We start from the raw sequence: 57,671 nt of genomic DNA on the forward strand, positions 1-57,671 counted from the left end.
ATTATATCCTTGTTCACGCAATTCATTACATATGTCCTGTGTCTGCCTCGATTGCCATACAATCGCTTTATGAATTGGTTTGCCTGTGTGTCGATCCCAAATGACCGTCGTTTCCCGCTGATTTGTAATACCGATTCCGGCAATTTGTTCCGCCTCGACATCGGCTTTCGTCAGAACATCTGCCATACAGGCTAGCACAGAGGTCCATATTTCATTAGCATCATGCTCGACCCAGCCCGGCTTCGGAAAATATTGTTCAAATTCCTTTTGTGCGGTTTCAACCACTTCCCCGTCGTGGTTAAATAGCATAGCACGTGAACTGGTGGTTCCTTGGTCAATCGACAAAATGTACTTTTCCATCATGATTCTCTCCTTTTCTTACAACCCAACCCTCAAAGCTCCCAAAGATCTTTGCGGGAAGTGGTGACTGCTGATACACCCGAACGGATGGCCTCTTCGACTTCATCTCCAGTACGAATTAATCCTCCGGCGATGATCGGCACACCTAACCGATCTTTTATTTCCTGTATCATCCCCGGCAGTATTCCAGGCAAAACTTCTACAAAATCCGGCTGAGCTTTCTTAATGATTTTAACATTATGATCAATGGCTTGACTGTCGATCAGAAACAGTCTTTGAACGGTTATTAGTTCATATTTTTTCGCCCGCTGAATGACAGAGGTACGTGTGGAAATCACGCCATCCGGACGTACTTCCCTGCCAAGAAACTCCATCCCATATTCATCCGCTTTTAAACCTTGAATGAGATCAACATGAATCAAGATCCTTTTGCCCGCCTTCTGCCCTGCCTTGACTAGTTTCTTTAGCAACCCGAGACGTGTGTCGAGCAGGATAATGTACTCTGTGTCAGACTTCAGCAGGTATTCAAAATCTTTCATGTGCTTAATTGCAGGTAAAACACGCTGGTTAATCATCAATGATTATCCACCTCAGTCTCAATGGGGTGGTTACGCTCATCCATTTCTTGCTTCGTATAAATTACCTTCATTGGATTTCCTCCTACAAATGAACCAGCAGGCACATCTTTATGAACAAGGGTGCCTGCTGATACAATCGCTCCATTACCAATCTGAACACCAGGAAGAATGGTTGAATTCGCTCCAATCATTACTTCGTCCCCAATAGCTATATTACCTAAGCGATACTCCTTTATTAAATACTCATGAGCCAGGATTGTCGTGTTATAGCCAATTACGGTATTTCGGCCAACTGATATTTTTTCCGGGAACATTACGTCCAGCATTACCATGAGGGCGAACGCCGTTTCATCTCCAACTTTCATACGCAAAAAGGTACGGTACATCCAATTCTTCACTTGTAAAAACGGCATATATCTGGCCAATTGAATGACGATAAAATTTTTAACCACCTTAAAGAAAGGCACCGTCTTGTAAATGTGCCACAAAGAATTGCCCTCATTTACCGGGTAACGCTGTGTTTTACGCATGACTTATCCTCCCGTTATCTTCAGTAAGTCCCTCATATTGGTGAACATATAATCGGGTTCTAACGCATCAAGCACCTCTCTGCCTTTTACTGTCCAGGCTACACCGGCTGTTGCTGTTCCTGCATGCTGACCTGCTTCAATATCATGAGTGTTATCCCCCACCATAAGTGCCTCTGATGCTTGTGAGCCGAGTGCTTTTAAAGCCTTTTCAATTGGCTCTGGATGCGGCTTGGCATGTGTCACGTCATCAAGTGTTATGACCACATCAAACATGTGATCAAGACCTGTTAGTGCGAGGCCCATCTCAACGGTCTGGCGCATCTTAGTCGTTACGATTCCAAGACGAAATCCCTGTTCTTTTAAAGTCTGAATTGTCTCCACCACGCCATCATACGCCGTTACATAATCGTCATGATGGCTCAAATTATGGGCACGATATGCATCAATCAATTCATCAACGCGTTCAGCATCAATCTGCTGCATACTATCTTTTAAAGGCGGTCCGATAAATTCGATGATTTCCTCCCTGCTGAATGGACGTTTGCCATATCGTTCAATAGTATGAATAAACGACGCAATAATCAGTTCATTTGTATCAATTAGTGTTCCATCTAAATCAAAAAGTATTGTACGTATGCTCATTAGTCGTTTCCTTTCTTTCTCGTTGTAACTTATTCCAGACAAATCCGACAGCAGCAGTAAGCACAATCGCTGTCAACAACCGAATAAGTAATAATGGCCAGATCGGAATCCCAAGCGGAATGAAGACGAGAGTATCCTCGACAACGGCATGGCAGGACACTAAAAATAATACTGCCAAATACATGTCTTTTTTAGAAACGCCATCTTCTTCTACAGCCTGAATCATCAGCCCCGCACCATATGCGAGGCCAATCGTAAGACCAGCCACAAGCGTCATCGATGTATTACGTTCCATTCCAAGAAAGCGGGTCGCCGGAGCCACCCAGCCAGAAAATCTGGTCAGCCAGCCGCTCTCCCGTAAATACTGCATCACAATCATTAACGGAATAACAATAAAGGCCAACTGAACAATTCCGATCAGTGCTGTTTGCACACCATGTATTATAATCTCTGTCCACCCTTCAGGAACAGCCTGCTGCTCAGGAGCGAACCCATAAACAGCCTGTTCTTGTCCACCTTTCCAAAACAAATTAATCAGAAAAGCAGATACGAAGGCAAGACTAAGCCTGACACCTACTACAAACCACCAACTGACTCCAACCTTTTTCGCAACCGTAGATTCAATCAAAAGGTTATGTGAAAAAGACAGCATGACGGCTAGTATAAATACCTCTTTCACAGTAAAATCAAAGGTTATAATCGCAGCAATTCCAGCATACAAGTTCAGGAAATTTCCGAGCACAAGTGGAACTGCCGCCTCCCCGGAGAGACCAATCCACCCCATAATTGGCTCAAGCTTATTCATTGCCCATGGAAGGACTGGAGTGAATTGAAGAATCGTCACTATCAGAGTGACGGGGAAAATAACTTTTCCTAATGTCCATGTCAGTTGAAGACCTTTAGTTAGACCACGCTTTAAGATGCCGTACATGCCTATGTCTCTCCTCTATTTTACTTTCTTTCCATTATAATATTTATCCGCTAAACCGGTCTTTCGACGATAAACCATAACCACGATGGCTAAAGCGATAAGGACAACAGAAATAAGCTGGGCTGTACGAATCTCCCCAAACAAGTACAAGCTATCCGTACGCATGCCTTCAATAAAGAAGCGTCCGAAAGAATACCAGATTACATAACTTAGGAACACTTCACCACGACGAGGATTAAATTTGTATCTTAAGATTAACAGGACTATAAATCCTCCAATGTTCCACAATGACTCATATAAAAAGGTAGGATGATATAATGTTCCACCGATACACATCTGCTGATTTATAAACTCTGGTAAGTATTGCATAAAGTTGTTATAAAAGCTTTCCGTAACAGGACCACCATGAGCCTCCTGGTTCATAAAGTTGCCCCACCTGCCGATAGCCTGTCCTAAAATAATGCTGGGGGCGGCAATGTCCGTCATCATCCAAAAAGACACGCCCTTTAGCTTAGTATAAATATAAGCGGTCAATACAGCACCTATTAAAGCCCCGTGAATTGCAATTCCGCCTTCCCATATCGCAAACACGTCCCACCACGGACCGCCTGCGTAACGGTCCCATTCAAACACAACATAATAAATACGTGCACATACGATCGCAGCGGGTATCGCATAGACCACAATATCTACCATATAATCTTTATTTACACCTAATCGTTCTGATTCTTTAGTTGCCAGCCATAGGCCAAGAAATGCGCCAGCTGCAATAATGACACCATACCAATAGATTGACAGGGGTCCTAACTGTAAAAAGACACGATCTAATGCTTCGGGTGTACAAGCCACAAGGTCACTCTCCCTTACTCATTATTCGATTGATCATCATCAATTACTTTTGTTAAACGCTCTGAAAATTCTTCCGCAGCGTTCACACCCATTCGTTTCAAACGGAAGTTCATCGCGGCCACTTCAATAATGACAGCTAAGTTTCGTCCTGGACGAACCGGAATGGTCGCTTTAGGAATTTCAACATCCATAATTTTCATTGTCTCTTCTTCAAGACCAAGGCGATCATACTGTTTGTTTTTATCCCATATTTCAAGGTTGATTACAAGGGTAATACGCTTGAAACTCCTAACTGCACCTGCCCCGAACAAGGTCATAACATTAATAATACCCAGCCCGCGAATCTCAAGCAAGTGTTCAATTAGCGGGGGGCTGTTTCCAATTAAACGGTCATAATCCTCTTGTCTAATCTCTACACTATCATCAGCTACGAGGCGATGCCCGCGCTTCACGAGTTCCAAAGCCGTTTCACTTTTACCGACTCCGCTTTGTCCAGTAATCAGTACTCCGATCCCATAGATATCAACCAACACCCCGTGAATCGCTGTGAAAGGTGCAAATTTTGTTTCCAAAAAATTAGTCAGCCGACTGATTACTCTTGTCGTTTTGTAAGGGGAGCGCATCAGTGGAACAGCGCCTTCCTTAGCCGCCACTGACAACTCTTCAGGAATATCCATGCCTCTCGTAATGACAATTCCCGGCGTAACATCCGTACACAATTGCTCGGCTCGATCGCGACGCTGCTCATGTGTAAGGTCATTAAAATAAGAAAGCTCCGTTTTTCCTAATAGTTGTAACCTTCTTTTCGGGTAATATTTAAAGTATCCCGTCATTTCGATCCCAGGGCGGGAAATATCACTCATATGTATTTCACGGTGAACACCGTCTTCTCCTGCCACAATCTCCAAGTTAAACTGCTCAAGTAAATGCTCCGTTCTAACCTTGTTCATACCTTTACCTCCTGTGGATTAAATCATGCAGTCACTTCTCCTATTGTAGCACGTTTTTCAAGCTTAGAGAAAAAAGAGACCGGTCCGCTATTGAAAGCGAACCGGCCTCTCTTTTTGCCGTTATTCTTTAATAAAGCTGTTCAACACAAGGTTAATCAGGGAAATCAAGATCGCGGCCACGATCGTCATTCCGAAACTGGCGATTTCGAATGTACTTCCCAAAAAAGCATCGGTCATAGCTAACGTGATCGCATTAACTATAAATAGAAATAACCCAAGGGTTACGACTGTAATCGGTAAGGTTAACACCACTAGAATAGGGCGCACAATGGCGTTCAAAATCGATAGTATGAAGGCGGCAAGCAATGCCCCGCCAAATCCATCGATCGTTACCGAAGCAAACAAGGCGCCGACGATAATGATGGCAGCCGCATTCACCAAAATGTGTAATATCCAGCTTTTCATCCTCTATCCCTCACTTCTAGCAGCAGGATTTACAAACGAGGATTCTTAATCGTTACAGATCCCGTTTTTGTTTCTGCTTCTAAATGATACGCATCCTCATACTCTTCATGTGCTTCAAATTGAAGCTCTTTATTCATGACTTCCTTTTTATTATTCAAAATCTTGTAATTGTCGAGTTCACAATTCAAACTTCCTACAGAAGATTTCAATTTGCCGTCAATGCGTTTATGAGGCGGCAGTGTCAGTGTAATGCTTCCTCTTACAGTTTTGAAAAAACCGGTATGGGCATGACCGCCGCTGTTCGTCACATGAATCGCCCCTGAAATCGTAGTCGCGTCATTTTTTCCGAACTGGCCATTAAGTGTCATACTCCCATGGATGGTTTCTGTTTCGCACGTTTCAAACTTACTGTCAGTCACGGTAATAGAACCATTACCTGTTGAAAGTTTACTCGCTTCCCCTTGAGCACCTTTTAATTGGATAGATCCATTTGAGGTTTTTAAATGAAAATGAGTCGCATTAATCGAGGTAGACGTCACCGATCCGTTTGATATTTTAACTTTAATAAACTCATATTCATTTTCTGGTACATAAAGTTTTATAGAAGCTTTCACTTTTTTAGATGGGCTCGATATCCGCAGAAGGTCCTGGCCAACTTCAAACTGATTGTCTGTCTGAAATCTGGATCTAGCTTCCTCTTCACTTTCAACTTGATACACCTTCACTTGATATTCAGCACGAACACGGTCTTCTTGCCACGGTAGAATGTCAATCGATCCGTTCGCAATAGATGCATCAATATCGTGAAAAGAAGTCGCATCCGTTTCAAATTCATGCTTAAATTCAACAGACTCTCCAAACGATAAGTCAAAGTCGGTGTTTTTTATTTTATCAACAGCTTCACCGATAAAATCCTTGAAGCCATATTTCTTTTTTGAGGACTTCGTATTTGAATCCTTTTCTTCAATAGCAGTCAGCAGCTTTGCTCCTTCTTCTGCAGAAATGGTTCCTTTTTCAATCATCGTAAGAATTCTCATGCGTTCTTCATTCATGATCTAATCGCTCCTTTTCTTTAAGCCTTCCCTATTTAGGAAAGTTGAAAACTAAAAAAGCACCTTAAAGACAATACTGTCATCTAAGGTGCTTAAGAACATTAAGTGAACTTCCAATTATAAAAACGTTCTGACTTCAATCGCGCTGTCTGTTCTGACTTCTTATCATGGTCATCAATTAAGCTCATCATGCCATCAGCCTGGGATAAATGAGCCTGAATCGCCGCCAGTTTCTGCTCCCAATAAGGTTCAATATCAAATATATAATCGGGTTCTCCAAGATCTTCCTCATGATGATTGGATATGGCATGCATCCATACTTCAGGCCGTACCGACTCATCTATTTGACCGACAGCGTCAACTACTGCTGCAGCCAGTGCATCATGATCAGGGTGAACAGCATAACCTGGATAGTGTGTAATGACAAGGCTGGGCTTCAAGGCTTTCAACCTGTTCAACAAGTAGTCAGCTACCTCTCCCCGCGGTTCAAATTCTAATGTCTTGTCCCGATATCCCAGCAGTTCAACATCAATATCCAACCGCCTTGCAGCTTCAGTTAATTCCTGCTTTCGATAAGAAGATAATGTTTCCCGATTCGCGAATACCGGACTTCCCATATTTCTGCCCATTTCACCAAGCGTTCCACATAGATAGGTGACGGGAATCTCTTCAGTTCTAAATTTTGAAATGGTGCCAGATGCACCGAATGATTCATCATCTGGATGAGGGAAAATAACGACAACATGCTGATTACTCATGAACATCCGCCTCATGAGAAAAAGGTGTTTCACTAATTTCCAGAGCCACCATCAAGCGCCCTTCCCGGTCATGGCCCGCCATCAGCAGCCGCCCTTTATCATCGATTTCAAAGTCGGTCACTCCCTCAGCATAAACCCAGCCAAGGTCCAGTTTTAGCCCAACTCGGTATGAACCTCCTGTGCTGACAATCTTACCGTGCTGGTACGAAACGTGCGCATTTCTAATAAACGCCCCGACATTGTATGCTTTCTCATCAAAATGGCTGGCATATGCCCCATTCGTTGTTTCTAAATGTACATATACATCGTGATTCGCTAGGTCATTGATCTTTTCCTGAACAACTGTTTGTTCGATCGCTTTCATCCCAAAATTCCTCCCGTTAAAACGTCTCTTGTTTAACGATACTTAATTACGATCAAACCGTCAAAACATCTACTTATTATTTTAATACTTTTTCTTTCGACTTCAGTTTGTCTTCCATCCGTTTTCTATCCCGCTGAAGAACAGGTTTTAAGTATTTACCTGTATAGGAATCCGTTTGATCGGCGATATTTTCCGGCGTTCCCGTCGCAATAATCTGTCCACCTTTTTCTCCGCCTTCAGGACCGAGATCGATAATGTGATCAGCTTCTTTAATTACATCCAAGTTGTGCTCAATAATTAATACAGAGTCTCCGTTGTCGACCAGTCGTTGAAGCACCTTTAGCAACCGTGAAATGTCATCTACATGCAGTCCTGTGGTTGGTTCATCCAGAATATAAAAGGACTTTCCATTGGAGCGGCGATGCAGCTCACTGGCTAGTTTTACACGTTGTGCTTCTCCCCCAGACAGAGTTGTTGCTGGTTGTCCAAGTTTAACGTATTCTAATCCAACATCAGCTACAGTCTGAAGTTTCCGGCTGATCTTAGGAATGTTTGCAAAGAAATCAAGAGATTCTTCGATCGTCATCTCTAACACATCAGCAATACTTTTCCCTTTATACTTCACTTCCAGCGTTTCACGATTGTAGCGTTTCCCGTCACACACTTCACATGGCACATAAACATCTGGTAAAAAGTGCATTTCAATTTTTATTATTCCATCTCCGCGACATGCTTCACAACGGCCGCCTTTTACGTTAAAACTAAAGCGTCCCTTTTTATAGCCGCGGATTTTTGCTTCATTCGTCTGAGCAAACACATCACGGATATTATCGAACACACCCGTATACGTAGCCGGGTTAGAGCGAGGAGTACGCCCAATCGGTGACTGATCAATATCAATCACTTTCTCCAGCATATTGATTCCTTCGATTTCCTTATGCTTTCCAGGCTTTTGTTTACTTCTATGAAGCTTCTTCGATAGTGACTTGTACAGGATTTCATTGATTAGTGTACTTTTACCGGAACCCGACACGCCTGTAACAGCAGTCAATAAGCCGAGCGGAATTTTAGCGTTTACCCTTTTCAAGTTGTTCTCTTCAGCCTGCTTGATCTTAAGGTAGCGTCCGTCAGGTTTGCGCCTTTTTGCGGGTAACGGGATGAATCTTTCCCCAGCTAAGTACTGTCCTGTTAACGATTTTTTATTACTCATTACTTGCTTTGGTGTCCCTTCGGCTACAATCTCTCCTCCGTGGGTTCCAGCTCCTGGCCCGATATCAATTAAATAATCAGCAGCGAGCATCGTGTCTTCGTCGTGCTCCACAACGATCAGTGTATTATCTAAATCTCTCATTCGTTTTAGTGTAGTAATCAGTCGATCATTGTCACGTTGATGTAACCCGATTGAAGGTTCATCCAGTACATATAGGACTCCGGTTAATGCCGATCCAATTTGCGTTGCCAGCCGGATTCGTTGTGCTTCCCCTCCAGACAGGGTGCCGGCAGATCTGGATAGCGTTAAATAATCAAGGCCCACATTAGCTAGAAAACTTAAACGCTCACAAATTTCCTTAAGAATCATCTTGGCAATCGTTCTCTCTTTTTCCGTCAGCTCCAATGTTTCAAAGAATTGCTTTGCTTCCACTACAGAAAAATCTGTTGTACGACCAATGTGCTCCCCATTAATTTGGACAGCCAGTGCTTCTTCATTCAGGCGATTTCCCTTACATTTTGGGCATGGCTTCTGGATCATATATTTTTCCATTTGTTCCCTGATAAAATCCGAACCCGTTTCACGGTACCTTCTGGAAACATTCGGCACAACCCCTTCAAAGTAAATCTCATTTTCCCGTACTTTTCCAAAGTCATTTTCATAACGGAAAAAGATCTTTTCTTTGCCGCTGCCATATAACACTCGATCCATTTGTTCCTTAGGCAAGTCTTTAACAGGTTTATTTAAGTCAATCTGGTAATGTTGAGCGACACTTTTCAGCAGTTGAGGATAGTATTGAGAACTTGTCGGCTCCCAGGCTGCTATCGCGTGTTCATTTAATGTCTTGTTCCAATCAGGTATGACTAAGTCAATGTCCACTTCAAGTTTCGTTCCAAGACCATCGCAGCGATTACATGCACCAAATGGGCTGTTGAATGAAAACATACGCGGCTCCAGTTCGCTCACTGAAAATCCGCAAATCGGACAAGCATGATGCTCGCTGAACGTCATTTCCTCGCCGTCGATCACATCGATCAGCACATGGCCGCCGCCAAGGTTAAGAGCCGTTTCAAGTGAATCAGAAAGCCGCCCCTCTACGCCTTCTTTAACGACAACACGATCCACAACGACTTCAATAGAGTGCTTTTTATTTTTCTCAAGATTAAACTCTTCTGTGATTTCACGCATTTCTCCATCAACCCGCAAACGCACATAGCCTTCTTTTTGCAGTTGATCAAAGACTTTGACATGTTGTCCTTTACGACCTGATATTACAGGAGCTAGAACTTGCAGCTTCGTGCGTTCAGGATGTTCCATAATCTGATCAACCATTTGCTGCACGGTCTGTGAGTCAATTTCTATCCCGTGATTCGGACAAGTGGGCCGCCCGATTCTCGCAAACAGCAATCGAAGATAATCAAAGATTTCTGTTACCGTTCCTACTGTAGAACGGGGGTTTCGACTTGTAGTTTTTTGATCAATTGAAATAGCCGGAGACAATCCTTCAATAGAATCTACATCAGGCTTGTCCATCTGCCCAAGAAACTGACGGGCATAAGCACTCAGTGATTCCACATACCGTCGCTGTCCTTCCGCATAAATCGTGTCAAAAGCAAGGGATGACTTCCCTGAGCCGGAAAGACCCGTCATGACCACAAGTTTATTCTTTGGAACATCAATGTCAATGTTTTTTAAATTGTGAGCTCTTGCTCCCTTGATACTGATATTTTTACTGGCCATAAGCCATCATCCTTCCGCTTTAAGTTCCAAAATGATATCACGAAGCTCAGCCGCTCTTTCAAAGTCAAGGTCCTTAGCTGCCTGTTTCATTTCTGTCTCTAAATTATCAACCAGCTCGGCGCGTTCTTTCTTTGTCATTTCTGAAGGTTTTTTCTCAGTCCCATAGGTGGTTGTGTCTTCAGCAACTTTGCTGACTTGAATCACATCACGGATTTGCTTATTGATCGTTTTCGGAGTTATACCGTGTTGTTTATTGTAAGCAATTTGCTTTTCACGCCGACGATACGTTTCCTCAATCGCATATTGCATGGATTTGGTCGTTTTATCGGCATACATAATAACAAGGCCATTTTCGTTACGAGCAGCACGACCAATGGTCTGGATTAGAGAACGATCCGAACGTAAGAATCCTTCTTTATCCGCATCCAAAATCGTAACCAGTGATACCTCAGGAATATCGAGACCCTCCCGCAGCAGGTTAATCCCTACAAGAACATCATATTTACCAAGCCTCAGGTCCCTTATAATTTCAATTCGTTCAAACGTTTTAATTTCCGAATGAAGATAAGCAACTTTTATCCCTAGATCTTTCAAATAGTCAGTAAGGTCTTCAGACATTTTTTTCGTTAACGTTGTAACAAGCACCCGTTCATTACGTTCACTGCGCATGTTAATTTCGCCAACTAAATCATCAATCTGACCATGAATCGGACGAACTTCAATTTCTGGATCGAGCAGCCCTGTCGGTCGAATGATCTGCTCGGTTAACTTTTCAGTATGCTCCATCTCATAATTTCCGGGTGTAGCGGATACATACGTAATCAAATTAATGTGCTTCTCAAATTCACCGAACGTCAACGGACGGTTATCAAGAGCTGAAGGAAGTCGAAAACCATGGTCCACGAGCACCTGTTTTCGTGCCCGATCTCCGTTATACATGCCGCGAATTTGCGGAAGCATCACATGAGACTCATCCGCCATAATGAGAAAGTCATCAGGGAAGTAATCAAGCAGTGTATAAGGCATGGCTCCTTCTTCCCTGAACGTTAGATGGCGGGAGTAGTTCTCGATTCCAGAACAGAATCCCATTTCATTCATCATCTCTAAATCGTAATTTGTCCGTTGTTCAAGCCGCTGTGCTTCCAACAGTTTATTTTGGTCTTTAAGCTCTTTTATTCTTGCATGCATTTCTTTTTCTATATTTTCGATCGCCTTTTTTAACTTTTGCTCCCTTGTAACGAAGTGAGAGGCTGGGAAAATGGCAACATGTTCACGTTCGCCGACAATTTCCCCTGTCAGCACATCAATTTCACGAATACGATCTATTTCATCACCAAAGAATTCAACCCTGATGGCATGCTCTTCTTTTGAGGCTGGAATAATCTCAACAGAATCCCCTCTGACCCGAAAAGTTCCACGCTGGAAGTCAATATCATTGCGGGCATATTGAATATCGACGAGAAATCTGAGCAGTTCATCCCGATCCCGTTCCATACCTTGACGAATAGAAAGAACCTGACTGCTGTATTCTTCCGGAGAACCTAAACCGTATATACACGAAACACTTGCTACAATAATGACATCGTTTCTCTCAAACAAAGAAGTCGTTGCCGAATGACGCAGCTTGTCAATTTCATCATTGATGTTAGAATCCTTCTCAATAAATGTATCGGTCTGGGGCACATAAGCTTCCGGCTGATAGTAATCATAGAAACTTACAAAGTACTCCACCGCATTGTTCGGGAAAAATTCCTTAAACTCACTATATAATTGACCTGCCAATGTCTTATTGTGAGCAATGATTAACGTTGGTTTATTCACCTGCTGAATTACATTGGACATTGTAAATGTTTTACCTGTACCTGTTGCACCGAGCAAGGTTTGGTGTTTTTCTCCACGCTCAATTCCATCCACGAGTTCCTGGATGGCTTTCGGCTGATCGCCTTGCGGCTTATAATCAGATACTAATTCGAATCGATTCTCCGTTTCCATGTGGACAACCTCCGTTCATACGCTATTCATCAATAGTCTACCACAATAGTTTACCATTCTAACATAAAACGAACAAACATTCGGTTTATTTTTTTGCAATAAGGGGTCATGGGCATTAACAGCTAGTGAATTGCACAAACACATCACCTAATTGCACATAAAATTACAGAATTGTATTTTTGCCAGATTCATTGCACATTTAGGAAAAAATTCAAAAAAGAGACTGGGACATAAGTAAAACAATGAAGTCAAAAAACGAACGAAATAAAATTGAATAGTATAAACGCAAATCATTAGCGTAGTCAAAATACGAAGACTCCTGTGGGAACAGCACGAGTCGAAGATCCCGCAGGAAAGCGTTCTTTGCTTTCTGAGGAAACTGAGGCCGTGCCCACGGAAAGCGAAGTATTTTGACGGAGCGATGGGGAAAATTTCTTTCTTGTCATACAAATAATCCGAACTAATTCAATCGTTCGGATTATTTTATACTTAATTCAGTTTTGTCTCAGCCTCTTCACGGTTCTATTATTGATAGGACTGATCGTATTGATTCACTTCAAACAAATCAATCAATTCTATATCCTCATGTTTATCTTCAAACCAACGCAGTGAGAAATCATTTTTAAACAACACAAGTGGATTTCCTTCGCGGTCAACGGCAAGCATATTCCGTTCATCGAACATGGATTCATCTACTTGATCTTCCGAAAGCCAACGAGGGATCCTCTCACCAATTGAGGTTAACTCTACTTCGACATTGTACTCATTTTTCATTCGATATTCAAATACCTCATACTGAAGCTCTCCAACGGCTCCAATAATATAGTCTTCGAATCGATAACGCTTGAATAACTGAATGGCTCCTTCTTGCACAAGCTGCTCCAATCCTTTTTTAAACTGCTTCGACTTCATTACGTTCTTTGCTGTCACTTTTTTGAATAGCTCAGGCGGGAACTGCGGAAGCTCATCGTATTCGAAGTTTTGTTTTCCGGTCACAATCGTATCGCCAATCCGGTAGATGTTCGGATCATAAATTCCGATAATATCCCCGGCGTAACCTTCTTCAACCGTGCCTCGTGAGGAAGCGACAAACTGCTGCGACTGGGCAAGCTTGAATGTCTTCCCTGTTCTTGACAGCGTCACATTCATTCCTCGTTCAAACTTTCCTGAACATATTCGAACAAATGCTATTCGGTCCCGATGCTGAGGGTTCATATTGGCTTGAATTTTGAAAACAAAGCCGGAGAATTCTTCATGATCAGGTGAGACGATTCCTTCAGTGGAACGCCGCGGAGCCGGTTCCGGTGCGAAGTCGATAAAGGTATTGAAAAAGGTTTCCACACCAAATGGCGCAAGCGCACTCCCGAAAAAGACAGGCGTCTGGTCGCCCTTCATCACTTTTTCCAGATCAAAACCATCTCCTGCTTCATCGACGAGCATCATCTCATCTTCTGCCTCTTGAAAAGTCGGATCTTCAGTTAACTCTTTATGACGATCCAGTTGATCGTACGGGATATACGTCTCTTCTTCGTTCCCTGTGAATTGCACAAACTGCTCGTTGTGACGATCAAACACACCTAAGAAACGTTTGCCCATACCTGCAGGCCATGTCATCGGATACGTTTCGATATTCAGGGTGGATTCAATCTCCTCCATTAATTCGAGAGGTTCACGTCCTTCACGGTCCATTTTATTGATAAACGTAAAAATCGGAATTCCGCGCATTTTACATACCTTGAAGAGTTTAAGAGTTTGAGCCTCTATCCCTTTCGTACCGTCAATAACCATCACAACACTATCAACCGCCGTTAACGTTCTGTACGTATCTTCACTGAAATCTTCGTGACCAGGTGTATCCAGAATATTAACCTGGTAGTCTTTATAAGGAAAGTTCATAACACTTGAGGTAACAGAGATTCCACGCTGCTTTTCAATTTCCATCCAATCAGATGTCGCAAATTTGCCCGATTTCTTCCCTTTAACCGTCCCTGCTGAACGAATCAAATTACCAAATAACAGCATCTTTTCAGTTATCGTTGTTTTCCCTGCATCAGGGTGAGAAATAATCGCAAATGTGCGACGTTTCTTCATTTCATTTTTTATCGTCATCGTGATATCCTCCAAATCGTAGTCTCTTTCATTCTATATGCTTCAGGCAGGATATACGTATCACATTGGCCTCTTCACTCCATACAAAAACCGCTCACCCGAAGCAAGCGGTCTTCTGAATTTATCTTACTCCATACACTAGAAAGTAGCACAACCCACCCATAAAATCAATCCTGGAATTCCCTTCCACCTCAGGTCATCCAAAAATTGGATGACCTGAGGTGGAAGAAAATGTATTAACTTAGGTTGAAGAAAGAAATAGTGAGTCGGGGAAGAAATGTTACCCCTTATCCTGTTATAATATAAAAAAAGATAGTTAGGATGCCATTTTATGCAGTCATACCTTTTACAACCTAATGATATTAAGAAAATAACTGGTGCCACGTTTTATGAACGGGGCAAAGACTACTACAATAAAGGGAAAGTGTACGGCCTTTCTCACAATAGCGCCATCAGATCGTGGCGTGCAGTAGTAACGGGTACTCATGACTATGAAGTACGCGTTTTCTTTTTTGAGGACGATGATCTGGAAGCTACTTGCGAATGTCCTGCTTATGATTCCTATTATAGCTGTAAGCACATCGCAGCCGTACTGTTAGCAATTCGTGAGCAAGCCATTGTGCAAGCAGCACCCAAAATGAAAACAGCTTCACCTTCAAAAGAACATTTTTCTTCCATGAATCACGATCGATTATTCGCGAAACGACTCTCAGAAGCATTTCGTAACAGACAGGAAAACAGGCATGCACGATCCGTGAAACGACCATTGCAAATCCAATATTTCCTGCATGTTCAGTCCCTATTAGGAAGTAAGAGTCTCGGAATTGAACTTAAGCTGGGGGAAAGCTATTCTTACGTAATCAAAGATATACGTCAACTTCTCCATCATGTGCAGCGAGAAGAATCTTATAAAATTTCTAAAAAGTTCAGCTATGATCCTGCCGAACATTATTTTACGGACAACGATGAGCAAATTCTTAACTCACTCTTAAAAGCTTATGAACAAGAGCTTTTTTATGATCGGCACTGGAATAGCGGGGAACAGAAAATATTAGCCATCCCCCCTTCACTCGCGCCAAAATTACTTCAAATGCTTGAATCAGCAGATTGTGAAGTCATCGAACGAGGAGAAAAAGTTGGGTCTTTACAAGTTGAAAAGGAATTCCCCGAGCTTTCCTTTTATATTTCTGAAGAGCGAGGAAGCTATCACATGCACATGAACCAGCTTAAAACTTTTGAGTATGTGAAAGATTATCACATGCTCTATAAAAAGGCTTGCTTTTATCTTCTTGATCAAACAAAAGAAGAGATTGTTCAAACCTTGCACGCTCTTCTGCCTTACAATTCAAACGGAAACCATACAGTCGGCCAGGCAGATATGGAAGGGATCGTATCGTATGTCCTGCCAGAGCTAGAATCAATTGCTCACGTTCAATTAAACAAGACCGCCCAAGAAAAAATAATCCAGGAAGAACTCAAGCCTAAAGCTTATCTCGACTTTGCAGACTGGGCCCTTACCGTTGATGTCCAATTTCATTACGGTGAACATATGATCCAGCCTTTTAAGCAATCGCATGATTCAAATCAAGTGATCGTTCAACGCGATAGCGATACAGAACAGGCCATCATCCAAATCATTGAGCAAGCCGAATTTAAGTTTGACGGCGAAACCGTTTATATTGAAGAGGAAGAAGAGCTTGAAGAGTTTATGAGTGTCTATCTTCCAAGACTGCAGGATCTGGCAGAAGTGTACACCTCTTCTTCAGTACGCTCCTTGCTCGACGACCAGCATCGTGAGTTGATTCCATCCGTACAAATCGAAGAGGATGGCAGCTGGCTTGATATTCGTTTTGGAATAGAAGGGATATCAGATGATGATGTCACTGCTGCACTAAAAGCGGCCATCGAACGAAAGAAATATTACCGATTGTCGGACGGGGCCTTTTTGTCTCTTTCATCCGATTCCTTTGAGCGCTTTCAAAGACTGGCAGATGAACTTGATTTAACGACCACCGATATTGACGATCACTCGTTACAAGTAGCTAAAGTACGCAGCCTTCAAGTTGACGAAGCTCTTCAGCTTGAAGCCAAGGAACGGAATGAGCGTTTCGATCAACTCGTTCAGCGACTGCGCTCCCCTCAGTCACTCATGATTGATCCGCCTGACCAATTAGAAGCGGACCTTCGCACTTACCAGCTGACTGGCTTTCGCTGGCTTAAGACACTGGCTTCCTATGGATTAGGCGGTGTATTAGCTGACGATATGGGGTTAGGGAAAACAATCCAGAGTATCGCCTTTCTTCTCTATGAAAAAGAAGCACAGCTCATGGACAATCCCGCTTTAATTGTTGCACCCGCTTCCCTTGTTTACAATTGGAAAAAGGAATTTGAGAAGTTCTCTCCATCGTTATCTATTCAAGTCATTACGGGAGATCCTCTCACGAGAAAGGATCAAATTGAACAAAGTATGGCTGATGTGCTCATCACCTCGTATCCATTACTAAGACAGGATGCACCCGCTTATAAACAAAGAACTTTCCACGCCATGATCTTAGACGAAGCTCAGGCGATAAAGAATGAGGCAACGAAAACAGCCCAGGCTGTGCGCGGTCTCCAGGCAAAGCACCGTTTTGCCTTAAGCGGCACACCAATCGAGAATTCTTTGCATGAACTATGGTCCTTATTTCGTACGATTATGCCAGGCTTTTATTCAAGCAAGAAGAAGTTTCTTCAAATGAAGCCAGAGAAAATCGCCCGCATGACACGTCCATTTATTTTAAGAAGGATGAAAAATGAGGTGTTGGAAGAGCTTCCAGATAAGATTGAGACCGTGCAGTATTCCGAACTGACACGGCCGCAAAAAGAAGTTTATTTAGCTTATTTAGAAAAAATTCAAGCCGATATGCAAAAAACTATTGCCCAAAAAGGATTCCAGCGGGGTAAATTAGAAATCCTGGCCGGACTGACACGCCTGCGCCAAATTTGCTGCCATCCCTCTTTATTCCTGGAAAACTATGAAGGAGAATCAGGCAAGCTCGAGCAGCTTAAAGAACTTGTTGCCGAACTAAAGGGCGGGGGCCATCGTATCCTTATTTTCTCCCAATTCTCAAGCATGCTTAAAATACTTCATCAGGAGCTGACCGAAACAGGACTGGACGCTTTTTACCTGGACGGACAAACGAAAAGTGAGCAGCGGGTAGAAATGGTTGAGCGATTCAACGAAGGAGAAAATGATGCTTTTCTTATTTCCCTAAAAGCTGGAGGCACAGGCCTAAACCTTACGGGCGCAGATACAGTCATCCTCTATGATTTATGGTGGAACCCGGCGATCGAGGAGCAAGCGGCTGGCCGGGCACATCGAATTGGCCAAGAAAAAGTCGTCCAGGTGATCCGGATGATTTCTGAAGGAACGATTGAAGAACGTATCCACCAACTTCAGCAAAAGAAACGTGATTTAGTTGACCAAATTATCCAGCCAGGTGAATCCATGCTCACATCATTAAGCGAAAAGGAAATCCGCGAACTGTTTCAATAATGGAACACTCTGCCTTATAAGTTAGCATAAAAGCTGGCTCCAGTAAGTCCCAAACTTATTCGGAACCAGCTTTTTATCATCATAAAAACGCTGTGAAAGATTACCTCTCACAGCGCCGGTTTATGATATTCCTTTTTTATCTAACTTGAACCAATACCCACCGAGAATACTACCGCCGATTACTGTAGTAATTGTAGAAATGATCATATGAAGCGAGGAAGCAATGACTACATTTCCTGTCACTACAATGATAAACCCTACGACAGCATTGGACAAAATCGAAATCAAATACAACCATGATAAGGTTACATGGTATTTAAATTTAGATGCATAGATAACAAACCAGATGGCCGCAACGAATATGACCACTGTAGCTACCCAGTGAAGGGAATAAATCATATTTGCAATAGCTTCACTTCTGATTAGATACTCCATGGCGGGAATATCCAATAGTACATTACTAGCCGCACTATGTTTAAAGAATGCTCCTAATATGATTTGTATCATATATATGGAAAACCCAATTAAAAAAGCGCGGTAACTCATGCTCACCGTCGACCAGCTCGCCTTATCCAGTTCAACTTTATCGTTATGAAGACTGTAGCTGAGCAGAACTAAGATCAGTAAGAGCACCTGACTGAATGTCACATCAAGAGTTGTGAACCCAGGAGGTGTACCCAGTAAAACATTAAAGCCGCCGATCAATGATTGAAAGACCAGCATACCAAGACTCATGACTGCCAAAACAAAGACAGAACGCCTTTCCCGATGCTTTGCAATGGCTCCCACGGCATTAACAAACGTCAACATTGCTAATAACGGCACCATTAAGCGATGGGAATATTCGATGATCACGTGATAATTTGTAATATCCGGAAAGACTGAACCATTACATAACGGCCATGTCGTTCCGCAAGCATCACCTGAATCCGTTGCTACAACCAGATTTCCAAGGATGAGCGCAAGAAAAGTGATGAATGTAGTTAAAATGGAGAATTTCTTCATCGTCTTACCCTTTCTCTATTGAAAATAATAATGAGTAATAAATGTCCTATCTATCAAATCATATCATGAAACAGCCTGAAACAAGAGTACAATGTGTACACATCCCCATGAAATTTTTGTGAACGAGCTCCTTCACTACTAGATAGCTGAAAAAACTTATATCTGCCCATCCCTTTTTAACCATTTATAATCGGTATAAGCTTGTTTAGTCTCAAATAAAAAAGGGAATGAGTCAATTTCATAATGACCCTTTTACTAAAGATAAATACTGAAGATAACTTCCGGGGTCTCGCCAGTCTTTCCTTTCCCGTAGGAGTCTCGCAGTTTCCCACCCCCATTTCGATAATGAGATGAACGGAACCAACTTAATAAAAATAGGAACTGTGCCTTTGCGAAAGTCTATTGAATAATTGTATTAATAAACCGCAATAGAAGGGTCACTTAGAGATGATTCCGAAAAAACGTATGGCAAGGTGAGATGGGGAAGGGGGAGACTCCTGTGGGATTAAAGTACAGGGTGAGATCCCGGAAGGCGGCAGCCTGAGGAAGCTCACCGTACTCCCACGGAAAGCGACTCCTCCCCCATCTCCCCTTCGCCACTCAGACATTCGGAATCGAATTTCTCGAGATACTGGCACTAACCTAATAAAATTATTTCAAATTATCTACTTTCCTAGTCTTGGGAGGTGCTTCCATTTTTACTTGCCAAACACCTTGCCTTGCAAAGGCAAATGCAAAGCTTGAAAGGAGCGGATTGAAATGAATTACCAGGCTTATGTTTTTGATGCCTATGGAACTTTGTTTGATGTGCACTCGGTGAAAGATGCGATACACCGCAGTTATCCAGAGAAAGGTCCCGATATTAGTAAAGACTGGCGAGACCGCCAAATTCATTATTGTATGATTCGCCAGCTTATTCAGGGATATCGCCCCTTTGATCTGGTTACAAAATGGGCCCTAATAGATGCCCTGGCTGCGAATGATGCAGACTATAATGAAGAAACGATTGAGCAGCTTATGAACCAATATCAACGTCTGGAGCCTTACAATGAGGTTTCCCAGCTGGCTGTGAATAACCCGCATAAAGAATTGACGATATTCTCTAATGGAACACGTTCAATGCTGCACCCTTTACTGGAGAATAACCAACTTACGAATAGCTTCTCTCTTATTAGTGCAGATGATCCAAAGGTTTATAAACCGCATCCTGATGCTTATCGTTTTGCGCAAGAGAAACTGAACCAGGAAAAGGAAGACATTCTTTTCTTCTCCAGTAACCCTTGGGATATTGCCGGTGCTGCACAATACGGTTTTCATACAGCCTGGGTAAATCGTAATCAGGCTAAGTGGCCTGAACTTGGGCTGCAGCCGACCCATACGCTTAAAAACCTTTCCCATATACCAGACAAAAGTTCATAAAAAGAATGGCTTCGGACCAAGCTCAAAACAGGTCCGAAGCCACCCTTTAATTTTCCTTAATATCCTGAAAAAAACAGATTGTATCCTTCCCACGTTGTTTGCCATAATACAACGCCTGATCAGCGCGGCGAAACAATTCACTTTTCGAACCAGCATCATCCGGGTAGCAAGAGACACCAATCGAGAAAGATGAATAAACACGCTGATTTCCAACTTGATAAGGTTTTCTTAACTCATTCAAAAACCAGGCAGCTTTCTTCCTAGCTTCCTCTACGTTAGCCATTCCCGTAAATAAGATAGCAAACTCATCCCCGCCGATTCTGGCAATCATATCATTCTCTGACCGTAAGTAATCTAGTCGTTTGCCTATCATTTTTAGAAAATCGTCCCCTATATCATGACCATAACTATCATTAATGTGTTTAAAGCCATCTCCGTCCAAATATAGCAGTGCAAAAGGTTCGTTCCTCGATAACACGTTGTCTATACGATCTTCGAACATACGGCGATTCGGCAAATCTGTTAAGAAGTCATAAAAAGCATAACTCTTTAGCATTTCTTCATAGCTGATCTGTCCTGAAATATCACGACACACAACTACGACATGACTCACTCTGTTTTGGTCGTCAAGAACGGGGGTGCCCCGCACTTCAAACCACACCCATTCCTGATCTTTTCTTAGAAATCGCAACTTCAGAGTAAACGACTGGGCAAACTGATTACACTTTCTAAATCGATATTCCAATAGTTCCATTTCATTAGGATGAACGAATTGTGATATTTTCTCACTGTTTGTATCAATAGGGTCAAAACCGAAAAAGTCAAGATTTGATGGAGAACCATAGAGAATATTTCCATAAGGATTGAAAACAAATATGAGATCCTGCGAATGGTCGGCGATTAATTTAAATTTGGCTTCGCTTTGTTTCAAGGCACTAACAGCCTGTTCCTTGTCGGTAATATCTTCAAGAATAGCATACATTCCTGCCTTTCCTTGACCAGTCAAGATGGGGGCTAGGAATACGTTTACAATTTTCTCTTTATGATTAGAAATCAACCGAGTTTGAAACCATGTTTTTTCCTTAGAAAAGCTGTCTATAATATTTTCATTCACGGCAGATACTTCTTCCTCATGTACCCATTTGGTCAGTGGGGAATGAAGAAGCTCACCTTCATCTGTATTAAGCAAATGTAACACTGCAGGATTTACCTTCGTAATAATACCTCTTAACGTTAACGTTACAACCGGGTATGGGTTGAATTTAAATAACGACTGGTACTTAGTACGGCTCGCCTTCAGATTCTGGTTCATAACCTTTTGCTCACTAATATTTCTAATAATTGAGCTAACCCCAATCACATGCCCGCTTGCCCCATAAATAGGGGAAACCGTCACTGACACGTCTACCCAGTTGCCATTTTTATGACGCCGCTTCGTTTCATATCCCGAAATATGTTCCCTGCGCACTGCTTTTTCGATTAACTCGTCCGCTTCCTTTTTTAAAGAAGAAGGGACAAAGGGAAACCTGGTTTGCTGCAACTCCTCCTTTGAAAATCCGTACATTTTTTCAAAGGCAGGGTTAGCTTCAAGGATTACTCCGTTAACATCAACGATTAAGATAGCATCCGCCGTATTTTCTAATAAGGAATGGTAAACAGCAGATACGGTATCCAGTTCATGTTCCTTTTTAGCAAGTTCTGTGATATCACGAGTAATGGCTAGAACCTGCACAACATCTCCTTTTGCATTTTTAAAGGGAGTCAGGAGGGTTTCTCCGTAAAACTCTTTCCCATGAATGTCTATCTTATCTCTGTATGATAGGGGTTCAGCCGTTTCTACGACCTTTTGATAGTACTTTTTTATGTATGCAGCACTTTCTTGATCTAACATCTCTTCGATCCGCTTTCCTTTCCAGATGGATCGGTTTAATTGATAACATTGCTCAGAAGTATGATTGATATATAAGTATCGAAAACTATCATAATTTTCAACTTCCATGAGGAATACAAAATCAGACATGCCCTCCATAAGTAAACTTAAAACTTCCCTCTCCGTGCTTTGAAAAGCCACTTGTAAGCTGGTCTCCTCAGGTGAACCTTTCGTGTTTTCCATTGTTATCTCCCCATCTCTCCAATTCATCGCATACCTCTATAAGGATCCTCCTTGACTCTTTATTCAAAATATTACACGAAATCGCGCATAAAAAAAAGACACAAATGGGAAATTATGCCCATTTGTGTCTTTTTTATTCTAAACCGTTTGTCTCTGTTGTAAGTGTGCTTGTGGATGACTTTGTGCCTCTGCCTGGGCTTGTTTAATTAAGCAACGCCCTTTTCCATGGGGAATACACATCGGCGTACCAAAAATCGGATCCTCACGCACGTCACAAGTCATTTCGAATACGTGCTGCATTAACTCACAGTTGATAACTTCCTCGGGTTTTCCTTGTGCATACACCGTCTTATCCTTGACCGCCACGATATGATCGGCATAACGACAAGCCAGATTAATATCATGCAATACCATAACTACTGTACGGCCGTTATCCTGATTAAGATCAAATAATAAGTCAAGAATATCAATCTGGTGTGTCATATCTAAGTACGTGGTAGGCTCATCCAATAATAATAAATCGGTATCCTGGGCTAATGTCATAGCAATCCAGGCACGCTGTCGCTGGCCGCCTGACAAGGAGTCCACTGACCGCTCTTTTAACTCAGTCAAGTTTGTATCTGTGAGAGCTTTATTTACGGCATCCTCATCTTCCTGAGACCATCGCTTGGACCAGCTTTGATAAGGATAACGTCCCTGTTTTACCAGCTGATATACACTTAATCCTTCTGGTGTTGTCGGACTTTGCGGTAAAATTGCCATTTTCTTAGCAACTTCTTTCGTCCTCATTTTGGATATATCCGCACTGTCAAGTACAACTTGACCTGATTTAGGCTTGAGCAGTCTCGCTAACGAACGAAGCAAAGTTGATTTACCACAGCCATTGCCACCGATTAGAACAGTTACTTTTCCCTTAGGTATCTGAATATCTAATGAATCTATGATAGTTTGGTCGCCATATCCTAGTGTCAGATTGTTTGCCAACAGTGAATCCATCTGCTATATCTCCCCTTTACAAACGCTCCGAGGCTCATTTGTATGTTGGTTGTGTAATCAATTACTATTCTGAAAAATCACGATCAATATTTGTCTGCACTTTCTAGTTTATGAGCAAAGTGGACCGTTGTCAATGAATTTGAGAATCATTTTCATTAAGAAAGTCTATGTGAACAAGTTTTGCGCTAGAACAAAAAAGTCCAAAAGCCTTGAAGTCAAAGCTTTTGGACTTTACGTTATTCTGCTAATTGTTTACGAAAAGATTCTTGAACAAATAAGATTCCTAACTCATGATGCTCACCTTCATACGTGGCCCGCTGGGTAAACCGATTCTCTCCTCTAAAGTCCCTTACTTCAATTTTACTCAATGCCCGATTGGTCTGCAGTGCCTCATAAAATTCTTCCACAGAGGTGACAGGAATCGAATTCACCCGCACAATCAACTCTCCCGGCAACAGATCCATTTCGTCCGCCGGACTGCCGGGGATGGTTCCAAGGATACGCACCCCCCGATGGTCTGCTGTGAAGAAAGGCTGACGTTTCTCACGAATACGATGGTAGCCATAAATCATTTCCCTTCCCAGCAAACATACAACAACCGCTGCCAGTGATAAAATAGACAAGTATAAACTGGCAGCCGATAAAAGTAAGGCTGCGCTGGCAATGACCAGTGTTTGACGCCCTGTTTTCATGGCGACAAGTTTTGGTGTTTGAGCCCGTGCCACCCATTCCCATCCTAATAATAATGGTACAAAAATGAATCCATAGCTGTTTGCACCGATTGAAAATAATGGCCACCAGGGAGCAAATGGTTCAATCGCTCCGGCTGGAAGTAATCCAACCATCGGGATGAGCACTAACTTTTTCACACGATGCTGACCGACCATCTTTCCTCGATTGCCCTTTACCCGTTCCGGGAACGTTCTCCTTGAAGAGGTCTTAGCTAATATTACACCTTCAATCAATAGCAAAACACTCATGATTAAGGCAACTCCTTCCAGGGAGGCATTTTCAAGACCAGCTTGCCAGCCTTCTGGAAGAAAACCTGTCGGTATGTAAGGAACGGCCATAAGCAATAAATAAGTGATTCCAAATGTATAAGCAGCTGACAGCCATCTCAGCTTCAAGGTTAAACTTAATAGAATCGTTACAAGGCTTAATACCAGCAGGAAAGGGTATGTGATCACAATCCCCCCGCCAATCGCCAGTACAGATAAGATACTACCCCCGACGAGCGAGACGCGCCAAGTACTTCTGCCCTCAGCAAAAATATCATACACTCTCGTTCCAAAGCTCTTTCGTTCTTGTTTTATTCTACGAATGGACAACATAAATAACAGAATCACAGACCAATAAAATAATGGCTGTACAAAAAGCCTTGCCAGTCCATCCCCTATCTCGCTCCACCAAACATCCACAAGTCATTCTCCTCTCGATGATTCATGAAAAAGTCCGCAGTCAATGACTACGGACTTATTTCGCTATAAAACGATTCAATTCCTGCCTATTGAAATAGAACTTCAAGAGCTTTTTTCATTTGGCGGTCATTCTTCTCATCTCGCACTTTATTAACAATCAGTTCTTCCAATTTTCCAGCTGTTTCGGAACTGACTTTACCCGTTACGTCCAGCTGGTGGTCCGATTGAAACTTCTCGACAGCTTCTTTCGTTTCTTCACTGAAATAGCCATCCGTTCTTCCAGGTTTGTAGCCTAATCCCTTCAGCATTTCCTGAATACTTTTGATTTTATCCCCATTTTGATTATAGGTAAGAGGCTCTTCTATTTCGACAGGATTGGTATAGAAATAATCCGGCTGCTTCACTTTAACTGTGGGATTGATCCCTTTCTCATGAATCCAGTTCCCTTCAGGGGTCAGCCATTTGAAAAGGGTCAGCTTGATCGTGCTTCCATCTCCCATTGGGACCGTCTGCTGAACAGTTCCTTTACCAAATGTTTTTGTACCGACAAGTTCATACCCGCCTGCTTCGTGCATCGCAGCGGCTAGAATCTCAGAAGCTGAAGCACTGCCTTCATCCATTACAACTGTAATCGGATAATCTTTCTTAGACTCAATATCTGAGTAATATTTGGACACCTCTCCTTTACTATTTTTCACTTGTACAATCGGGTGATCTTTCGGAATAAATTGTTTTAATATTTCCTGAACGTCTGTAAATAATCCACCAGGGTTTCCACGAACATCAATCACTAAGCCTTCTATTCCATCGTTTTCCAATTTCGTCAGAGCTTTTTTAAAATCCTCTGCCGTTTTCTCTGAAAATGAAGTAATTTCAATGATGCCTGCTTTTTTACCCTCCACGGTTTTCGTATCTGTATAAACAGTTTCCAACGGGATTTTATCACGAACGATATCAACCGTTAAAGGTTCACTAACTCCTGGACGATCAACTTTCAAGGTGACCTCAGAGCCTTTTTCACCGCGAATTTTTAACACGGCTTCATATAAATCCAACCCCTTTAAGCTTTCGCCATCAACTTTCAGAATTTGGTCATTCGGTTTTAACCCTGCTTCTTCAGCAGGAGAGCCCTTGATCGGAGCCACAACCGTTACTGTATCATTTACCATACTTACTTCCGCACCTATTCCCTGGAAGGAAGATTCAATCGTTTGGTTAAATTGCTCCATCGTTTTCTTATCCATATATACACTGTATGGATCTTCTAATGTATCAAGCATCCCCTGAATAGCACCTTCAACCAGCTGTTGCTGATCGACATCTTTCAATGCATTATTCTTAATAATATCGAAGGCTTGATCAACTTTCTTCAGATTAGGATCGCCTTCTGCGGAGGTGCCTCCTAAATTTTCCGCCTTTTGACTCGCATTTGCCAGTCGTTCAGCAGGTGTTTCGGTATCCGCTCCCAAATACTGCATCCCAATATATGTGCCGCCAGCTCCGAGCAGAACTGCAAGGACCACAATGATTGCAGCATAACGCGTTTTTATATTCATCGCCTTCACCCTTCTGTGAATAGTTTTCTATGGATGACTCTATCCTAGCAAACAAGGCACCACACCGTAAATGTGCGATGCCTGTACTACTTATGATATGCCGTTTCTCTTAAAGGCATGTGCAAGCGTTTTTCTTTTATTATATCTAATTCCAACAAAATGCCTGCAATTGCAATTAACTAAATAATACCACATATACAGCCGCAACTATAACTAAAACATTAAAAAGCATACTTCTGACATAGCTGGAATGGCTTCAGCTGATCAGTTAGGAAAGATAGAAACCTTGTCATACGCTGACCATAATTTTTCTAAAGAATATGAATGAGTCCTTCTACATTACGCACCATAAAGGTAAAATTGTAAATAAGGAGCTCACCCTATTATGATATTTTTCATTAAAATACTTACCTTATACTTAGTCACCATCGCCATCATGAGAATCATGGGAAAATCGACGATTGTACAAATGACTCCCTATGACCTAGTGGCGATCATTATTATTGGTACACTCGCTTCAGAACCTCTTATCAGCACAAAGTTCATTCCAACCATTATCGCGCTTGGAATTCTCGTGTTATTACACGTCCTTTTTTCACTACTAACGCTCAATCAAATTGGGAATACCTTATTCTTAGGACAGCCCACCCTCTTAATTAAAAAAGGCGAAATTCTGGAAGATAACTTAGAAAAAGCCCACCTTTCCGTAGGTCAGCTGCTGTCTATTCTTAGAAGTAAGGGATATCCGAAAGTAAATGATGTCGAATACGCTTTACTAGAGCCAATTGGTGAGCTGAGTGTTATTCCTACCGCAGCTAATACTCCAGTAACCGTGGAGCATATGAATATTACCATTCAGGATGAAGGACTGCCCATTGCCGTGATCGTGGACGGCAAAATTCAAAAACATAATTTAACTTTATTAGATCTAGATAAAGACTGGCTGAATAAAGAATTAGAACATCAGGATGCAGTACCAAAAGATATTATCTATGCCTATGTTAATGAAAAAACAAAGCGTCTCATGATCAATAAGCGAAAGTCTAAGTAACGTTCAGTTTTTTCACTTGCACTCACAATAACCCTCCCTTAAGGTTAAAGAAACGACTAAACGGGAGGGATTTGCATGTGGAAACAAACCAGATTAACGGAGTTGTTAAGTCTAGAACTTCCTATTATACAAGCAGGAATGGCAGGAGGAATTACCACGCCAGAGCTGATTGCTGAGGTCTCAAATACCGGGGGCTTAGGATCTTTAGGGGCAGGATATATGGACCCTTCTGATATGCAAAACGTCATTATAAGCATCAAGCAGAAGACTTCTAAACCTTTTGCTGTCAATGTTTTCGTCCCTGGAGAAACAAATTCTAATTCTTCTCACATCGACACTTCAAACGAGTTGTTATCGCCCTACTTAAAGGAACTGGGGCTTGAAGAAGGTACAGGCGAAATCAAGCATGTGTTTGAACAGCAGCTAGAAAAAATTATAGAAGAAGGCATCCAAATTTGCAGTTTCACTTTTGGACTTCCTCCAAAAGAATGGATCAACAAATTAAAAGCAAACAATGTTTTATTAATTGGAACGGCCACTACAGTCGAGGAAGCTGTACTTAACGAGCAAGCCGGTATGGATGCAGTAGTTGCTCAAGGTTATGAAGCAGGCGGTCATCGTGGAACATTCAATGGCTCCTTTCAAAAATCTATGATAGGAACCATGTCACTTGTCCCCCAAGTGGTCGATAAGGTTTCAATTCCTGTTATCGCAGCTGGTAGCATCATGGATGCGCGCGGGCTTATGGCTTCATTGATGTTAGGTGCGCAAGGGGTACAGATGGGGACAGCATTTGTAACAACTAAGGAAAGTAGTGCAAAACACCAGCATAAGCAAGCCATCCTTAACAGTTCAGAAGATGCTACAGTTATGACTTCAGCTTTCAGCGGCAAACCGGCCAGAGGAATTAATAATCAATTTATTCAGGATATGGAACCGTACGAAGATACTCTACCTGACTACCCGATACAAAACAGTTTAACAAAAAAAATAAGAGCAACAGCTGCTCTCCAGAACAAACCGCAGTATATGTCGCTCTGGTCCGGTCAAAGTCCAAGGCTAAGCAGGGATAGCCGGGCACAAGAAATTATTAAAACGATCGTATCTGAGGCAGACTCCATTTTTAGCGCCTACTCACCTCCTACATAAAGAAAAACATCGGATCTCAAGGATTTATACTTCAGAGGTCCGATGTTTACTATGGCCGAGCAACTAAGCTGGTGAATACATACGATACTTTCATGGCCCAAACTCTTTTAGATGAACTTATTGAAAAGGTCGACTATGCTTAAACCAATACTAACAAATAAATTTGGCAAATGGCTTTGAATAGGTAATCCCAACGCTGTATGAGGGGCAGATTGGGCCTTGGCATCTTTTTCATTAGATGAAGCAGGGTCTTCTAGCTGAAAGGCAGCTAATACGTCTCCAGAATGATTGGTGATCTCCAATACTCCTCCAGATTTTATCTCTTCAACTGGCTGTTCATCTTTAGAGTGAGTATAGTAAAGGTTTTTCCGGACAATATACTCTTCTCCATCTACTTTATAGGAAGACCCTTTTGGAATACTGGAAGTTTGAAAGTTTTCAAATCCAAAATTCAGCAGTTTGATGGTATCATTATAGGCCCCTCTATGGGCATTGCTGTTTAAGGTAATGATGATTAAGCTAGTATTATCTTTCTTTGCCGTAGTAGCTAACGTAAAGCCGGACTGGTTGACGTACCCTGTTTTTCCACCGGTAATTACCTTATCATAAGGTCTCTGTCTCATTAATTTATGATGAGTATAAAGAGTTGTATCCCATGCGGCACCATCCCATTTCAGCTTTTTGGTGCCAAAAATCTTTTTAAACACCTCATTTTTCATGGCATATTTTGTGATTTTCGCTAAATCCTCAGCTGTGGTGACATGTTCAAGATTAAATAAGCCATGCGGATTTTCAAAATGGGTATTGCTTACGCCGATTTCTGTTCTTAAATAGTTATTTAACTCCTCAGCAAATTTCTCTACACTGCCACTTACATGTTCAGCAATCGCCACACCGGCGTCATTGCCCGAATTAATTAGCAGGCCTTGAAGAAGTTTCTTTATTGTCACTCGTTCCCCTTCTTCTAAATATACCCGTGTGCCTTCGGTATGTCTGGCATTGCTGCTCACTGTTGCAACCTCATCCAAATCTGCGTTTTCAATCGTATAAATCGCTGTGGCAATCTTAGTTAAACTAGCTGGATACATTTCTTTTGCAGCATTCTTTCTATAAAGCACTTCACCTGATTTCGAATCCATTACGATAGCTGCTTCACTTTTTAGTTCAGGGGGAGATGGAGTATCCGTTTCGCCAAAAACGGTTGGGACGATGAACACTTGTAAGATTATAAGGGCGGTCCCAATAGCCACTATTTTCTTCATGTTATTCTCTCCCCTTTCTGTAAAAATAACTTCACTAAACAGGTATCCCCAATATCATATAAAGCTATAATGATCTCACAAATATTGGGATAAACGTGTACTTGCGAAAAATGCACACCATGTCTTTGGAAGACCATGGTGTGCACAAGTTCATTTGTAAAAATTAAAAGTTTACATGGTTTCTTGGATTTACAGCATTACTCTTCGAAGCATTCCAAGGTCCTTCATGGATTTCAAAATGCAAGTGTGGTCCAGTTGAATTACCAGTAGACCCCATTAATCCTAGAGTAGTTCCCTGACTTACAGATTGCCCTGTACTGACATTACGGTTCTGCATATGGGCATAAACCGTTGTGTAAACTTGACCATTAATATAGTGTGTTAGGAAAACAACATTTCCATAACTTGAAGAATAATAGGAACGTAATACTGTTCCTGAAGCTGCTGCTACTACCGGTCTGCCGTTTCCGCCAATGTCAATTCCAGGGTGACTGCCTCCCCAACGGGCTCCAAACTCTGAAGTAACAGATCCACTGGCAGGTCGAATAAACTTACCACTTGCTGACGGAATGGAAACGGGTGCTGGAGCAGATGAACTGCTTACACTGGCACTCGCGCTGGTACTACCGGAACTGTCAGATTCCGACTCAGCTTCCTCTGCTGCAGCCTGGCGCTGTCTTTCCAGCTCTTTCTGTCTTTCAATTTCAGCTTTGATCTGAGCACGATTTTCTTTTGCATTTTGAATCGCTTGTTGGATCGTAGCTTCCTGATTACTCAAAATAGCTTGTTCTTCCTCAAGTTCCATCTTATGTTTGTGAAGCTGTTCATTTTGGATTTCAAGCTCTTCCATAAGCTCTTTCTTTTCTGCTAACTTAGCATCAAGATCTGCTTTAATAGCTTCTAATTCTTGCTTTTGTTCTTCTAGTTTTTGCTTTTGCTGTTCTAATTCTTTCTTTCTTTCTTCTACTTCAATTTTCTTTTCTTCTAAAAGTTTCTTATCTGCCATATGTTTATCAAGAATGTCTTTATCCTGATCCATAATTGTTGTCACTGCAGATGCACGGTCAATCAAATCCCCGAAGTTTTGAGCACCCATTAAAACTTCCAAGTACTTAACATCCCCGCCGCTTTGCTGCATGGCACGTAAGCGTTTAGTTAGAAGCTGTTCTCTTTTTTCAATCCGTTTTTTGAGGACTTTAATTTCCTCTTCCAGCTTTTTAATTTCTGCTTCGTTTTTCTTGATCGCTTCTTCGTTTTCTTTAATTTCTTTTTCTTTCGTACGAAGCTGTTCCTGAATATCTGTTAATTCTTGATCAAGAGAAGCCATTTGTGATTCAGTTTCTGCTTGTTCTTCTTCATTTTCTTCAATCTTTTCTTTTGTTTCATTTGCTTTCTCAGAAATATTTCCCTGTTTTTCATTTACATTTCCTTGTTCTTCTTCAAGGTCACTTAGCTTGTCCTTTACGTTATCGAGTTCTGAATTTGCCTCTACGCTTCCAGTTGAAGTCAGCAGAGAACCTAATACGAATAAAAAGGCAAGTAAGACTATGTTTAGTTTCTTCATCAAAATTCTTTCCCCTCTCCCCAGTGGTCCTAGACTTTTAAGAATTTACGAACACTCATCACGCTTCCCCAAACGCCAATGAAGGCCCCGATTGCCAGTATGATCCCCGAGAGCTGCAAGGCAAATGGGTAGAAAGGCAGCAGTTCAATAAATTCAAATTTAATGTTATCTCGTAAGTTGTAGTAGAGATAATAGTAGCCTGTTACAACCGCAGCAATTGGAATAATCGATCCAAGGACTCCTAGCAGCAGACCTTCTATGAAAAACGGCCAGCGAATAAAGCCATTTGTAGCTCCTACTAGTTTCATAATTCCAATTTCCTTACGGCGAGCAATAATTGTGATTTTAATTGTATTTGAAATGAGGAAAATGGCGGTAAAGACAAGTCCAATAATTAAGGCAAGTCCTATCGTTCTTGCATATTTGTTGAACTGGAAGATTTGCTGAACGACTTCTTCCCCGTAGTCTACCTGGTAGACGTAATCCATTTTCTCAATTTTTTCAGCTATATCAACGGTATCGATTGGATCTTTTGGTTTAATGATAAAGGCATCATTCAAAGGATTGCTTTGTTTAAACAGTTCAAAAGCTTGTCCCTTTTCACCAAGACTATCAATCAATTGGTTTAGTTCTTCCTCTTTTGAGGAAAAATTAATAGAGCCAACCTCAGATATATCTTCAATTTCTTCTCTCAAGTTATTGATTTGTTCTTCTGAGGCCGTCAAGTCAAGCAGTACTTTCACTTCTACATCTTCTTCCACATTCGATGCAATTTCGTTCAAATTGAGCATCAGTGCGAGAAAGACTCCGACGAGCAGTAAAGTTGTCGTCACAGCACCGATGGCTGAAACTGTCATCCATCCGTTACGCCAAACACTTTTACTTCCTTCACGTGTGTGTCTGCCAAGGGTCCTAAATTTCATAACCATATTCCCCCCGTGCTTCATCACGCACAATTTGGCCATCTTCAATAGCAATTACACGCTTACGGATTGTGTTGACGATTTCCTGACTATGTGTAGCCATTAAAACGGTAGTACCTCTGGAATTTATTTCTTCAAGAATATGCATAATTTCCCATGACGTATCAGGATCGAGGTTTCCCGTAGGTTCATCAGCAATCAGCAGCTGAGGATGATTCACAATAGCGCGTGCAATGGAAACTCTCTGTTGTTCCCCGCCTGACAGTTCATCAGGGATAAAGCGTGCTTTATTTTTCAAACGAACTTGATCTAAAACATCCATAACCCGACGTCGAATTTGGTTTGGAGATTCTTCGATAACCTCTAAAGCAAATGCGACGTTTTCATAGACTGTTAATCTAGGAAGCAGGCGGAAATCCTGATATACAACCCCGATATTACGTCGTAAGTGTGGTACTCTCCGCTCTTTAATAGTTGCTAAATTATAATCATTAATAACAATTGATCCCTTGCTAGGTTTTTCTTCACGGAACATTAACTTTATAAAAGTTGACTTCCCTGCACCACTTGGACCAACAATATAAACAAATTCTCCTTGAGCAATATGTACATCGACGCCGTTTAGGGCCGTAACACCATTAGGATAAGTCTTGTAGACTCCCTTCATATCTATCATATTTCTATCACCTTAACTCCTTAATTGATGTAAATCTAGGATGCGTTCCCTTCAGCTTTTAAACGAAAAGTCACAAGTCCTCATTCATTATAACATCTTAATTCGATTTTTTTAGACATAAAATTATTACATTTATATTTCAAGAATGTAATCATATTGCTAATATTCGTCATAACTTTTAAAAACCCTGCCGACTTTTGTAGAAACCAATTCTTATAAGATAGCTATAATCAAAGATAGAAAAAATCATTTTTCTTAATAGGGAATTCTTTCAATCACCTATTAGAGAAACGATAAAATTAAAAAAAACGCCTGTCGATACTTCCTTTCTCACACAAAAAAACCCGGCTGATCAATCAGCCGGGTTGGTGGTAAGTATCACTATTTTTTGTTAGCTAACCATTTAGCTAAGTTTTGTACGTTTTCTACATTACCGCCTTGTGGTGGCATTTGCCCTTTACCATTCTTAATGATGTCAGCAATTTCATCTGCGGAATACTTTGAACCAATTTCCTGTAAATTTGGTCCTACAGCACCAGAAAGATCTCCGCCATGGCAGCTTGCACAGGTTTGCTCGTAAGCTTGTTCTGCTGCTTGTACATTTACTTCTGAGTTAGCTTTTTCTTCAGTTGATGAACCGCCATTGTTTCCTTCACCGGAGTCGGCTCCTTCCTCACCGCCGCCTCCGCCGCAAGCGGCTAACACTAAAGCTGTTCCAAATAATACAGTTAGTAATTTCTTTTTCAATGTTGTACCTCCTCATAGACAAAATTAGTCATGATAGTATGTAGTATTACCCAATGTTTGTTATTTAAAACCCAAAACCTGTTCCAATATCATGATGGTCTTATCAAACCAAGCTTGGGTAATACCTCTTCTTGATTTAGCATGCCCCTGCTTAATGTTTTGATGCTTCTGCGTTCTCAACAATTTCATAAATAGCTGACAGCACATCATCATGCATATCTGAGCGCTCAAGCGCCATGGCAATTGTAGTTTTAATAAACCCTAACTGGTCACCTACATCATAGCGGTCTCCTTCAAACTCATACCCATACACTGGCTTTGTGGCATTCAGCCTTTCAATCGCGTCTGTCAGTTGGATTTCGCCACCTGCTCCTTCTCCTTGATTATCAAGAAGTTCCATAATCTCTGGCGTTAAAATATATCGGCCCATGATGGCTAAACGTGAAGGTGCTTCTCCTGGAGCCGGTTTCTCAACAAAGTGTTCTACTTGATAGCGGCGTCCATTTTGATCTTTAGGGGAAATGATACCATACCTTGAGGTTTCCTCTTCTGGTACTTGTTTTACACCGATAATGGAAGCGTCCGTTTCTTCGTATTGATTGATCAGCTGCTTCAGGCAAGGCTCGTCTGAACGAACAATATCATCTCCTAGCAAAACAGCAAAAGGCTCATTGCCAATAAATTTCCTGGCACACCAGACAGCATGTCCAAGACCTTTTGGTTCTTTTTGCCGAATGTAATGGATATCAACCGAACCAGGTCGTTTCACTCTTTCCAGTAAGTCTAACTTTCCCTTTTTATACAAGTTATCTTCAAGCTCAAACGCATGGTCAAAATGGTCTTCAATCGCACGCTTTCCTTTTCCTGTCACAATAATAATATCCTCAATACCCGAGGCAATAGCTTCTTCAACGATGTATTGAATTGTCGGTTTATCCACGATCGGGAGCATTTCTTTCGGCATAGCTTTAGTAGCTGGAAGGAATCGTGTTCCAAGACCAGCAGCCGGAATAATCGCCTTTTTCACATTCATGGTGAATACCGCCCTTCATATAGATAGCTGTTCATGATTAGAATAGCAAATTTCTCCAAAAAAACACAGTACACCATCTGTGCCGTCTTCAATATATAAGAGGATGGGACGAAACTGTGTTAAGCATAAAATAATCCGAACGATTTTAATGGAAATCAACTCGGATTATTTAGGTATCTAGAAAAGGATCTCAACCATCGCTCCGTCAAAATACTCCGCTTTCCGCGGCCCTCGCGAGTAGTGGGGTCGTTCGATGTTGGCAAAGGACGTGCCGAACTTAATCGAACTTCCTTTTTACTGCCTCCTTGTGCAGGCACACTTCGGGACCACACCTAGGCCTTTCCTCCCGCAGGAGTCTACGTATTTTGACTACGCTAATGATCTGCGTTTATACTATTCAAATTTTTACCGTTCGCTATTTGACATCACTGCTTTACATATTCTCAGCTTCTATGTGGTTAATCCATTTGAGAACGTAAATAAGCATTGATGAATTTATCGAGTTCTCCATCCATGACACCTTGGGTATTGCCCACATCCAAATTGGTTCGATGATCTTTTACCATCGAGTACGGATGGAACACATAGGAACGGATCTGACTGCCCCAACCAATTTCTTTCTGTTCGCCACGGATATCATCAATCTCAGCCTGCTGACGTTCAATCTCAAGTTGGTAAAGCTTCGACTTGAGCATTTTCATAGCCTGTTCCCGGTTTTTAATTTGGGAACGTTCAGACTGACATGTGACCACAGTATTAGTAGGCGTATGGGTGATTCTCACAGCGGAATCAGTTGTATTAACGTGCTGTCCGCCAGCCCCGCTTGAGCGGTAAGTATCAATTTTCAGATCTTCAGTGCGTACGTCAATTTCAACTTCATCATTAAATTCAGGCATAACTTCACACGAAACAAACGATGTATGTCGACGCCCGGATGAGTCAAAGGGGGAAATCCGTACAAGTCGATGAACCCCTTTTTCTGCTTTTAAATAACCGTAGGCGTTATGACCTTTAATGAGCAGCGTAACACTTTTCACGCCTGCTTCATCCCCCGCAAGATAGTCCATAGTTTGGACGGAAAAACCTTTCTTTTCTGCCCATCTCGTGTACATACGCAGCAACATGCTTGCCCAGTCCTGTGATTCGGTACCCCCGGCGCCCGGATGTAATTCAAGGATGGCATTATTCTTATCATAAGGCTCACTTAACAAAATATTAAGCTCGAACTGGTCCAGATCGCTGACGAGTTTCTCAACTTGCTCCTCAAGTTCTGACCGAAGATCTTCATCCTCTTCTTCCTTCACGAGCTCGTAGGATACTTCCAGGTTTTCGTGTGTTTCTTCATGATCTTCCAAGGTGTGAACTAACCCCTTCAGACCATTTACTTCATTAATTACTTGTTGAGCTGTATCCTGATCATCCCAAAAGCCAGGCTCAGTCATTTGCTCTTCAAGTTCAGCGATGCGAGTCTTTTTTTGGTCGGCGTCAAAGAGACCCCCTAAAGTCCGCTAGCTGTTTAGCTGTATTGTCTAATTCATGGCGAATTTCTGCCATATCCATCACAATCACTCCTCTTACTGTTCGTTTTACACAAGGCAAGACACCCTCACTTGAAGAGAGTGCCTCAGCTCTTTATTACTTGCCATGACAGTTTTTATACTTCTTGCCGCTTCCACATGGACAAGGATCATTTCGACCCACGGTATCCTTCTTCACGAAGGGCTTTTTCTTCTTACTTTCCTTATCCTCACCACTTGAGCCGGAAACGGCTTTCGCTCCTTCTGCCACTTCCTGGCGCTGCAAGTTATTTCTGATTTGAGCTTTCATAACATAACGGGCGACTTCTTCATCAATGGATTTGACCATTTTCTCGAACATGCTATAGCCTTCAAATTGATATTCACGCAATGGGTCGTTCTGACCGTAGGCTCGCAAGTGAATTCCTTGACGAAGTTGATCCATTTGGTCTATATGGTCCATCCATTTCTGGTCAACAGTACGAAGCAAGATTACTTTTTCAAATTCACGCATTTGTTCTGCTGAGAGTTCTTCTTCCTTCTCATTGTAGCGCATCTTCACTTTATCGAGGATCAGTTCCTGCATTTCTTCAGGTTCTTTACCTTTCAAGTCTCCTGCTGTGATGTCCCCTTCTTCCAATAAGTTAGCTCGTACATATTCAACGATTGAATCAAGCTCCCAATTCTCGTCTTCATCATCTGCCGTATGAACTTGAACAGTTTCGGCTACTGTACGTTCTATCATTTGTTCAATGATCTCACGCAAGCCTTCTGAATTCAGTACATCAAAGCGCTGTTTATAGATAACTTCACGCTGCTGACGCAGGACGTCATCATAAGAAAGGACCGTTTTACGAGCGTCAAAGTTGTTACCTTCCACACGTTTTTGAGCGGACTCAACAGCACGAGAAATCATTTTACTCTCAATCGGCTGTGAATCATCCATCCCCAGTCGTTCCATCATGCTGCGCATATTGTCAGAAGCGAAACGACGCATTAATTCATCGTCTGTAGCCAGGTAGAATTGGGACATTCCAGGGTCTCCCTGACGACCGGAACGACCACGCAGCTGGTTATCAATCCGTCGTGATTCATGACGCTCTGTCCCAATAACCGCTAGACCGCCGGCTTCAACAACGCCTTCTCCCAGTTTAATATCCGTACCACGTCCCGCCATGTTGGTGGCAATGGTTACCGCACTCTTCTGACCGGCATTCTCAATGATCTCAGCTTCACGGAAGTGGTTCTTCGCGTTTAACACATTGTGAGGCACCTTAGCTTTTGTTAAATAGCGGGAAATAATTTCAGACGTCTCAACAGCTACTGTACCTACAAGCACAGGCTGGCCATTCTGATAACGTTCTTTAATATCTTCTACAACAGCACGGAACTTACCATCCATTGTTTTATAAACAAGGTCAGCTTTATCATCACGGACAATCGGTTTGTTCGTTGGAATGACCACAACCCGCATGTTATAAATGTTCAGGAATTCCTCTTCTTCCGTTTTCGCCGTACCCGTCATACCGGACAGCTTTTCATACATTCGGAAGAGGTTCTGGAAGGTAATGGATGCCAGTGTCATACTCTCGTTTTGAATTTGCAAGCCTTCTTTAGCCTCAATGGACTGATGCAAGCCATCACTATAACGACGGCCTTTCATCAGACGGCCGGTAAATTGGTCAACTATGACAACTTCACCTTCATCCACGACATAATCCGTGTCGCGGTGCATCGTTACATGGGCTTTCAAAGCCTGGTTGATATGATGAATCAACGACACATTTGATAAATCGAACAGGTTCTCAATCTTGAAAAAGCCTTCTGCTTTATTGATCCCCTCTTCCGTCAATTGAACATTTTTTGTTTTTTCATCATATGTGAAGTCTTCTTCCTTGCTAAGCAGACGCACGAAAGCATTTGCCGACTGATAAAGATCAGCTGATTTAGATGCTGTCCCGGAAATAATCAATGGCGTTCTCGCCTCATCGATTAAAATTGAGTCTACTTCATCAATAATGGCAAAATGGAGCGGACGCTGAACCATCTGCTCTTTATAAAGCACCATGTTATCGCGTAAATAATCAAAGCCGAATTCATTGTTTGTTCCATACGTAATGTCGGCAGCATACGCTTCACGTTTCTCGTCCTTAGACAAATCGTTGGTGTTTAAACCGACAGTCAGACCAAGGAATTTATACAGCTCGCCCATCTCTGTTGCGTCACGACTCGCTAAGTAATCGTTGACCGTAATAATATGGACACCTTTACCTGTAATCGCATTAAGATAAGCCGGCATCGTGGAAGCAAGGGTTTTACCTTCCCCTGTCTTCATCTCGGAAATATTCCCTTCGTGTAAAGCAACCCCGCCTATAAGCTGAACTGTAAACGGGCGCATATTAAGCACACGTTTTGAAGCTTCACGGACGACCGCAAAGGCTTCAACTAACATAGCATCCAATTTTTCGCCTTTTTCATAACGTTGTTTGAATTCATTTGTTTTTTCTTTTAACCCATCGTCTGATAGTTTCTCCATATCAGATTCTAGGGCATCAATTTGCTCAGCGATCTTACCCAGTCGCTTGAGCTGACGTGTATTATCATCACCAAAAATTTTCTTTAAAGTTCCAAGCATTGCAACCGCTCCTCTATTGATTTCCAATCTTCGGTTGAGTAGTATAATCCATTCTTTATCATAACACTAAGAGGAGCATAGTGACAACAAATCAGTCAGGCTATATCCGCTCATTTCACCGGTTTAGTTCATTGTGCCATACAGATGAATAGACAACCCGGGGATGGATTGTCTATGGAGAGGAGGCGATTATGAGGAGGCAGGGGTGACCAAGCGGGGCTGACGCTCACGAATCATTTCATGCTCGATGCCTAACTGTCGCTGATCAAGGTCATACACACGGCGATTCGTGGCGCCAATAATTTCTACGAGTTGTGCGATAGCTTCTTCTTGCTGCTGCATCCTTTGATAAAGATGAGAACAATTAGAACAAATATAAGTATGTTTCATTCATTCGCCTCCCTGGCAGGTATGTTACAACTTAGTTATATCATCCTTTGTCCGAGAAGATAAGTGTGTAAAATTCCCCTTCCACGGCGCTGAATTGTTACAAAAAACGAATTATTCAGACAAAAAATGACGTTTCTAAGGAAGCTTGGTAAGGACAAATATAAAGTCTGTTGTTTTTTTAAATGATTGCTCCACGTGAGGGTTTCCATGAAAAAAGCAGCCCTGGTTGTCCAGGACTGCTTGAACTTGATAAAGGTTTATCAAGTTTCGATCAAGCCATAACGGCCATCTCGTCGTTTATATACGATGTTCGTTTCGTCTGTTAATGCGTTGGTGAAAACATAGAATGCATGCCCAAGCATATCCATTTGTAGTGCAGCTTCCTCACTATCCATCGGTTTAAGATCAAAACGCTTTGTTCTTACAATTTCAATATCGGATTCATCTTCCTTTTCAAGCACTTGTTGTTGTGCTTCTCTTTCCAGTTCAGCAAAGACGTACTTAGGAGCACCCTCCTGGCGAGACCTTCGATTGACTTTCGTTTTATGCTTTCGGATTTGTCTTTCGAGTTTATCTACCACAAGGTCGATGGCAGCGTATAAGTCAGTATTGTGTTCCTCTGCACGAAGAAGCAAGTTCTTCATCGGGATCGTTACCTCAATGGTCTGCTCATCATTATAGACACTTAAATTTACGTGAACCTCCGAAGTTAGTGGAGTATCAAAATAGCGTTTTAATTTGCCCACCTTTTTCTCCACATATTCCTTTATGGAATCAGTCACCTCTAGATTTTCACCACGAATATTGTAATTCATTACAAGTGTCCTCCTTTCATCCTTATGTAGTTTATATTCTACCATACCCTGGGTCATTCCTGCATAAACTTTCGGAATTTTTTGACGGAAGCTTGTCAGTAAATGCTGGAAACTGCCAGACCATAAGGGAATCAAAGGTGGAAAATGCGATAGAAAAGCTTTTTTTGATAGATCGTGCCGATAAATCTGGTGAATTTGGCAAAAAATCACACGCATAATATAGGATAAACTTATTTAAAAAAGCATCTGGTTAGTCCACCAGACTCTTCAGAACTTTAATGAGCTATATAAGAATCTAAAAAGGATTGCATTTGCGAGCGCCAGCTTTCATAAACAGGAATCACTTCTTTAACCAGCAGATCGCGCTTTTCTTGATTCGTCCCGAATGTCGACCATTTCTCAAGCAATTTAACAATATCATGAAAGTCATCTAATAATAGTTTTGAAGGCGCATCATCTTTAAACCATTCCACCAATCGATCATTGGAGTCGCAAAGTTGCTGGAAAGCAAGTAACACATCCTCAAAAACTTGCTGCGCCTGAGGAGGCGCTTCGATACTCAGGTTATTCTCTAAGTATTCAAATCCTTCACTTATACCGGATAACAATTGTTTATATTCTTGCAGCATACTGTGCTGTGCATCTGTTAGTTGTGACATAGCCATCTCCTATTATTTTTTATGATCCATAAACATCCCGTCATAACCGGAAACACTCTTATAAGGATTCGTATAACGCTGTTTGCTGGACCTCTGCTTTTTCATATTCCGCATATCAACTTTTAATTCATTTAACATGAGTTCGAGTTTTTGATTAATACTTGGTTCCTTTTGCAGAACTTGATCTACGATAGCTTGATCGCTAGACGTTTGCGGCTTCGTCAGCTCAGGTAAAAGCTGTTCACGTCCATCAAGAAGCTCGTCAATTTTTGCAATTATGTTTTCCCTGTTTTGATCCGTAACTTTTTGCTTTACCGTTTCATCAAGCTGTTCTGTTATCGAAGCAAACTGTGCCCATACTGTCACTACGCATTCCCGCCTGTACCATGCTGAGCTCTTCGGGTTTGTAAAATAACTTCTTTCCATGTATCCCGAAACTCCGTGACCATCACTTCCACTTCATCCAGAATTGTACTATCGTTCTGACTATTCGCTTCCATCAGCCGATGATTCATATACTCATACAGCGGAAGCACCTCTTGTGAAACGGCATATTCCGGATTCATCGTGATCATTAATTCTCTTATAATGGCTTGCGCTTTCTGAATGGACGTATTTTTCTGCTCAATAGCGTCTTCGTTTATGGCCTTTTTAGCAGAACGAATAAACTTGATGCATCCATTGTAGAGCATAAGCGTAAGCTCTCCTGGAGAAGCTGTTTCTACTGAATTATTCTGGTAGGCTTGAATAGACATCTGCCTGACACTCCTTTATCAAAATAACTTACCCAAAGTTGGACATCAAAAAGGCGGACTGAGAATTCATTCGCTGAATTGCCTGTTCCATTCGCCCAAACTGTGCCCAGTAACGGTCTTCAACTTGTGTGAGACGATTCTCAAAGGCCTCCATCCGGTCCTCCATATCCTCAAGCTTGCGTCCCATCATATATGATTCTTCGGTACTGGATGGCTTCCCGGCTTTCCTCTCAATCGTGTCTCGTGTCTCAGCGATCGTAGCTTCCAGCTTATCGACAATGCCCTTACTTCCTGTTGCTGCATTTCCAGAAAATAATTCCTGCACAGCTGCCGGATCTTCTCTCAACGCTTCCCGAAGTTTATCTTCATCAATGAGTAATTTACCACGCTCTAAATAATCGGGGCTTGTCGTAATCCCGATTTGAGAGATTTGCGTGAAAACCCCTCCTGTATCGACACTGCTATACCAGTCTGAACGCATGCCGAACAAAGCGCCTTGAATCGTTGAGTCACTGCGAAGCATCCCGCTTTTCGCTTTCTCTTCCCATAACTCAATTTCGCTCTCTTCCAAATCTTCCTTTTGCTTTTCCGTTAAAGGCGGGAAATCACGGTACCGCTTCTCGGTTACCTGTTCATTTAATTTTTCAATAACGTCATTATATTTATCAACGAATTTCGTAATGTTTTCTAGAGCGTTATCAATGTTATTGGAGACATTCACGTTCACAGCCGTATCCATCGCCGCGTGGAACTTGAAGGTCACTCCGTTTAACGTATAGTTATTCTCATGTGTCGTAATCTGTAAGGAACCATTATAAGTAAACTTAGCATCCACCCCATCGGTCTCGTTCGTGAGGGCAAGCGTATCACTTAGAAAACTAGCGCCTGGACCGCTGAACTCAATTTCCGCTCCAGCACTGTTAAAATTTCCTGTCTCCGTTCTTTCCAACATTACCTTATCTGCACTGCTATCGTAAAAAGCACGCACACCTAAATTAGAACTGCTGATCTCATCAAGCAGATCATTCAGGGACTGAGATTCATCAATTGTAAACGTCTTTGATTCTGTTCCCTTATCATTGTGTGTGGTGATCGTAAATGTACCTTCATTGAGCCAATTTGCAAATTTGTCCTTTTGTGAGGCAAGCGACTGATCTGGATCAATCTTCCCTGCCCCGCCTGAAATCTCACTGGCACTCAGGTTATAAGCAGCTGAAGCAAGACGATTAACTTGAACATTGTAATTGCCTGTCCCTGCTGATGAGGTGGCCTCGGCACTAATTGCTGATGAAGGAGAGGAAACTTCCTTAGATTGATAGGTTTTTGATAGATTCATATCAAGCATCATACTATCAAGCTCAAATAGTTGTTTATTGACATCTCGGTAGGCATCACGCTTCCAGGTTAACCACGTTTTCTCCTGTTCCATTTTATTTAAGGGCTGGCGCTCGGCCTTCATCAAGTCATTGACAAGCTTGTCAATGTCCATTCCAGAGGCCAGGCCCCCGATCCTCATATCACTCATATTCTCACCCTCTTATATTTTATCATCAACGATCAGTCCGATTGACTCAATCATCGCCGCATAGAAATCCAGCATATTTTTTGGTGGAATTTCCTTTACAACTTCTTTTGTTGTGCTGTTTATTATTGTAACGTAATACTCCTCTAATTTTTCATGAAATTGAAACTGTAAATTCGTATGTGCAGGTTTCAATATGTCATTTAAGCCCTCGATGACCCGCCTTATTTTTTCCTTATTAAGATCTTCTTGTATTTGAAATGGTTTGGTTAATCCTTCTTCTAAATTCTTTGTACTGCTCAGCTTCTGAACAGATGTACGGTGGCTAAGATGCGATGAATGACTCTGCAGAAGTTGTGAGCGGCCCTTGCCTTTCGTTACGTCCACGTTCAACAACTCCCCTATTTTCTTTTTATATCGGCAGTAGATGAAAAGAGTTGAATACATAATCGGGAAAAAATCGTGCCAAGCATGAATCCTCTCCAAACAGTTATAAAAGCCGGTAAAACAATTGACACTACAGTCAACAAATCGGTATAATTTAATACAATGTTTAAAACCGACTTTGTTTATAGGAATTATTATAATAAGGAGGTAGTTTATTGTTTCTAGAGATGCAGCATGTAGGAAAAACCTTCACAGATCAAGAACAGCAAGACTTTGAAGTTTTTTCCGATATCGACCTCAGCATAGCCGAAAACCAATTCGTTTCAATCTTGGGACCTTCAGGCTGTGGAAAATCAACGCTGCTTTCCATGGTCGCTGGACTTGAACTTACCACGGAAGGTTCCATTACCCTTGAAGACAAGGAAATTAAGCAAGCCGGCCCCGATCGCGGCATGGTCTTTCAACAGCCTTCCTTGTTTCCATGGCTCAACGTTCGTGACAATGTAACCTTTCCCCTTAAAGGAACAATGAGTAAAAAAGAAGCTATCACACTTGCTGACCACTTTTTGAAAATGGTTCACTTAAGCCGCTTCAAAGAAAACTTCACCTATGAATTATCAGGCGGAATGCAACAGCGTGTGGCAATCGCAAGAGCCTTAGCCATGGATCCTAAAGTACTGTTAATGGATGAACCCTTTGGCGCTCTCGACGAACAAACTCGCCACATACTACATGATGAACTCATTAAAATTTGGCAAGAAACACAAAAAACAATCCTGTTCGTTACCCACAGCATTCAAGAAGCTATTAAACTATCAGACCGCGTGGTCGTGATGGGCACACGTCCAGGCCGAATCATCGCTGACTTTACCATCGATATTCCAAGACCAAGAAAACGTGATGATGAGCGAGTCATTGAACTTGAGAAAAAAGTGATGGATTTGCTTGAAGGAGAAATCAACAAAGTCTTAAAGGAAGAGCTCTCAAATGAAATTGAATATAGTCGTTAAACGCATACTGTTTTTAGTTGTCGTCATTGGATTATGGCAGTTGGTATTCTCAGCCGGCGTGTTTCCAGATATCATCTTACCTTCTCCCGGAAAAGTCTGGAACGCATTATACGAAGGTTTCGCAAGCGGAGATTTTGTCGAAGCATTAGGAGCAAGCTTTAAGCATTTACTGCTCGGCATGTCGATGGCTATCGCGCTCGGAACCATCGTCGGTGTTATTTTTGGAAAATCAAAACAAGCCGACGAAACAGCCGGTATGTACTTAATTGCCCTGCAAAGTATTCCAAGTATCGTCTGGGTCCCATTAGCCATCATGTTATTCGGCTTCACTGAATTTGCCGTTGTTTTCGTCGTTGTGCTAGGCGGAACCTTCGTCATGGCCTTAAACGTGCGGTCCGCGATTCACAACGTCCCTCCCCATCTCGTGCGAGCAGCCAGGACGATGGGAACAAAAGGATTCGGACTATTCTATCGCGTTGAAGTACCAGCAAGCATTCCTTATTTTATGTCAGGTGTCCGACTTGCCTGGGCCTTCAGTTGGCGCGCCTTAATGGCCGGTGAATTATTAAGTAACGGACCAGGGCTTGGCTACTCATTGCGATACGCTCAGGATTACGCCCGCATGGACCAAGTGATCGGTATTATTATCATAATCGGAGTCATCGGCGCGATCGTCGACCAGCTCGTTTTTTCCAAGTTAGAGAAAAATGTGATGAAACGCTGGGGATTAGTTAAATAAAAGAAAAGCGAAAGCGCACTGGTAGACACGACCAGCATAATAGAAGCGACTCAATGGGAGGATCTATCCCCATAGTAGCGATTCGATTATGTCTCGAGTGTCTGTGCGCGCTACAGCTATTCAAAAGAAAGGATGAAGAACACATGAAGAAATTATTATCTCTTATCTCTCTCGTTACACTTAGCTTGTTGTTAGCTGCCTGTGGAAGCAGTGAAGAAGAAGCAAGCGGTGACGGATCAAAAGAAATTACAATCGGGTACTTCCCGAACATTAACCACGTAGCCGGAATGGTTGCAGAAGAAAAAGAACTTTACTCTGAAACCTTGCCAGATGGAACTACCGTAAACTATAAATATTTCCCTGATGGATCAGCCTTTATGACTGCGGTTGAAACAGGTGAAGTACAAGGCGGCCTCGTCGGACCTGGTCCAGCGATGAACCACTTCACAAGCGGCGCGAAAATTAACGTCGTAGCAGCCGGATCCACCGGCGGAACCGTAATTATGGCTAGAAAAGGCGCCAACATAGAAACACCCGAAGACTTAAAAGGCAAAACATTCATCTCTCCGCGCGTTGGCTGTACACACGACGTACAGTTCGAAACGATGATGAAAGAAGAATACGGCATCACATCCAGCAGAATTGGCGGAACGATGAAACACGTAACTGGTAAACCAGCTACTTATAACGCCATGTTCAAAGCAGGCAAAGTAGACGCTGCAACCGTCCCTGAACCATGGGCTTCTGTTATTGAAGCACAAGGAAACGGCAAAGTGCTCGTGGACACACCAGATGTAGCTTACGGTAAAACATTGCCAGCAGCCGTTTTCGTAACCTCTCAAGAACTAGTCAAGAATAACCCAGAGATGGTTCAAAGCATCGTAGACGCACACAAACAAGCAACGAAGTTTATCCAGGAAAACCCTGAAGAAGCGAAAACGATCGCTATCGATAAAATTAAAGAAATCACTGACCAGGAACTTTCTAAATCAGTAATTGATAATGCATGGGAACGTATTAATTTCACGTATGAGGTTGATGGAGAGGTCTTACAGGACTTCGCGAATTCTTCTTATGAGCTGGAGTTTTTGAAGGAGAAGCCTGATTTAGAGGGATTGGTTGATACGAGTTTTATTGAGAAGTAATGAGGAAAGCCAGCCGGGAGCGGCTGGCTTTTTTGTTTGTCCTACTTTATTTCAATACCACTTTGTTTCAGTAGATGCTTTATTTTTTCAAATCCTTCATTTCTAAATTCTTCAGGCATTATAGGTATAAACGTATAGTCATTCAAAGTAGCATAGAATTCAATCTTTCTGTCAGTCTTTTCTGTATATCCCCTGTATTTATTACTTCGATATAATCCAAAATACTCGAGAATAAATGTTTTGTTTCCTTGCTTAATTATCCAATCTGGAATATACACTTCTCTTTGCAGGTCATTAGTAAACCGTTTTCCCTCTCTATTTATTTCTGTATTCATTAGACTATCGATAAGAAAGTTATGAATGGTCAGTTCTTCTTTAGAGTCACAAATTTGTCCGTCAGAACCCATTAACAAATTGAATTCTTCTGGACTAAATTGGTACTCAGGAAATGATTCCATAACCCAAAGGTGGAATTTACTATCATAATGACGATCCACCATACTTATAAATCTTGGGAAAAACTTTCTAAAATAAGCGCGTGTTAAATGTGGAAAATCCTTTCTAGTCAAATTCTTTTTAGCACAAAAATTGCGCAAAGCTGAAATACGGTTTTCTTTACTATACCAATACCTATTCGGGACCCTTTGAAAATCAGTTACATCAAACATGCCGGGATAAAACTCAGTGATAATTTCTATCGGAGAACCATGATAAACATCTAATAGTCCAGATAATCCATTCTCTTTTAAGAATTTCTTAGTTACAAATTGAGGAATTTTATCTGAAGAAATATTGTTTCTTTGAAGTAGATCTTCTATAGCTCTTTTACCGTGCTCGATACTTTTCCAATAACGGTTTGGCTTATTAAACATGTTCACATTGAACTGATCTGGAAACAGGAATAATATAAATTTTGACGGCGATCCATTATGATACTTTAAAGCGGTGCCGAACTTATACTTAATTAACATCTGTTGGGTTACTTTTTCAGGGGCATCTTCAAATGAAATACATTCTATTTTCAACATTTCAATAAACTGTTTACTTAACAATTTTTTATTTCTACCATATCCGTTAGGAACACTTCTAAAATCTGTATGTGTGAATTCATTCGGGTATAGAGCGTTAATTAATTTAAAAGGAGAATCTCCCCACCTTTTTAGTGATTAGAAAATCCCCACTCTATTAACCTTTCACAAGTTACAACTTTAGGGATATCCTTAAACTCTAATCCATTTTGTTCTAGGCAATACTCTAAACGACTCCTGATATTTTCCGTCTTGCTCCAATAATCCACTGGAACCCTAACAAAGTCAAATTCATCATATTGATTTGGATAAACAAACATAATTAATTTCCGGATAGACTTAAAACGATTAAGAGCACCCCAAAGCTTATAATCCTTTATTATTTGCCTGGTGATTTTAGGAATCTGTTCTGTTAGAAGATTTAACTTCACCTCAAGCACGAAACGAACAATGATAATGCAATTTCTATCCAGCTGCCAAGTCCCTTTAGGAAATGCCTTTTTCTCCCCATTTAAAATTCTATTATACACTTCTATTATTGGATCAAGAATTAAATACTGACGTCCTATTTGATGACTCTCCTCTGTTCGGTTCACATTAATCACCCGCTACTATTATACCACAGACTACGAACGTGCGTTCTAATTAAATCACAAAAAAAAGAAACCCTAGCATAAAACTAGAGTCTCTTTTAAAAAAATTTGAGTTAACGTAATAGTTGTAATACCCCCTGAGGCATTTGGTTTGCCTGTGCCAGCATTGCTTGAGAGGCTTGAGCAAGGATCGACGCTTTAGTTTGTTGCATCATTTCTTTCGCCATCGTGCGAACATTTACTTTCATAAATGACCAGACTATATCTTCACCCTCTATTTTCTAGTAGGGGTCGGGCACTTCGGATTCACAATGCTGATGCACATTGCTTCACCTACGGATTTCATCATCATAGCTTTAAGCTTTAGATGGTTTATCCTAGTCGTTGAACCTTCTCCAGTCTTTCGACACAGGAGCTTGGATGCTGATTTCCCAACCCTTCCTTTTTTTAAAACCATCACGCCTGTTGTTTCCAACTACATTGTGGTAAGAAAAGTTCTAAGGGGTTTCCAGCAATTCACCCGATTATACTCTCTAGCCGTTACCAGCTAGGACGACTGTGCTTGTCACTGCCTATGCAGCTAAAGCATAATCTACGTCGCGGATACGTGATTCAGCTGCTGTTAAGTTTTCAGCTGAAGTACCTAGGTTATTAATAGTGTGATCTAAACGGTTTTGGTACGCACCCAGTTTAGAACGTTCAGATGAAACAGTTTCAATGGCATCATTGATAGTAGTAATTGCTGCAGATGCACTGTCTTGTGAGGTAACATCAATACCACTGACACCAAGGGCAGAAGCTCTCATGTCTTTAATAGAAATATTCATTTCTTGCCCTTCATTGGCACCAATTTGGAAATTTAATGTACCATTACTATCAACGCTTATTGTATTTGATGCAGATAATCCGGATAGATCTTGACTTACTTCAAATTTAAGCCCCTCTGCATTTCCATCTTCAATTGTAATTATATTCCCTTGCGCCGAAAAATTGGAAAATCCCGAAGATCCTACAATTGAAGCATCTGTACCTGAATCAGTCGCCATACCTGCAAAGTTACCTGTTGCTCCAGCAATTTCTATTTTAGAAGAGCTTCCTTCACTTTCAGAAGTAAGTACTAAATTATCTGAACCATCAATGGACGCTGTAACTCCTAAACCTGCATCGTTAATAGTTTTTATTACAGTGTCAGCAGACTCTCCACTCGCAAAAGAAAACGATGTACCATTGATAGTTACTTCACTATCAGCAGTTAATGTACCACCCGTAGCTGCAGTATTTGCTGTTGCAACTGCTGCTGTTGCTGCAGTTACATCAGTAATTGCAATCGTGGCACCAACTGTTGTATCACCCGTACCCCCAACTACTTCAACTCCAGTTAGATTTGCACCAACTGTTCCAGCTACACTAGCGCCGCCATTAATCAATTTTTTCGTGTTAAATTCAGTAGTATTACCTATTCTGTCAATTTCGCTCGTTAATTGGTCAATTTCCTTTTGGATTTCATTTCTATCTGCATCAGTATTTGTATCGTTACTTGCTTGAACTGCTAACTCACGCATACGTTGAAGAATAGAATGAGTTTCGTTCAACGCACCTTCAGCTGTTTGAATAAGAGAAATCAATTATTGTTATCGCAATGGCTTTTTATCCACTGCTTCTTTATGTTTCCATAAAGTTCAGATCATATCTTCACCCTAAATCAGGGTGCCCCGCGCTCGTGGGCAGCTTATTGGTACGGTTCCTCACTACCTGATCGTTACACCTTCCTAACTACTTTTCACCGATTCATTAGGCTTGGCTCGGTATTGCCCACCATCCACCTACAGGTTGGTTTGGGGTTCCACCGAATTCACGGAGTGTTCATCTAAACATTACTGCTTAGAGCGGCATTTCTAGTTTACCATCTTGCGCATTAGTTTGCGCTTGCTCCAACCCACGAATCTGACCACGCATCTTCTCAGAAATCGCTAGACCAGCTGCATCGTCTGCTGCACTGTTAATACGAAGACCTGAAGATAACTTCTGCATAGATTCAGATCTCATGTCATTTGCTTGTCCTAGCTGACGGTACGTATTAAGTGCCGCAATGTTGTGATTAATTCTCATGTTAAAATTCCTCCTTGAATAGGTCATCCCACGTCCTTGTGAGATGCTGTTTGATTACAAAACAAAAGCCGGCCGACTTTGTAATGTGGTACATTACTTATATCGGACGACTTCCCCTTGAGTTTAATCTTTTTTAGAACTTTTTAGCTGCTCCAGCAAGTTTTCCGAGAACATTGTCGCTTCCTTGTTTTCCTCTTGAATCGCCGCATATACTTCTTGCCGGTGAATCTCCACATGTTTCGGTGCATCGATCCCGAGTTTCACCTGCCCGCCTTCTACCGACACAATCTTTAGCTCAATATCATCACCAATTCGGATGGACTCACCAGCTTTGCGATTAAGGACGAGCATGCTGTTCACCGCCTTTTCCTTGCCCCAGCAGCCATCTAGTCTGATAGTTATCTTCCGCTAAAATGACTTGCTTCGCCTTTCCATTATGTACATTCACTAGTATTGGCGCTTGCAAGTTCAATGTTGAGTCATGAAAAGGCTCCCTTAATGTCACTACACTATAAACCGCTACATCCTTCGGTTTCTCAATCCCTAATTCAATCTGTGCTCCGTCTCCAATTTCAAATTCATACGTTTTTTGAAATAAGTAGGGGTTCGTTACAATCAGGGACACGTTTTTGTCCTCACAGGATTGCAGTGCGTAATAAATTCCCGCTTCATCAACCGGCAAAAGCACAAAAGTATGATAGCTCTCAAACCCAGGCAATCCCTGCTCAAAATGAACCATTTCTTTCTCTTCGACCTCTACCGTTCCAAGATACTTTGTTTCTACCTTCATCTCTCATCACACTTTCCAATCAATTTGAATATCTGCATATCGCTGCATATAAATATCAACATTCCCAGGCTGATACGAAATGTCCGGCTTGCGAGGTTCCACTGTAATAATCGGTTCTTGAGGTTCCACAGATATATCCACTTCTGCCGGCGTATAATTAAGATCAACCAATTCATAAGCCGGCCTTCCCCCCGGCTGAAGCGTAAACTCATACTTAGCATTTTGCTTCGCATGAGCGGCAATCGGATTTCCTCCATCCTCGATCCGCATCAGTTCGTCCCCTTCGCGAGAAACACGAGCAATCCCCTCCAGCCATATTTGCCTGGCGTCGCTCACTAACTCATCTGCTCGTGCGAACACGTTTTTCAAATCAAGATTATGCCAGGCTTTCGTTTGATCTATCGTTAGCTTCCCAGGACGAGTCTCGATCGTCATTTGCGCTTTCGGCTGCTGAATGGATTGTGCAGCTTTATGCTGACGAATCGTTTGCTGCCCTGGCACAGTCCTGATTCCAATTCGAGCATCTGTCGATTGAAGTTGGAGCTGAGGTACAGACATTCCGACCCCTCCTTCCAAGAAAACTGGCTATAAAAGGAGACTGCCTCAATGGAGAAGCAGTCTTATCTTAGAAAATCCATCAATGTCGGCTGAATAATACGTGATCCAACTGCTAACGCTGCCCGATGAATACTTTCCTGCGTTTTTAAGTTCGTTATTACTTTCTCAATATCAGCATCTTCATTCTCAGACATCATTTTCGTAGCACTAACTTCCTGTGCCTCAATTCGATCTTCAATCAATTCCACCCGATTCATCCGAGCCCCGAGATCGGCACGTTCATTGACAATGTTATCGATGTGCTGATCGAAGGTACCAAGAAAGTCACTAAGCTCTTCATCACTGCCATCACCTTCTAACGCATCAGCAAACGCTTCTATGTCTTCAAACAGCTTCTGGCCAAAAACAGGTTGTGGATTGACATTCACTTGAATTTTCACCCCAGCTGAAACCTCAATTTGAACAGGCGTTTGGGTACTATCGACTGTAAAATCAGTCAGATCAACCGGTGCTTCCGTCGTATTCGCTCCGTTAAAAATGTACTTGTCATTCACTTTCGTGTTCGCAATCGTGCCAAGATGCTCTTTTAACTGCCGAATCTCTTTGGCAATGTTAGCCCGCTGCCCGTCTTCATATGTCCCATTACTTGCCTGAACCGTAAGCTCACGGATCCGCTGCATCGCCTGCGTAGCCTTATCCAGCGCAGCATCACTATTATCCATCCAGTTATGTACCGTCCCGATATTTCGTTTATACTGCTGAACCTCGCTCAGCTGTGAACGATAGTTAATCCCTTTCATCGCTACCACCGGATCGTCAGACGGCTGACTTATTTTCTTCCCCGTATAAAGCTGTTCCTGATACTTTGCCATCTGGCTGTAACTGTTGCTCAAGTTGCGAAGCATATTGTTCGTTAACATTCCCTGGGTTACACGCACGGGCTACTCACCTACCTTCCCATTTGATTAATAATTCGATCAAGCATTTCGTCGACTACCGTTATATTTCGAGCCGCTGCATTATACGCATGCTGGAATTTAATCATATTGGTCATTTCTTCATCTAAGGAAACCGCGCTGACCGATTGACGCTGTTGATTAACAGAAGCACGTAACGTGGCTGCGTTGCTTTCCATTCGGTACGCTTCCTGTGCTTCGACCGCCATCGTTCCAATGATGGATTCGTAAAACGTGCTGACCGACGTTTCTTCTCCTAGTATTGCAGAAGCCTCATCCCGTACATCTGCTAACTCACCAGCATTAGCACCATTCCCGGCCAATTCCCCATTCGCTGCGGCAATATGATCGGAATCGTTTTTAATCTCTTCCGTTAAATCCAGAGCACCAGCTAAACCGCGCACGACTCCATTTTCGTCAGTAGACAATGACACATCAATCTGGAAAAATTCAGGCGGCTGCGTACCGTTTTCCATCGAGTTCAACGATTCACCACTAGTTTGTACCGCATTAAAAGCTGTCGCATAGGCTGTAGCCATTTTATCCAAATCATACTGCATAGCCTCATAAGTACCTTTAGCTTCACCACCGGCCATATAGCCGCCAGACTCAATCAAGCCTGTTAACTTTCCTTGTGAAGAAAAGTCTTCTACCTGGTAGGTCGCCGTTCCCACTGTGATCGACTCAGCAACGGGGGTACCGTCAGCAGGATAATTAACCGTAACTTCATTCACCGTATTATTCGCGCCATTGACTAATGTAGAAGCAGGCGACAACGGCTGACCCCCGACACCAACAATTGAAATCGTCGCTTTCCCCATCGCTAACGGGTCAGCAGATTTCGGTGTATCTTCATAACTGACGTCAATATTCACAAGCCCCGACATTTGATCAATTAAACGATCCCGCTCATCATACAAATCGTTAGGCACATAACCATGCGGCTCAACCTCAGCAATCTGCTGATTCAAATTATTAATTTGATTCGCAAGGGAATTCAATTCTTTAGTCGTCACGCCAACTTCTGTTTTAATATCATTTTGCATTCTATGTATAGTACTAGATAAATAATTAAACGTCTTCGCCACCGCCAGCCCGCGCTGAACAACCACATCACGTGCTCCTGAGTTTTGCGGGTTAACCGACAAGTCCTGCAGCGATTGCCAAAATCGGTCCATCGTTTTTGCCAGACCACTGTCAGACGGCTCGTTCATCACAGATTCTAAGCGTCCGAATGCATCCGAACGGGCTTCATAATAACCTGTTTTACTGGTCTCGCCGCGAAATTGATCATCTAAAAAACCAACTCGAATCCGTTCAATCGATCCAGCCTGAACACCGCTTCCCATCTGCCCCGGAATCTCTGGGCGGTTCCGCGATGCTGCCGGAAACGGTCCCGTTTGTTCAAAATTAACACGCTGACGCGTATATCCGGGTGTATTGGCATTGGCAATATTGTGTCCTGTAGTATATAAAGCCGCTTGCTGGGTGAAAAGCCCGCGCTTGGCCACTTCTAAACCGTGAAAGGTTGAAACCATATGAACTCTCCTCTTCTATCTTATGCCTTCGAATCAAATACAGAGCGCTTTTGCTCAGCGTCCTGAGAAGACGTGCCATAATTCATATTCGTTAAGGACGGCTGCAGCATATCTAAGGACATCGTAATGAACTGTAACGATTGCTTCGTCAGCTCGGCATTTAACACTTCCTGCTGTTTCAAATCAGCCAGCACAAGAATGAAAGCATCATAAACCTCCTGCAGACGATCCCTCTCCTGTCCTTCCGCAGTCTCCAACATCTCAGAAACAGTTGGAGCCTCACCAGCAAATCCTGCCGACTCCGCCCAGGCTGCTGCACTAGCCATCCGCTGCTTCTCAACCGTATTAATTCCTTGGACATGCTTCCGCTCCTGGACAAGAATATCCTGCAGTGCTTCCGTATCATTCGATTTCAATATTTCCGTCTTACGCGTCGACAAGGCAAGCAGACTTTCATGAAGCTGTTGCAATCGCCCCATCTGCTCTATGATGCTATCGATCGTCACAGTCATTCTCCTTTATCCCTTTTTCGAAAAGAAGTCAATCATCTTCTTAGCCGTTTCACTCGAATCCACCTGATACTTACCGCTGTTGACAGCCGCCTTAATCTCATCCACATGCTTCTGGCGAGCCTCATTTTTCTGCTCAGACCCTTGAAGTGCCTTACCCTGGTGAGAAATTTCGACCTTATCCCGCTGACTCTGCATTTGCCTTTGCACGTCAGGCTGCTGCGTTATGTGCTTTTTATAAGGGTTAAAATTAGAATGGTTTGGACCATTGATCTTCATTTCATTCACCTCTCGTTCAAAAATCATTACTTTATTTATCGGAACGCTTCCTTATATGTTTAGCCTTTATCCTGCTTAACCGAATAATAAGTCACCTGACCCATATCGTCCTGCCTACTACGCTTCTGAAGCTGCTCCAATTCATCATGCTTTTGGACCCCTCGATCAATTTCATAGCGGCACCCATCACAAAGACGCCCCTCACGAATCTGCGCCCCGCACTTCTCACAATCATACGTCAACTGAGGAAACTGAGCCGGATGAAGACGCTTAGACTTTACAAAACTTCGAATCCGCACCTCCTCCACACCCGTTTCCTCAACAATCTCTTGCACATTCGCTGTCCGATTCCGTTTTTTACGCAAAAACGCATACACCACCTGAAAATCACGCTCCTCTTGCTTCACACAACTCGGGCAAACAGAAGCCGCTCCCCTCATAAACAATGCATGGCACCTCGGACAATTCGCTAAATCAGTCATCTTCAAACTTCCTCCTGTATACCTCTTTTTCTATTATATCGGCAAACTCCCAATAATCCAAAGAGCGATCAGCGAAAAAGTGTAAATGAATAAACAGCCGGACACCCCGCCCGCTTTAACAGCAACGCCAAATGCCGCACCGTCATTCCCGTCGTATAAATATCATCCACCAGCAGCACAGGCCGTGAAGACCCCCTCACCAACTCAAACGGATTCCCCGCCTCCATCCGCTCCCTGCGCCCACGCTTCGACTGCTTCTCACTTTCCCTTCTCGTAAAAAAATTATGAGAATCAAGCCCGAGCAATTGAATAACCGCATCCGATTGATTGAAGCCCCGCTCCAGAAGCCGCTGCCCACTAAGCGGAATCACCGCCGCATCAGCGCCCACATCACGCAAGTGCTGATGATACGTCGTCTGTACAGCCTCAGCAAAGGCCTGACTCAGTATAAAGTCCCCACGATACTTCCATTTGGCCACAATCTCTTTCGCAAAATCATTATACGCATACACCGCCACATTTTTCTCAAGACACCCTGCATACAAATCTGATTGCTCCCAGCGCTCACAGTCATAACAAATTCCATGCGCATCTTCACGCCCACACTTCGGACAGCCGATCTGATCAATGCGTTTCAATTTATCTGTGCACCCTTCACAAACCTTCCTATTTTTCTGTGGAAGCAAAAACTGGTTCCAACTGACCTGCGCCACAATTTCCTCAAAACAAATCAAACACTTCATGGGCGCTGTCCCCGCTTGTTCATCTTCATGATCGCTTCCTGTGCATCAAGCATCGTGTTCGTTTTACCTCTATGAAAAAAGATTACCTCACCTGTTGGATCATGAGGACTGCGGCCGGCGCGACCGGCAATTTGCACGAGGGCTGCTTCGTCAAACACCATGTGCCCTGCATCGAGCACATAGACATCAACTGACGGAAAAGTTACACCTCGCTCTAGAATCGTTGTCGTCACTAAAATACTGTATTCTCGATTTCGAAATGCGCGGACTTTCTCCTCACGGTCGGGGTCTTCTGCATGAACAGAAGTAATAGCAGGATAGATCGGCTGTAAGATGTCGGTAACTAGCTGGGCATATTCAATCGTAGAAGTAAAAAGCAGAAGCTGTCTGCTCCCAAGCTGCTGGGCCTGTATAACCCGAAGAATAGCTTTTGGGAGCCTGCGATTTGCCAATTCTTTTCTTAACAAAGGGCTGAGTTTTAACTTCGGAACAGGCAGGGGGTGACCATGAAATCTTCTAGCGATGAATACGGCGGGAAGCTGCTTTTGATGAATCCGCTTCTTCTCCTGCCGTCTTGGAGTGGCCGTTAAATAAAGGAAGCAAGCATCTATCTTAGCTGCCCGTTTAGAAGCAAATTTTAGAGAGAGGTCGTTATGATAAGGAAAGGAATCAATTTCATCAATAATCATAACATCGAAGGCGTAAGCAAAACGATATAGTTGGTGTGTAGTTGATATCAACAGCTGGGCATCACCTGATTTTTCCTCACTATCTCCATATAAAGCTTGAATCGTTACATGTGGAAAGGCTTGTTTTAACCTTGGAGTTAGTTCACGGACCACATCCGTTCGAGGCGTAGCCAGGCAAATCCGCTTGCCGGCTTTCAAGGCAGCTGTCAGTCCGGGAAACAGCATTTCCGTTTTTCCTGCTCCACAAACTGCCCAAATTAGCAGCTCGTTTTGACCGTGTTTAATAGCCGAGACAATTTCATCAGCAGCATGTTGCTGCTCTGCAGTCAATTTTCCTTGCCAAGCACAAGGATCCTCAAGCACAGGCCACGCGTAATGAGGGCTTCCCCTATATAGAGGTTCGCATTCGATCACACGCCCCATCATAATACAGTTCCTGCAGTACACACATGATTTTTGACAGGCAGCATGCGGCATGACAGCAAATAAATACTGCTTATCGTTGCCGCATCGCTTACAAGTAAACCTAGACCTTTTCCTTTCAATTGAGATCATACTTTCCATATAACCTTCTGAAATATACAGCTGCAATTCTTCATCTGAAAACGGGATTTCTTGTCGGGTCAGCAGTTTCCCCATCAGCCACCTGTGAGATGACTGTTCAGGAATCGACAGAAGTGGTGAAACTTGCGGAGCAGGAGAGGGTTTACGCAAGAAGAATAAACGAGGCAGAAAAATCACTTCCTATTCTATTTTATAAAGAAACTTGTAGAGGCTGGGACATAAGGTAAGCAATGATGTCAATAAACGAACACTAAAATGTCGTATTGTATAAACGCAGTCCTT

General features: G+C 42.3%; 56 protein-coding genes (1 of these 56 only partly in view). 7 read left to right on the plus strand and 49 right to left on the minus strand.

Features of this window, described 5'->3' with window-relative positions; genetic code table 11:
• The 14 genes from glpK to G6R08_RS04350 form a co-directional block, all read right to left on the minus strand.
• Positions 1-363, minus strand: partial view of a glycerol kinase GlpK gene (glpK, locus tag G6R08_RS04285; protein WP_163526837.1) — the 5' portion only. Its footprint begins 1,131 nt before the window's first position; only the first 363 of its 1,494 coding nucleotides appear in the window; its start codon is at positions 361-363; its stop codon lies beyond the left edge, outside the window.
• A gap of 29 nt (positions 364-392) precedes the next feature.
• The gene (locus G6R08_RS04290; protein WP_163531102.1) at positions 393-935 is read right to left on the minus strand and encodes a glycerol-3-phosphate responsive antiterminator; all 543 of its coding nucleotides are present in this window, start codon (positions 933-935) and stop codon (positions 393-395) included.
• Entirely contained in the window at positions 935-1,468 is a 534-nt protein-coding gene (locus G6R08_RS04295) for an acyltransferase (protein ID WP_163526838.1), read from the minus strand. The genes G6R08_RS04290 and G6R08_RS04295 overlap by 1 nt, the downstream gene beginning before the upstream one ends.
• A 3-nt stretch (positions 1,469-1,471) precedes the next feature.
• Positions 1,472-2,110 (minus strand): pyrophosphatase PpaX, encoded by a 639-nt coding sequence (gene ppaX / locus G6R08_RS04300; RefSeq protein ID WP_163526839.1) that lies wholly within the window; start codon positions 2,108-2,110, stop codon positions 1,472-1,474.
• The gene (locus G6R08_RS04305) at positions 2,085-3,041 is read right to left on the minus strand and encodes a nucleoside recognition domain-containing protein (RefSeq protein ID WP_163526840.1); all 957 of its coding nucleotides are present in this window, start codon (positions 3,039-3,041) and stop codon (positions 2,085-2,087) included. The genes ppaX and G6R08_RS04305 overlap by 26 nt, the downstream gene beginning before the upstream one ends.
• Before the next feature lie 15 nt (positions 3,042-3,056).
• On the minus strand, positions 3,057-3,890 hold the full coding sequence (lgt, locus tag G6R08_RS04310) for a prolipoprotein diacylglyceryl transferase (RefSeq protein ID WP_163526841.1): 834 nt from the start codon (positions 3,888-3,890) through the stop codon (positions 3,057-3,059).
• A gap of 14 nt (positions 3,891-3,904) precedes the next feature.
• Positions 3,905-4,840 carry an HPr(Ser) kinase/phosphatase gene (gene hprK / locus G6R08_RS04315; RefSeq protein ID WP_163526842.1) on the minus strand — a complete coding sequence of 312 codons (936 nt, stop codon included), beginning with the start codon at positions 4,838-4,840 and terminating at the stop codon, positions 3,905-3,907.
• Between the two features lie 120 nt (positions 4,841-4,960).
• Entirely contained in the window at positions 4,961-5,305 is a 345-nt protein-coding gene (locus G6R08_RS04320) for a phage holin family protein (protein WP_163526843.1), read from the minus strand.
• Between the two features lie 29 nt (positions 5,306-5,334).
• A complete protein-coding gene (locus G6R08_RS04325) occupies positions 5,335-6,357 on the minus strand; it encodes a DUF4097 family beta strand repeat-containing protein (RefSeq protein WP_163526844.1) in 1,023 nt (340 codons plus the stop codon).
• A gap of 101 nt (positions 6,358-6,458) precedes the next feature.
• On the minus strand, positions 6,459-7,115 hold the full coding sequence (gene bshB2, locus G6R08_RS04330) for a bacillithiol biosynthesis deacetylase BshB2 (RefSeq protein ID WP_163526845.1): 657 nt from the start codon (positions 7,113-7,115) through the stop codon (positions 6,459-6,461).
• Entirely contained in the window at positions 7,108-7,479 is a 372-nt protein-coding gene (locus G6R08_RS04335; protein ID WP_163526846.1) for a YojF family protein, read from the minus strand. The genes bshB2 and G6R08_RS04335 overlap by 8 nt, the downstream gene beginning before the upstream one ends.
• 76 nt (positions 7,480-7,555) lie before the next feature.
• Positions 7,556-10,429, minus strand: coding sequence for an excinuclease ABC subunit UvrA (gene uvrA, locus G6R08_RS04340; RefSeq protein ID WP_163526847.1), 2,874 nt, complete (start codon positions 10,427-10,429; stop codon positions 7,556-7,558).
• Between the two features lie 6 nt (positions 10,430-10,435).
• Positions 10,436-12,421 carry an excinuclease ABC subunit UvrB gene (gene uvrB / locus G6R08_RS04345; protein ID WP_163526848.1) on the minus strand — a complete coding sequence of 662 codons (1,986 nt, stop codon included), beginning with the start codon at positions 12,419-12,421 and terminating at the stop codon, positions 10,436-10,438.
• A 525-nt stretch (positions 12,422-12,946) separates the two neighbouring features.
• Positions 12,947-14,530 (minus strand): peptide chain release factor 3, encoded by a 1,584-nt coding sequence (locus G6R08_RS04350; protein WP_163526849.1) that lies wholly within the window; start codon positions 14,528-14,530, stop codon positions 12,947-12,949.
• Between the two features lie 331 nt (positions 14,531-14,861).
• Between G6R08_RS04350 and G6R08_RS04355 the strand changes: the two genes are divergently transcribed.
• The gene (locus tag G6R08_RS04355; protein ID WP_163526850.1) at positions 14,862-18,065 is read left to right on the plus strand and encodes a DEAD/DEAH box helicase; all 3,204 of its coding nucleotides are present in this window, start codon (positions 14,862-14,864) and stop codon (positions 18,063-18,065) included.
• A gap of 120 nt (positions 18,066-18,185) precedes the next feature.
• On the opposite strand, the gene G6R08_RS04360 is transcribed toward G6R08_RS04355, so the two are convergent.
• Positions 18,186-19,070, minus strand: a complete 885-nt coding sequence (locus G6R08_RS04360) for a COX15/CtaA family protein (protein WP_163526851.1) — start codon at positions 19,068-19,070, stop codon at positions 18,186-18,188.
• Positions 19,071-19,829: 759 nt separating this feature from the next.
• Between G6R08_RS04360 and G6R08_RS04365 the strand changes: the two genes are divergently transcribed.
• Positions 19,830-20,489: a haloacid dehalogenase type II gene (locus G6R08_RS04365; protein ID WP_163526852.1), complete on the plus strand. Its 660-nt coding sequence runs from the start codon at positions 19,830-19,832 to the stop codon at positions 20,487-20,489.
• Positions 20,490-20,535: 46 nt separating this feature from the next.
• Here the strand turns inward: G6R08_RS04365 and G6R08_RS04370 are convergent, their stop codons facing one another.
• From G6R08_RS04370 to G6R08_RS04385, 4 genes are all read right to left on the minus strand, one after another.
• Positions 20,536-22,602 (minus strand): PAS domain S-box protein, encoded by a 2,067-nt coding sequence (locus G6R08_RS04370; RefSeq protein WP_163526853.1) that lies wholly within the window; start codon positions 22,600-22,602, stop codon positions 20,536-20,538.
• Between the two features lie 138 nt (positions 22,603-22,740).
• Positions 22,741-23,598: an ABC transporter ATP-binding protein gene (locus tag G6R08_RS04375; protein WP_163526854.1), complete on the minus strand. Its 858-nt coding sequence runs from the start codon at positions 23,596-23,598 to the stop codon at positions 22,741-22,743.
• Positions 23,599-23,834: 236 nt separating this feature from the next.
• The gene (locus tag G6R08_RS04380; protein ID WP_163526855.1) at positions 23,835-25,016 is read right to left on the minus strand and encodes a PDZ domain-containing protein; all 1,182 of its coding nucleotides are present in this window, start codon (positions 25,014-25,016) and stop codon (positions 23,835-23,837) included.
• 86 nt (positions 25,017-25,102) lie between these two features.
• Entirely contained in the window at positions 25,103-26,572 is a 1,470-nt protein-coding gene (locus G6R08_RS04385) for a S41 family peptidase (RefSeq protein ID WP_163526856.1), read from the minus strand.
• Positions 26,573-26,957: 385 nt separating this feature from the next.
• Here G6R08_RS04385 and G6R08_RS04390 point away from each other — a divergent pair, with 385 nt between their 5' ends.
• Both G6R08_RS04390 and G6R08_RS04395 read left to right on the plus strand, forming a co-directional pair.
• Entirely contained in the window at positions 26,958-27,623 is a 666-nt protein-coding gene (locus G6R08_RS04390; protein ID WP_163526857.1) for a DUF421 domain-containing protein, read from the plus strand.
• Between the two features lie 75 nt (positions 27,624-27,698).
• Positions 27,699-28,772: an NAD(P)H-dependent flavin oxidoreductase gene (locus tag G6R08_RS04395; RefSeq protein WP_163526858.1), complete on the plus strand. Its 1,074-nt coding sequence runs from the start codon at positions 27,699-27,701 to the stop codon at positions 28,770-28,772.
• A 107-nt stretch (positions 28,773-28,879) separates the two neighbouring features.
• Here the strand turns inward: G6R08_RS04395 and G6R08_RS04400 are convergent, their stop codons facing one another.
• The 15 genes from G6R08_RS04400 to flaG all read right to left on the minus strand — a co-directional run bounded on the left by G6R08_RS04400 (position 28,880) and on the right by flaG (position 43,657).
• Positions 28,880-30,034: a D-alanyl-D-alanine carboxypeptidase family protein gene (locus tag G6R08_RS04400; RefSeq protein WP_163526859.1), complete on the minus strand. Its 1,155-nt coding sequence runs from the start codon at positions 30,032-30,034 to the stop codon at positions 28,880-28,882.
• Positions 30,035-30,197: 163 nt separating this feature from the next.
• On the minus strand, positions 30,198-31,598 hold the full coding sequence (locus tag G6R08_RS04405; protein ID WP_240339801.1) for a murein hydrolase activator EnvC family protein: 1,401 nt from the start codon (positions 31,596-31,598) through the stop codon (positions 30,198-30,200).
• A 29-nt stretch (positions 31,599-31,627) separates the two neighbouring features.
• Complete coding sequence (gene ftsX / locus G6R08_RS04410) at positions 31,628-32,521, minus strand: permease-like cell division protein FtsX (protein ID WP_163526861.1); 894 nt, start codon at positions 32,519-32,521, stop codon at positions 31,628-31,630.
• On the minus strand, positions 32,511-33,197 hold the full coding sequence (gene ftsE / locus G6R08_RS04415) for a cell division ATP-binding protein FtsE (protein ID WP_163526862.1): 687 nt from the start codon (positions 33,195-33,197) through the stop codon (positions 32,511-32,513). Before ftsE ends, ftsX begins: the two co-directional genes overlap by 11 nt.
• A gap of 381 nt (positions 33,198-33,578) precedes the next feature.
• The gene (gene cccB / locus G6R08_RS04420; RefSeq protein WP_079527177.1) at positions 33,579-33,944 is read right to left on the minus strand and encodes a cytochrome c551; all 366 of its coding nucleotides are present in this window, start codon (positions 33,942-33,944) and stop codon (positions 33,579-33,581) included.
• A 151-nt stretch (positions 33,945-34,095) separates the two neighbouring features.
• Positions 34,096-34,977 (minus strand): UTP--glucose-1-phosphate uridylyltransferase GalU, encoded by an 882-nt coding sequence (gene galU, locus G6R08_RS04425; protein ID WP_163526863.1) that lies wholly within the window; start codon positions 34,975-34,977, stop codon positions 34,096-34,098.
• A 458-nt stretch (positions 34,978-35,435) separates the two neighbouring features.
• Positions 35,436-36,537, minus strand: a protein-coding gene (gene prfB, locus G6R08_RS04430) for a peptide chain release factor 2 (protein ID WP_163526864.1) whose coding sequence is annotated in 2 segments (ribosomal slippage) — positions 35,436-36,464 and positions 36,466-36,537 — 1,101 coding nt in all. Because the reading frame shifts where the segments join, the coding sequence is not laid out codon by codon here.
• 75 nt (positions 36,538-36,612) lie between these two features.
• Entirely contained in the window at positions 36,613-39,129 is a 2,517-nt protein-coding gene (secA, locus tag G6R08_RS04435) for a preprotein translocase subunit SecA (protein WP_163526865.1), read from the minus strand.
• A gap of 189 nt (positions 39,130-39,318) precedes the next feature.
• Positions 39,319-39,519: a hypothetical protein gene (locus tag G6R08_RS04440; RefSeq protein ID WP_163526866.1), complete on the minus strand. Its 201-nt coding sequence runs from the start codon at positions 39,517-39,519 to the stop codon at positions 39,319-39,321.
• A gap of 260 nt (positions 39,520-39,779) precedes the next feature.
• Complete coding sequence (gene hpf, locus G6R08_RS04445) at positions 39,780-40,334, minus strand: ribosome hibernation-promoting factor, HPF/YfiA family (RefSeq protein WP_163526867.1); 555 nt, start codon at positions 40,332-40,334, stop codon at positions 39,780-39,782.
• Positions 40,335-40,609: 275 nt separating this feature from the next.
• Positions 40,610-40,993, minus strand: a complete 384-nt coding sequence (locus G6R08_RS04450; protein ID WP_163526868.1) for a DUF8042 domain-containing protein — start codon at positions 40,991-40,993, stop codon at positions 40,610-40,612.
• Between the two features lie 12 nt (positions 40,994-41,005).
• A complete protein-coding gene (gene fliT / locus G6R08_RS04455; RefSeq protein ID WP_163526869.1) occupies positions 41,006-41,359 on the minus strand; it encodes a flagellar protein FliT in 354 nt (117 codons plus the stop codon).
• The gene (gene fliS / locus G6R08_RS04460) at positions 41,359-41,748 is read right to left on the minus strand and encodes a flagellar export chaperone FliS (RefSeq protein WP_163526870.1); all 390 of its coding nucleotides are present in this window, start codon (positions 41,746-41,748) and stop codon (positions 41,359-41,361) included. Before fliS ends, fliT begins: the two co-directional genes overlap by 1 nt.
• Before the next feature lie 28 nt (positions 41,749-41,776).
• A complete protein-coding gene (locus G6R08_RS04465; protein WP_163526871.1) occupies positions 41,777-43,273 on the minus strand; it encodes a flagellar hook-associated protein 2 in 1,497 nt (498 codons plus the stop codon).
• A 12-nt stretch (positions 43,274-43,285) separates the two neighbouring features.
• Positions 43,286-43,657: a flagellar protein FlaG gene (flaG, locus tag G6R08_RS04470; RefSeq protein WP_240339644.1), complete on the minus strand. Its 372-nt coding sequence runs from the start codon at positions 43,655-43,657 to the stop codon at positions 43,286-43,288.
• A gap of 215 nt (positions 43,658-43,872) precedes the next feature.
• Here flaG and G6R08_RS04475 point away from each other — a divergent pair, with 215 nt between their 5' ends.
• From G6R08_RS04475 to G6R08_RS04485, 3 genes are all read left to right on the plus strand, one after another.
• Positions 43,873-44,667, plus strand: a complete 795-nt coding sequence (locus G6R08_RS04475) for an ABC transporter ATP-binding protein (protein ID WP_163526873.1) — start codon at positions 43,873-43,875, stop codon at positions 44,665-44,667.
• The gene (locus G6R08_RS04480; RefSeq protein ID WP_205439392.1) at positions 44,645-45,406 is read left to right on the plus strand and encodes an ABC transporter permease; all 762 of its coding nucleotides are present in this window, start codon (positions 44,645-44,647) and stop codon (positions 45,404-45,406) included. Before G6R08_RS04475 ends, G6R08_RS04480 begins: the two co-directional genes overlap by 23 nt.
• A gap of 143 nt (positions 45,407-45,549) precedes the next feature.
• Positions 45,550-46,551, plus strand: a complete 1,002-nt coding sequence (locus tag G6R08_RS04485) for an ABC transporter substrate-binding protein (protein WP_163526874.1) — start codon at positions 45,550-45,552, stop codon at positions 46,549-46,551.
• Positions 46,552-46,592: 41 nt separating this feature from the next.
• Here G6R08_RS04485 and G6R08_RS04490 read toward each other — a convergent pair whose 3' ends face one another.
• The 15 genes from G6R08_RS04490 to G6R08_RS04565 all read right to left on the minus strand — a co-directional run bounded on the left by G6R08_RS04490 (position 46,593) and on the right by G6R08_RS04565 (position 57,464).
• Positions 46,593-47,603: a hypothetical protein gene (locus G6R08_RS04490; RefSeq protein ID WP_163526875.1), complete on the minus strand. Its 1,011-nt coding sequence runs from the start codon at positions 47,601-47,603 to the stop codon at positions 46,593-46,595.
• A 107-nt stretch (positions 47,604-47,710) separates the two neighbouring features.
• Entirely contained in the window at positions 47,711-48,175 is a 465-nt protein-coding gene (locus G6R08_RS04495) for a DUF4046 domain-containing protein (RefSeq protein WP_163526876.1), read from the minus strand.
• 110 nt (positions 48,176-48,285) lie between these two features.
• Positions 48,286-48,420, minus strand: a complete 135-nt coding sequence (locus G6R08_RS04500; protein WP_420810372.1) for a flagellin — start codon at positions 48,418-48,420, stop codon at positions 48,286-48,288.
• Between the two features lie 324 nt (positions 48,421-48,744).
• The gene (locus tag G6R08_RS22245; protein WP_420810373.1) at positions 48,745-49,764 is read right to left on the minus strand and encodes a flagellin N-terminal helical domain-containing protein; all 1,020 of its coding nucleotides are present in this window, start codon (positions 49,762-49,764) and stop codon (positions 48,745-48,747) included.
• A 289-nt stretch (positions 49,765-50,053) separates the two neighbouring features.
• The gene (locus G6R08_RS04515; protein ID WP_163526877.1) at positions 50,054-50,281 is read right to left on the minus strand and encodes a flagellin N-terminal helical domain-containing protein; all 228 of its coding nucleotides are present in this window, start codon (positions 50,279-50,281) and stop codon (positions 50,054-50,056) included.
• A gap of 123 nt (positions 50,282-50,404) precedes the next feature.
• Positions 50,405-50,632, minus strand: a complete 228-nt coding sequence (csrA, locus tag G6R08_RS04520; protein WP_163526878.1) for a carbon storage regulator CsrA — start codon at positions 50,630-50,632, stop codon at positions 50,405-50,407.
• The gene (gene fliW / locus G6R08_RS04525; protein WP_163526879.1) at positions 50,619-51,071 is read right to left on the minus strand and encodes a flagellar assembly protein FliW; all 453 of its coding nucleotides are present in this window, start codon (positions 51,069-51,071) and stop codon (positions 50,619-50,621) included. Before fliW ends, csrA begins: the two co-directional genes overlap by 14 nt.
• A gap of 6 nt (positions 51,072-51,077) precedes the next feature.
• Complete coding sequence (locus G6R08_RS04530; RefSeq protein ID WP_163526880.1) at positions 51,078-51,629, minus strand: DUF6470 family protein; 552 nt, start codon at positions 51,627-51,629, stop codon at positions 51,078-51,080.
• Positions 51,630-51,691: 62 nt separating this feature from the next.
• Positions 51,692-52,567 (minus strand): flagellar hook-associated protein FlgL, encoded by an 876-nt coding sequence (flgL, locus tag G6R08_RS04535; RefSeq protein ID WP_163526881.1) that lies wholly within the window; start codon positions 52,565-52,567, stop codon positions 51,692-51,694.
• 11 nt (positions 52,568-52,578) lie between these two features.
• Positions 52,579-54,123: a flagellar hook-associated protein FlgK gene (gene flgK / locus G6R08_RS04540; protein ID WP_163526882.1), complete on the minus strand. Its 1,545-nt coding sequence runs from the start codon at positions 54,121-54,123 to the stop codon at positions 52,579-52,581.
• Positions 54,124-54,143: 20 nt separating this feature from the next.
• Positions 54,144-54,629 carry a flagellar protein FlgN gene (locus tag G6R08_RS04545; protein WP_163526883.1) on the minus strand — a complete coding sequence of 162 codons (486 nt, stop codon included), beginning with the start codon at positions 54,627-54,629 and terminating at the stop codon, positions 54,144-54,146.
• Between the two features lie 12 nt (positions 54,630-54,641).
• The gene (gene flgM / locus G6R08_RS04550; protein WP_163526884.1) at positions 54,642-54,911 is read right to left on the minus strand and encodes a flagellar biosynthesis anti-sigma factor FlgM; all 270 of its coding nucleotides are present in this window, start codon (positions 54,909-54,911) and stop codon (positions 54,642-54,644) included.
• Between the two features lie 59 nt (positions 54,912-54,970).
• Positions 54,971-55,393 (minus strand): TIGR03826 family flagellar region protein, encoded by a 423-nt coding sequence (locus G6R08_RS04555; protein ID WP_163526885.1) that lies wholly within the window; start codon positions 55,391-55,393, stop codon positions 54,971-54,973.
• A gap of 68 nt (positions 55,394-55,461) precedes the next feature.
• Positions 55,462-56,136 carry a ComF family protein gene (locus G6R08_RS04560; protein WP_163526886.1) on the minus strand — a complete coding sequence of 225 codons (675 nt, stop codon included), beginning with the start codon at positions 56,134-56,136 and terminating at the stop codon, positions 55,462-55,464.
• Entirely contained in the window at positions 56,133-57,464 is a 1,332-nt protein-coding gene (locus G6R08_RS04565; RefSeq protein WP_163526887.1) for an ATP-dependent helicase ComFA, read from the minus strand. Before G6R08_RS04565 ends, G6R08_RS04560 begins: the two co-directional genes overlap by 4 nt.
• Positions 57,465-57,671: the final 207 nt, after the last annotated feature.

The organism is Halobacillus ihumii (assembly GCF_902726645.1).
GTDB lineage: Bacteria > Bacillota > Bacilli > Bacillales > Halobacillaceae > Halobacillus_A > Halobacillus_A ihumii.

Bases quoted from the DNA above. Each gene is read 5' to 3' on its own strand.
- G6R08_RS04290 (WP_163531102.1), bottom strand. From the start codon at position 935: ATGATTAACCAGCGTGTTTTACCTGCAATTAAGCACATGAAAGATTTT.
- G6R08_RS04295 (WP_163526838.1), bottom strand. From the start codon at position 1,468: ATGCGTAAAACACAGCGTTACCCGGTAAATGAGGGCAATTCTTTGTGG.
- ppaX (WP_163526839.1), bottom strand. From the start codon at position 2,110: ATGAGCATACGTACAATACTTTTTGATTTAGATGGAACACTAATTGAT.
- G6R08_RS04305 (WP_163526840.1), bottom strand. From the start codon at position 3,041: ATGTACGGCATCTTAAAGCGTGGTCTAACTAAAGGTCTTCAACTGACA.
- hprK (WP_163526842.1), bottom strand. From the start codon at position 4,840: ATGAACAAGGTTAGAACGGAGCATTTACTTGAGCAGTTTAACTTGGAG.
- G6R08_RS04320 (WP_163526843.1), bottom strand. From the start codon at position 5,305: ATGAAAAGCTGGATATTACACATTTTGGTGAATGCGGCTGCCATCATT.
- G6R08_RS04325 (WP_163526844.1), bottom strand. From the start codon at position 6,357: ATGAATGAAGAACGCATGAGAATTCTTACGATGATTGAAAAAGGAACC.
- bshB2 (WP_163526845.1), bottom strand. From the start codon at position 7,115: ATGAGTAATCAGCATGTTGTCGTTATTTTCCCTCATCCAGATGATGAA.
- G6R08_RS04335 (WP_163526846.1), bottom strand. From the start codon at position 7,479: ATGAAAGCGATCGAACAAACAGTTGTTCAGGAAAAGATCAATGACCTA.
- uvrA (WP_163526847.1), bottom strand. From the start codon at position 10,429: ATGGCCAGTAAAAATATCAGTATCAAGGGAGCAAGAGCTCACAATTTA.
- uvrB (WP_163526848.1), bottom strand. From the start codon at position 12,421: ATGGAAACGGAGAATCGATTCGAATTAGTATCTGATTATAAGCCGCAA.
- G6R08_RS04350 (WP_163526849.1), bottom strand. From the start codon at position 14,530: ATGACGATAAAAAATGAAATGAAGAAACGTCGCACATTTGCGATTATT.
- G6R08_RS04355 (WP_163526850.1), top strand. From the start codon at position 14,862: ATGCAGTCATACCTTTTACAACCTAATGATATTAAGAAAATAACTGGT.
- G6R08_RS04360 (WP_163526851.1), bottom strand. From the start codon at position 19,070: ATGAAGAAATTCTCCATTTTAACTACATTCATCACTTTTCTTGCGCTC.
- G6R08_RS04365 (WP_163526852.1), top strand. From the start codon at position 19,830: ATGAATTACCAGGCTTATGTTTTTGATGCCTATGGAACTTTGTTTGAT.
- G6R08_RS04370 (WP_163526853.1), bottom strand. From the start codon at position 22,602: ATGGAAAACACGAAAGGTTCACCTGAGGAGACCAGCTTACAAGTGGCT.
- G6R08_RS04375 (WP_163526854.1), bottom strand. From the start codon at position 23,598: ATGGATTCACTGTTGGCAAACAATCTGACACTAGGATATGGCGACCAA.
- G6R08_RS04385 (WP_163526856.1), bottom strand. From the start codon at position 26,572: ATGAATATAAAAACGCGTTATGCTGCAATCATTGTGGTCCTTGCAGTT.
- G6R08_RS04390 (WP_163526857.1), top strand. From the start codon at position 26,958: ATGATATTTTTCATTAAAATACTTACCTTATACTTAGTCACCATCGCC.
- G6R08_RS04395 (WP_163526858.1), top strand. From the start codon at position 27,699: ATGTGGAAACAAACCAGATTAACGGAGTTGTTAAGTCTAGAACTTCCT.
- G6R08_RS04400 (WP_163526859.1), bottom strand. From the start codon at position 30,034: ATGAAGAAAATAGTGGCTATTGGGACCGCCCTTATAATCTTACAAGTG.
- G6R08_RS04405 (WP_240339801.1), bottom strand. From the start codon at position 31,598: ATGAAGAAACTAAACATAGTCTTACTTGCCTTTTTATTCGTATTAGGT.
- ftsX (WP_163526861.1), bottom strand. From the start codon at position 32,521: ATGAAATTTAGGACCCTTGGCAGACACACACGTGAAGGAAGTAAAAGT.
- ftsE (WP_163526862.1), bottom strand. From the start codon at position 33,197: ATGATAGATATGAAGGGAGTCTACAAGACTTATCCTAATGGTGTTACG.
- galU (WP_163526863.1), bottom strand. From the start codon at position 34,977: ATGAATGTGAAAAAGGCGATTATTCCGGCTGCTGGTCTTGGAACACGA.
- secA (WP_163526865.1), bottom strand. From the start codon at position 39,129: ATGCTTGGAACTTTAAAGAAAATTTTTGGTGATGATAATACACGTCAG.
- G6R08_RS04440 (WP_163526866.1), bottom strand. From the start codon at position 39,519: ATGAAACATACTTATATTTGTTCTAATTGTTCTCATCTTTATCAAAGG.
- hpf (WP_163526867.1), bottom strand. From the start codon at position 40,334: ATGAATTACAATATTCGTGGTGAAAATCTAGAGGTGACTGATTCCATA.
- G6R08_RS04450 (WP_163526868.1), bottom strand. From the start codon at position 40,993: ATGTCACAACTAACAGATGCACAGCACAGTATGCTGCAAGAATATAAA.
- fliS (WP_163526870.1), bottom strand. From the start codon at position 41,748: ATGTCTATTCAAGCCTACCAGAATAATTCAGTAGAAACAGCTTCTCCA.
- G6R08_RS04465 (WP_163526871.1), bottom strand. From the start codon at position 43,273: ATGAGTGATATGAGGATCGGGGGCCTGGCCTCTGGAATGGACATTGAC.
- G6R08_RS04480 (WP_205439392.1), top strand. From the start codon at position 44,645: ATGAAATTGAATATAGTCGTTAAACGCATACTGTTTTTAGTTGTCGTC.
- G6R08_RS04485 (WP_163526874.1), top strand. From the start codon at position 45,550: ATGAAGAAATTATTATCTCTTATCTCTCTCGTTACACTTAGCTTGTTG.
- G6R08_RS04500 (WP_420810372.1), bottom strand. From the start codon at position 48,420: ATGAAAGTAAATGTTCGCACGATGGCGAAAGAAATGATGCAACAAACT.
- G6R08_RS04515 (WP_163526877.1), bottom strand. From the start codon at position 50,281: ATGAGAATTAATCACAACATTGCGGCACTTAATACGTACCGTCAGCTA.
- csrA (WP_163526878.1), bottom strand. From the start codon at position 50,632: ATGCTCGTCCTTAATCGCAAAGCTGGTGAGTCCATCCGAATTGGTGAT.
- fliW (WP_163526879.1), bottom strand. From the start codon at position 51,071: ATGAAGGTAGAAACAAAGTATCTTGGAACGGTAGAGGTCGAAGAGAAA.
- G6R08_RS04530 (WP_163526880.1), bottom strand. From the start codon at position 51,629: ATGTCTGTACCTCAGCTCCAACTTCAATCGACAGATGCTCGAATTGGA.
- flgK (WP_163526882.1), bottom strand. From the start codon at position 54,123: ATGGTTTCAACCTTTCACGGTTTAGAAGTGGCCAAGCGCGGGCTTTTC.
- flgM (WP_163526884.1), bottom strand. From the start codon at position 54,911: ATGAAGATCAATGGTCCAAACCATTCTAATTTTAACCCTTATAAAAAG.
- G6R08_RS04555 (WP_163526885.1), bottom strand. From the start codon at position 55,393: ATGACTGATTTAGCGAATTGTCCGAGGTGCCATGCATTGTTTATGAGG.
- G6R08_RS04560 (WP_163526886.1), bottom strand. From the start codon at position 56,136: ATGAAGTGTTTGATTTGTTTTGAGGAAATTGTGGCGCAGGTCAGTTGG.
- G6R08_RS04565 (WP_163526887.1), bottom strand. From the start codon at position 57,464: ATGGGGAAACTGCTGACCCGACAAGAAATCCCGTTTTCAGATGAAGAA.